A 56,989-nucleotide genomic window follows, 5' to 3' on the forward strand; every position below is an offset into this window, starting at 1 on the left:
GGCAGTCTGCTTTGTTCATAACTGTTTTTGAAATACGCGCCGCTTGACCACCATTCAACAGTGCAAGCAATGTCGGCTCTCTGCCGTCGTTGTCACGAGAAGTACAGATCAAGCCTTTGTAACCGATATAACGGATTAAATTCATCGCTTGTTCACAGCTTGGCAAAGTGTCGTATGTGATTTGCAAACGAGTCACGTTGATGCCTTCACGGATGGCCAATGAGTACGGAGCACGGCCATCGTTATCACGAGATACGCACGTATAGCGAGAGTCGCCACCACCACCTGGGCCTTCAAGATCGCCGTCCAAAACACGACGGATAGAATCCAAGCTCTTGTTGATTTGTTCTCTTTGAGATTGAGACAACTCGTGACCACGGTAACGAAGCTCCATCGCAATACGATCTGCTTTTTCCGCGATACGATCTCCGGGAGCAGCTACGGCCGCAACTGAAAGCAAACAACCCATGACTAATACCGAAAGTAATTTCATAAGCACATCCTTTAATGAATTGAAAATTATCATGCTGAGGGAGGCTTTATCACATTTTGTGCCAATCAGATCAGGGCCGAAGTGGCTCTATTTTGCTTTAAACTGTTGCTCTGACTGCAACAGGAAGTATTTATCCGCGTGTCTACGGATTGGTCGGTCAAAAAAGAAATAAAAAAAGCAGCCTCTTGGGGCTGCTTTTCAGATTCAAACTTGTCGAAAAAATCTTAGTGAGATTCTTCGTTTGAAGTTGAAGATTTACCGTCGATAGTGAATTTCTCAACGTTGTGAGCAAGATCAGGAAGTTGCTCAAGGTGCTTTTGCAATTCATCCTTTTTAAGCTCACCAGAGTTAACCTTAGCTTCAGTCATTCTAGTATCCCATTTAAGATTTTTGTTAGCTTCAGCCAAAGACATCGCGTGCTCCTTTAGAAATTTATAAATGCCCAAATTTTATATCGAAACCAAGGAAGTTTGTCCAGCCCCAGCTTCCTGAACCGAACGAAGACGTAAAATCTAGAAGGTCTTCTTCCGGGAACTCCAGGAATGGTCAAAAAGGCCCGACAACGCAGCAGTTGGGCCTTTTTCACCGGGTCTAATTCCAGTATTTGGGTGGTTTGTCGGACTTCTTCTCGTTATCAACGACCAAGCGGAGGTTTCGCCCCTTGTTTTTAGCCTTCTTTTTGAAGTCTTGACGAATGAACCAGGCTTTAATTTGAAGAGTAACGAAGCCAGCCACGATACCGCCCAAATGGGCCAAGTATGCCACTTCTCCGCCAGTGACGCCAGACGTCATCATGGAGGCAAACTGAACCAAGCCCATCAAGGCTACGAACCATTTGTTCTTCATGGGGAAGAGCATAAAGAAGTATACGATGCGTTCACCAAAGATGATCCCTTGAGCCAGCAAAAGACCAAAGATCGCACCCGAAGCGCCAACCACTGGAACGATCAAACCCGTTTCAGAACCTGTCGCCAAAGCCCAACCCCAAACACCCACGCAATAAAGAATCGCGGCACCGATGCCTGAAGCGAAATAATAAGTCAGGAAGAACTTCGTGCCCCAACGCTGTTCCAGCTCGGCTCCAAAAAACCAAAGCATCAGCATGTTGAACAGAATGTGCGTCACTTGCAAAGAGTGCACGAACATATAAGTGAAGAGCTGCCAAATCTCGAAATTGAAAAGCACTTTACCTGGGTAAAGCGCCAAATAAGGCGTGATAGGAATTTTAGCGAATCCCTCCACCATTACTTGCAGAAGAAACCAAATCGCCACATTGATGATCAGCAACCACTTCACCGCGGGAGTCATGGGAGCTGTTTGAAAACTTACGCCTCTATTCATATCTTTTTAAAATACTCCAAAAACTTCTCATAGGTCTGCTCGAGACTTTCAACCAAGACCTTGGTCTCAGCAATTAAAGGAAAGAAATTAAGATCCCCTGCCCAGCGCGGAATCATATGATAGTGAAGATGCTCGGGAATCCCCGCACCTGCTACCGCCCCGTGATTAAGTCCCAGGTTAATGCCACCGGGTTCATAAATCGAGTTGATCGCGGCCATCGTGTGACGAATCGTGTTTTGGACGTCCGTGTATTCAGCATCACTGAGCTTTAACAGGTCACCGCAGTGCCGAAGAGGCAAAACCAGAACATGACCACTGTTGTAAGGAAACTTATTAAGAACAACCATTGAGTGTTTTGATTTGTAGACACACAAGGTATCGAATGAAGCTTCGTGTTTCGCGGCATTACAGAAAACGCAACCCTCAGGTTTAATCAGCTTACGCACGTACTTCATACGATCTGGACGGAAAAGAACATCTCTTTCCATCGGCCAAACATTTTGGTTAATACAGATCGCAGCTTTTTCGGCCGAGGAGGAAATTTTCTTCTGAACCGATTTCTTAGGTGCCGCTTTTTTAGGTGAAGATTTCTTTAACGCTTTCTTTTTTGCCATCAACTACTCCCAGTAGCCTGGCATCATGTACAAAGGTTGGTTCAAGTATTTTGCACGAAGCAGATACTTTACCGCACCCTCAACGTTCACGCCTGGAGTGATGCCAGCAGCAACCGCAGCTTTACCTTTTAGAAGGTCTGCATAGTCACCCAAAGAATTCATATCGTCTTCAGATTCTTTGTCGCCGAAATCAAAGATGCTCATTTTCTTTTTAGGAACCTCAAAGACATCATAGTCTTTACCAAGTTTCGCCATGTCCGCTGCAAGCTTGATAGCATCATCCAAGAAACCTTCTTGATCGGCAAAACCCGTTTTCACGGCGAAGGCACCTGTGAACACACGGCCGTCAGCATACTCAGATACCACTTCGTCTTTCAGCTTACGCTCTTTCGCCACCGTTCCTTTGAACTGGGCATAGACTTCGTTAATCATGTTTTGGAAAAGCTCTTTTTCATCCGCGCGCATCCCGCGGTACTCGGCACCTGAATCTTTAAATTTTCCAGACGTGATAGAGTAACGGGAAACTTTCGCCCAATCATAAAGCTTTTCAAGATTCGCGAACTCCATGATCACACCGATAGAACCCACCAGTGCCCCTGGAGCCACCACGATTTTGTCACAGGCCACAGCTGAGTAGTAAGCACCGGAAGCCATCACTCCCGTTGTCACACAAACCACGGGCTTTTTAAGTTCTTCACGAACTTGTTTGATGTGGTGATAGATCTCTTGAGAAGGACCAACAGAGCCGCCTGGAGAGTTGATGTTGATCACGATCGCTTTTACGCGATTGTCGTCAGAATATTTTTTTAGATTTTTCAGGAAGCGTTTGCCGTTCAGGATCACGCCATTCATTTCAAGTTGCAGGATCGTGTTTTTAGCCGTCAGTTTTTTTTCCTGCTCACCGAACATGCCGGAGCCCGCTTTCAGGACCGCACCGATACCGATGAAAACCAAAATAATGATGATGAGTTTTTTGAAGAAACCGGACTTCTGCGCCACGCTGCTGACTCCTGCTGAAATAAAAAAAGGGGAACCTTGGTAGGCTCCCCTTTTTCGACATTTCAGTCAATTACGCCAAGCGTCTGGACAACACTCCAACTTGCGTCGGAGTAATGTGACTACTGCTTGCCGTCAGTCTTCATGTTTTTCAACTGGTCAGCGAACAAGTCACCGAAAGTTGATTTAGAAGTCGCTGTTGCTTTCTTAACATAGTCATCAACGTCAGCTTTTGACTCACGAAGTTTAACTAGTTTAGCAGACAAACCGATCTTACGAGCGTCTTTGTCGATAGAGATAACTTCAGCTTTTACAGATTGACCTGGCTTAATGAAGTCTTCAACAGAGTTGATTTTGTCTGTTGTAAGTTCAGAAATATGGATCAAACCTTCGATATCAGACTCAAGCTCAACGAAAGCACCAAAATCAGCTGTTTTAGTTACTTTAACGTCGTGTTGTGTACCGATAGCGTATTTGTTCTCGATGTTAGCCCAAGGATCAGATTCAAGTTGTTTGATACCCAAAGAGAATCTTTCGTTTTCGATGTCTACACCTAGAACAACGGCGCGTACTTTAGCACCTTTAGCGAACATTTCGCTTGGGTGATTTACACGTTTAGTCCAAGAGAAGTCAGAGATGTGAACTAGGCCGTCAATACCTTCTTCGATGCCGATGAAGATACCGAAGTCAGTAACAGATTTAACTTCGCCTTCGATGATTGTACCTGGAGCGTAAGACTCTTTAAGTTCAATCCAAGGATTTTGTTGAAGCTGTTTCATGCCCAAAGAAATGCGGCGGTTTTCAGTGTCAACTTCAAGAACTACTACTTCTACTTCGTCACCAACGTTAACGATTTGAGAAGGGTGTTTTACACGTTTAGTCCAAGACATTTCAGAAACGTGGATTAGGCCTTCAATGCCTTCGCCAAGTTCAATGAATGCACCGTATTCTGCCAAAGAAACAACTTTACCTTTAAGCTTAGTGCCTGCTGGGTAAGAAGCTTTAACAGTTTCCCAAGGATCGTTGTGCAACTGTTTCATGCCCAAAGATACGCGTTCTTTTTCTTTGTCGTACTTAAGAACTTTAACTTGGATTTCGTCGCCAACATTCAACATTTCAGAAGGGTGTTTTACACGGCCCCATGACATGTCTGTGATGTGCAACAAACCGTCCATGCCACCAAGGTCGATGAACGCACCGTAGTCAGTGATATTTTTAACGATACCAGTAACAACAGAACCTTCTGCCATAGTGTCAAGAGTTTGTGAACGCAAGCTGTCGCGTTCTTCTTCAAGAAGCGCACGGCGAGAAAGAACGATGTTGCCACGCTTTTTGTTGAATTTGATAACTTTGAATTTGAACTTTTTGCCCAAGTAAACGTCCATGTTGCGAACCGGACGTAGATCGATTTGAGATCCAGGCAAGAATGCTTTAACGCCGATATCAACGCTCAAGCCGCCTTTAACTTTAGCAACAACAGTACCTTCGATAACTTCTTCGTTTTCTGCTGCTTTAGAGATATCAGTCCATGCACGTAGCATGTCTGCTTTATCTTTAGAAAGAACGATCATACCGTTTTCGTTTTCGATACGGTCGATAAGAACTTCTACTTTGTCTCCAGCTTTTACTTCACGAACGCCGTCAACAATACGGAATTCATTGATAGCAATCAAACCTTCAGACTTGTAGTTGATGTCCACTAGAACGTAGTCAGATTGAACTTCTACTACTGTACCAGTAACAACGTCGCCAACTTTGAAATCTTGCTCTTTCATGGACGCTTCGAATAGAGAATCGAATTCGCCTTTGTCAGACTTTTTTGCACCATAGATGCCAGGATTAGCAGCGACTTTAGAATCTTCTGCATCCAAGAAAGCTAGCACTTTCTGTTTTTCAAGTTCGGCCTTGTTAAGTTGTTTTGTCATATCGTTTTTTAAATACCTCCACGTAGTAAAGCCTCGAGGACCTTACCCGTACCTTTCTTCGCTCTTTGGCGAAACAATGGTTTAGCGAGCTAAGGGGTCGGAAGTCAAAGGTTTTGCGCGGTTCGTTAGCCTTTTCAAAGTGGTGACAATTGTAAGCTAACAGAGGGCCGTTCGTACCCCGTGATTTCCCCTCCTAACTCGAACATATTTGATTTGAGAGCTTGGGAGGCCCGGTGAGAGCGATTTATATTCTTTTGTTAGTTTCACTGGCGGGAACGTATTGTTTCGCAGGACCCCAATACCGAACCCAAATATCATCGGCCCTGCGGTTTATTGAGCACTATCAAACCACGGGGGAGGAGGGTTACGACCCGGGTCAATGGGTGGCCCGAGTGACTTCTTACCTGCCCTCGAACGTGGGCGTTGGAAAATTTAATCACCCTTATGAGGAACCCACCGCCTTTGTCGCGGCCTCTGTCGCCAATGTTTTAGCGGAGATTTATTTTCTCGCTCCCGAATATCAATCCATCCCTCCCATGATTGAAAGAACTGTGGCGGGATTTTCAAATTATTATTGGGATCAGCTTTTTAATTTTTATCCGCCAACAACCTACCGCGGAGTGAAAGTTCGCCAACCGCGCTATATGTATCTCGCTCCCCGCTTTAAGGGATTCGCAAATATTCCGCCGGATGCGGATACGACTTCAATTTCGTACTCCACTTTGCAGTACCTTCATAAAATTCATCAGGGTCAGCACAGTTATCAACCCTTACCGGATTCAGTCATGGAGGCTTTTTCTTCGGCACGGGATCTGAATCGCAAACCGCATATTTACAATGCGGGCCAGGGACAGAAAAATACCGGGGCCTTTTTAACCTGGCTTTGGGATGACATGGATCCCAAAATGCCGCGCAATCTTTTTGCTCGACCGAATAATGGCACTCGCGTGCCGTTCAATCGCAACGATGTGGACTGCGTGGTGAATGCGAATGTTTTAAAAATGCTGACCCTGGCGAAACGTACCGACGGACCGGGATATAAAGCGGCTTGTAATCACTTAAACCGCATGGCGATCAAAAAAGATTTCTTTTACTGCGGGATGTATTATCCCAGTCGCTATGTTCTGCCCTATACCATGGCGGAAATCATTCACCAGGGCGGAAGTTGCCTGGAACCTTCGCGCGACAACCTGATTGCGTTTCTTTTAAAAAAACAAAAACGCAACGGGGGCTGGAAAAACAAATATATGAGTCGCCCTGATCGTATTCAATCCACCGCCTGGGCGTTAAGTGCTTTGGCGCAATTGGGTGATCCCGAAAATCCACGACACCGAGAAGCGATTCGCGATGGGGCTGACTTTTTGTCCGGCATGAGCACACGGGACAGCCACGGCTTTGTGTACTGGCCGGGTGAGGTTTATTTTGCAGCGACTTTTGTAGCTCGTTATCCGGTTGTTTGGAGATCCTCAGCCTATACCACCGCTGTGGCCGCCAAAGCGTTGTTACTTGCTGAGCGCTTCTAGACGAATGACTTCTTTTCCAAAATCGACATTGTAATAGCACATCATCGACGTCTGCATTTTCTCAGGCAGGCGCCTATTTCATGATCTTGTCCATCCCGGCTGTTAAATTGAGGTGTGACTCACAACAGTTCTCTTAGGGAAAGGATATTCCATGAGCTCTTCTTTCTTCACTGTTTCCGATGGCACAAAAATTTTCTATAAAGATTGGGGCAAGGGGCAACCGGTCCTTTTCTCTCACGGTTGGCCTTTAACCGCCGACGCCTGGGATGGGCAAATGCTTGCCTTTCTAAACGAAGGCTACCGGGTTATTGCCCATGATCGTCGCGGACATGGACGATCTTCGCAGACCTTTGATGGCAATAATATGGATCAATATGCCGATGACTTAGCAGAGCTTATCGATCATTTGGATTTGCAGAACCTGATTCTGGTGGGTCACTCCACCGGTGGAGGCGAGGTGGCGCGCTATATCGGCCGTCACGGCTCCACTCGTGTGGCAAAGGCTGTTCTTGTCGGCGCTGTTCCTCCCCTGATGTTAAAAACGGCGCAGAATCCCGAGGGACTTCCAATTGAAGTCTTTGATGATATTCGCAAAGGGGTGACTGACAACCGCTCGCAGTTTTTCATAGATCTTTCAAAAAAATTCTATGGCTTCAATCGCATGATGCACAAAACGGTGGATGGCACCTGTGATTCCTTTTGGCTGCAGGGGATGATGGGCGGAATCAAGGCGGAGTATGATTGCATCGAGCAATTTTCCGAAACAGATTTCACCGAAGATTTAAAAAGAATGGACATCCCTACTTTGCTGATTCACGGGAGCGATGATCAGATCGTTCCGATTATTGCCTCCAGCATTGAGGCCGTAAAGTTCATACCGAATGCGGAACTTAAAGTCTATGAAGGTGCTCCCCATGGTCTGCCACAAACCCATGCGGAAAAATTCAATGCCGATCTATTAGAGTTTTTTGATGCGGAAACTGAGATCACTGCGGGCCGAAACAAAGGCCGCTTAAGTGATCAAATCAGCTCGCAGCATCATTAGAGTTAAGGGGCCATTGTGACAGGATGGCCTTTTTATTTGAATACTGACTTACAAAGACCCGCTTTGGGATTATAGACAACCGGGAAGTCATGAATTTTTCGGATAAAGCGAACGGCGGAAATTTCTTGTGCAATGGGCGCACGCTCTGCACTGGCATCAGGACCACCCATCTTCATCAAGTCTTTCAAACGATAGCCGTTGAACAATTCATTATAAGCATCAACAACCCACTCGACCCCGTTCAGTTTTACAACCGTCACCGCGTGGTCTTCGACGTACTGATGAAAGGCGTGCACCCGGGCGGCACTCACATAGGCGAAATCATTTTGAATACCTGCAGCTTTTAGCGCGAAATGCAAAATCAAAGCGTGCTCCCGGCAAACTCCGGCGCGGCACACTGCGTACTCACTCAATGGAATGTCTTCGTTAGCCAAACGGTATTTTTTTAAAAGTCTGCGATAGTATGGATTTTTATAGTCGGTATAGGAGAAGACTTCGCCGCGAATGATTTCCACCACCATGCCCACGCGATCCCAATATTCCAAATTCATTTCACGAAGGCTAGCAGCCTTTTCCATGATTTGTTTTAAAGGTGCACTTTCTAAGTCGACTTTATAGTCAGGCTGGATTCCGCCCTGACGTTGCGACCCTTCGATATAGGCGCCATCTGCGATATCAACCAGGCCACCTTTGATGGCGATATAATTAGAAGAATCCTGGGGACCTGCCTGGCTGACTGAAGCCATTAACCCAAAGAGCACAGCATAGCCGATTATCGCTCTGCACGTGAATACGGCGTCGACAACCTTTGCCCATAGGAATCGTTTTAAAATCCAGCTTCTGATCATACGAGCAAATATAGCAATTCACAGACCATCATTCTGGAGTCACCAGATTGAATTAAATTCCTCCGGTGTTTGAGCTCTAGTCATATTTGAGTCCTCTGAATCGTCTCATCTTGAAGGTATTGTTTTACACAAGGCCCGCGTATTGCTTAGTGCTCATTCCATGAAAAAAACAATTATCTCTTCCGTAAGTCTTTTTGTTGGATTGGCAATTCTTAGTGGCTGCACTATTTCAAATGAAGCCCGTGATAAACTTGAGGGCCAGTGTTTGCCCGGCGTTGTGGGTGGTTCTGTCACCGCAAAATCTGATCCCCTTTCTAAGCAAGTCGTCATGTTGATCGGATCTCGCTATAACGAAAAAGGCGAGGAAGAAAGCTCTGTCTGTACGGGCACACCCATCACAGAAGACGTAATATTGACAGCGGCTCATTGTGTAAAAGGCAATGTGCGTATGGCTGCGATTTTCGCAAATGATATGAACTGCTCCTCAGGCTTTAGAGCTTCCAGAGACAGCATCGTTGCAAGTTCATTTGAGTATGATCACTCTTTCGTGGAGTCGTATTCAGGCTTTTACAACGATGTGGGTTTGGTACGCCTGAAATCAAAAATTCCTTCTGACTATGAAATCAGTGAGCTGTATGCTGGTGCCGAGCTGAGCTCTGATGATGTGACTTTGGTAGGATTCGGAAAAACTTCCGAAACAAAAAGCGATTCGATGATTCTTCGCTCAAAAACAAAAAGCTTCAAAAACGACATCACGGTGTCATCGGACCGTGTGACGATTGAACAGAGCGAAGGCGGCCTTTGCCAAGGCGATTCTGGTGGACCTATCTTTGTAGAAGTGAATGGTGAAAAGCAGGTCATTGGCGTGACTTCCTATGTGTCTAATCGCTATGAATCCAATATCTGCCACGGTAAGGCGGTAGGCATGCTGTCCAAGTCAGTCCTTCCTTGGATTGAGAAGACTCTGCCAACTCTTAAGTAAATCTGTCTGTCTCAATTTGAGAAAAACCGTGGGTGCTCACTAAGTTGACACCCCGGTGACAATCCTCCGATTCCTCCAAAATGGTTAACAAATGGGATGAGGTCATTGCGGGTTAACTTTGTGAAAACACTTGGAAGTTTCACAATGCCAACTGTGCCTGGTCCTTGCACTACCTCTTGGTTATGGAAATCACTAAGCTTTACAAAAGAATTTTAGCAGGGACTCTATGCATCTCCTTATTGTCGGGTTTTACCGGCAAGGAAGAGTATGTAGAATTAAAAGGTATGCTAAACGGTCGCAGCTCGGGATCATTCACTCGCGGTGATAACAATATTGTTACGACACTGACGCGTGGAACTCGTGGTGAAATTCTGGAAACCAAAAAACTTCGCTCTGGATCATTTGGTATTAAAATTAAAGTATTAAATGGTCGCAGCCAAGGTGAAGAAATGTGGGTCTATCATAAAGAAGGCGCTTCAGATTTGAGCTTGTTCGCAGAAATGCCAAGCAATTGGAATCAAGCTCGCACGGCTTCCAGCGTTTCCTCTGCCAAAGCGGCACGCGTTGAAACCGACAAGCCAGCCATCGCAGATCCTGAAAGCTCAAAAAAGAAATCAGCCCGCACGGTTGAAGCCTTGGAAGCTGTCAATAAAGCCAATAAAGCGGTGAAAAAATCTAACTGCACAAGTTGTTCTGTGGCCGCTGCGGCGCCCACAACTGAAGGTCAACGTTCCACGATTGCACCTGAAAGAACTCGCTATAGCTCTCGCGGTAAAGCATTGGCAAAAAGAACTATTCCAAATGCTTGTATGAAAATCATGAACACCCAAGGTCGCCCTGGTGCTTTGGGGCAAAAGATGATCAGCCTCATGTCACGTCCTGGTTACAAAGAAGACTTCACAAGCTCGAATGCTTTGGGAACATTGTGCCCTCGCTTTAACTCTCTAAGTGACCAAAACAAACTCCTTGCTTGGACATGGTTCTGGACGGCATTGGCTCGCGAAGAAAATGTGACGTGCAATGCTTCAACAGAGCATGGCGAAACTTATGTTGATCGTAGCGGTAGAACTCGCATCCTGAATCCTGATATCGGTATCGGTCTTTGGACGATGGAGAAAAGTGCTGCTGTTCGCCGCGAAAACGGACGTGGTCCTGAATGCCGCAGCGTTAGTACTGCCGAGGGACAAGCCCGTTGCGCGATTTCAATCATGCGTAAAGATCTTGTTGGTTCAAGCAACGCAACAAGTCCTGGTAGCTACTGGGGCCCACTTCGTGGTAAACGTGTACAGAGACAAATGATGCCTCATATGGAAAGGTTCAGACTATGTTTTCAAAAGTAATCACTCTTCTTAGTCTTGCTGTCATCTCTTTTTCATCTGTAGCACACGCCGAGAGTATTCCCACGTTGTCTTTGGGTAAATACGAACTGACTTCGGGTGATGAAGAATATTGTTCTGAGCTGGAAATTAAAAAAAGCGATATCACTGATAAATATTTGAAGATCGGTAAAGACAGATTTTCGCTATCGAATAAAGAGTTTAAAGAACCTTCTGATTTCGACACAAGCTGCGAAGATCATTTAATCTCGACTCGGGAAGATAATGACACGTCGACCAAGCTGACTCGCATCAACAAAGAAGTTTGCAAAGGCAACATTAAAAATTCTTCGTTGAAGTCAGTGATCGTGACGGCACAAACAATCACGATCAATCAGAAGAAAGATCAAAAAGATCTGGGGACCTGCGTATTCACTAAAAAATAATTATCTTGTGCATGAAGCAAGATAGATCGAACGAGGCTTGGAGCCGGCCGCATTGAGAGTCAATGTGTCCTGGGCCAGGCCTTTTCCCGTTTTATAGTCGATGTTCAATGACTGCTGAGACAGCGTCATCCCCATCTGGCGTTTCGTGCTTTGCAGACTTAATCCCGAGTCATCGTTTTTTCTAATCACTTGAGCTGCATCCACTTTGATATAGATCTGCGAAGACTTCGCATCTTGGCCTTCCAGGACGATATCGCCGAACTCAGTTAAATTCACCGTATACGTCTCTTGCGGCTTCATAGTAGGACTTTGAGACCCCTTACAGGTCACGACGACGTCTTTTCCAGCATGGGCAAGAGAGCTCATAAGAAGCAATACAGGGATCACGATAATTTTCATCATAAACGACCTCCAGGAAGGACAATTCCATCGGAGATACAAATGCCGGGCCTGATCCCAACTCCTTCCTATTGCTTTAGAGTCCTGTTTCAGGTTCTAAGCATGAAGTTTTAACAGGCCCTGGCTTAAAACTGCGCACTCAACGAATTAGCGATCCAACGCCGTTTTACATTCTAGGAGTCTTGGTTGTGGCCCACTGCCGGAAATCATCAACCAATTGCTCTTGTAATCTGCTTTCGCAGAGAGTGGCGATTCTTGAGACAACTCCATTCGAATGACGACATTGCGTTTGAGCACTTTACCATAAGCTCCAATAGCGATAGCCCATGGCCCTGTGCAGACAATAGGTGCCTGGAAGGTCCGTCGCCCCCATCCCCCCTTCTCACATTCGATTTGTGCCGTATTTCCATTGTCTGCTAATACACCTCGAAGCGTATCATCCACATCGCGATGTAAAACCAACGAATTGCCGTTACCGTCCGAACATTCGACCTGATCAACTGTCAGAGCCATGGCCTGTGAAGTTCCCAAAATTATTAAAAGCGTTGCCGTCATGAGTTTCATAAATCTCCTTTTTCCTGCGCTAAGGAATATTTGATTTCAAGGCATATGTGAAATATGATAATAACTATACTTTCAATAGGTGATTACTTATGAAATATAGAATCCGTGATATCGAAAACTTTGTAGAGACCACTGGGTGCAAAACTATCATCCAAGCGGCGACCAAATTGGAAATTAGTCAACCCGCACTTTCTGAAAGTTTAAAGCGACTTGAGAGCGACCTGGGCGCCACCCTCTTTTATCGTTCTCGCACGGGGATCGAACTGACACCCAGTGGACGTGTCTTTTTAAGTAAAGCTCAGTCACTGATTCGTTCTTTAAAAGATTTAGAATTCCCTACGAACAAAGAGACTGTTTTTGCTGGTAGAACTATCACCATCGGCTGCCACGTTACAGTTGCTCAATACACGATACCCAAGGCATTAAAACACGTTCGAACTATGGCACCTGATTACCGTGTGGAACTGAAACATGATCTGTCTCGAAACATTCAAGCAGAAATCCAACGAGGCACCATCGATGTCGGGGTTGTTATCAATCCAGCAGAAATTCCTGATCTGGTTATTCAAAAGCTCACCACAGATACAATGGCTATGTGGAAAGGCAAAGGCGACGTCGACAAGGAAACAGTTATTTGCAACAGCGACCTGTTTCAAACCCAATCGATTTTGAAAAAATGGAAAAACAAATCTGCAAAGATCATAAGCTCTGAAAGCCTGGAATTGATCTGCAGTTTAGCGAATGAAAATTTGGGCTATGCTATCGCCCCTGCTCGCGCAGTGGAAGCTTCAGGTTATAAACTTGAACAAGCCCCCGGCCTACCGACATTCACTGACGAAGTCTGCTTGGTCTATCGTCCAGAGTTCGGAAAAACCCAAGCAGAAAAAATCATCATCGAGGGAATTAAGAAATCCCTGGGGGTCGTGAAAAAATAAAAAAAGCTGCTTTTCAGCAGCTTTTAATTTTTAGATTTTTGTTTTTACGAAGGCTTCGACTTTGTCGACGACCTGATTCAGATCCAACTCTGTTGAATCGAGTTCAAACGCGTCCGTCGGGACGGCCATAGGTGCCACTTTGCGGGTAGAATCCTGATGGTCACGTTGCTTTTGAGCTTTCGCCATATCGCCTTCATCAAGACCTAGCTCATTCGCACGACGAGCAGCTCTGTGAGCGCTGGAAGCCGTTAGATAAACTTTTGCTTCGGCTGTTGGGAAAACCACAGTTCCGCAATCGCGACCTTCTGCCACCAAACCGTCTTCACCTTTGCTGCAGTTACGTTGAGCATCCAAAAGAGCTTTACGAACTTCAGGGTAATGACTGACTTTGGAAGCAAAATTACCCACGTCTTCGTGAGCAATAGCATCTGTGACATCTTCATTTTGGAAATAAACGCGCGTGCGATCTGGCTCTAGACGAACACTCCAGATTGGATTGTGAGTCAGCTCTGACAACGCTTTCACGTCATCAAGGTTCACTTTCAACTGAATAGCGGCATAAGCAAGTCCACGATAGAAAGCACCTGTAGAAACCCATTTCCAGCCAAGACGGCGGGCAAGTTCACGGCTGACTGAAGATTTACCAGATGCCGCAGGTCCATCGATCGTTACTACTAATCCCATTTCCACTCCAAAATCCTATCTACACCTTGAAACTAAAATTCTTTAGACTGTCGGAATTGGCGTTCCAGCCAAGACAGGAATTTCCTTCAGCACTTCTTTCAAAGCTGCGATAGCTGCTTCGTTTTCATGCTCCAAACCGACACTCAAGCGCATATGTGTTTTAAAACCATAGTTCAAAACAGGTCGCATGATGATCCCACGACGAAGCAAAGCTTCATTGACTTTCACCGCGTCACGAAGTGTGTCAAACATGACGAAGTTACCTTGGGAATGAATGTACGGCAGGCCCAATTCTTCTAATTTCTTGTAGAAGTAATCAAGCCCTTTCCAGCAAATTTGCTGTGAGCGTTGTAGGAATTCTTTATCCTGCAGAGCCGCATTTGCGGCGACTTGCGCTAAATCGTTGACATTAAAAGGCTTGCGCACGCGGTTATAGACCTCAACCACCGTCGGCGGCGCAATCATAGCACCCACACGGAAACCCGCCAGGCCATAGATTTTTGAGAAGGTGCGTAAAACGATCAGGTTGTTGTATTTGTTGATGTAATTTTGCGCCGATGCATAATCTTCAGCACGAACAAATTCGTTATAAGCCTCGTCGAACACGATCATCACATCATCACGGTTTCCAAGGCGAGCCAGGAAATTCTCAACTTGCTCTTTCGAAGCATAGGTCCCCGTTGGATTATTCGGATTTGAAACGAAAATAAGGCGAATGTCCTTTTCCTGGTGGTGAGCCATGAAATAGTCCGCAATGGCTTCCAAATCGAAGCAATATCCTTCCGTCAAAGGCACCTTGTGAAGGGCAGCACGATTGGCACCCGCACTCACTTCGTAAGCATTAAAAGCCGCTACTGAAGTCAAAACACCCTGTTTCGGCTCGCAAAAAATGCGAGTTAACAGATCGATCAGCTCATCACTGCCGTTTCCGATCGCCAATTGCTGCTTAGGAAAGCCCCACTCTTTAGAAATCGTCTGCAAAAGCTCATAATGTGAGGGATCTGGATAAAGATTTTGGTGCTCCAGCGCCTTTTTTACAGCCTCCATCGCTTTGGGGCTTGGTCCAAGGGGATTTTCGTTGCTGGCCAGCTTGTAAACTCGGGATAAACCATACTCTCGCTGAGTTTCTGCAATCGGTTTACCCGGTTTATAAGGCACAAGATTTAAAATTTCTGGAGAAATCTTCACGTAACAATCCTTTTCTTATGGGGACTTGTTTGCTATATCTGATCGCCTAGCTTTAACACATTCTAGTGCGATTTCAATAGAGAGCGTTTAAAAATGCAAAACAGTTTCATGTTCGGGGTAAGTGTTGGTGAATCCTTCGCAGAATACATTCTGTGGGATGGTTCTAAAACAATTGCTGCCAAACGCGCCTACCTGTCCCGCGAGAATTTAAAAAATTCTCTTCAACAATTCGTTTCCGCTCACAAGGATAAAGTGATTGCGAAAACTTTCGTGAGCTTAAGAATTTCTGAAAGACTCATGGACTATAAACTTTCTGGTGCCGTGGCTCACGTGACAACAGAGGGTTTTGAAAATTGGCTGGAACTGCGTGGCTGCTCGGGTTCTGCTCTGACATCTGAAGAATTGCATTTTTCCGTTCGCGAAAGAATCCAGGCTTCAGGCCAAGTGCTTCAACCTCTCGCAAATGAAGAGCTTGAAGGCATCGCTGCAAAGCTCGAATTGATGAAAATCAAAAAAGTTTGCCTGCACTTTTTGCATGCGACGATCAATCCTGCTCACGAAAAACAAGCGCAGGATTTTTTTCAATCTAAAAATATCGAAGTCTTTATTCCGGAAAAAACTGAAAATCAGGACGAAGTCACTCGCTGGAGAAAAAATGCTCTGAATGCGACGATTTCGAGCCTGTTCCAGGATTTGAAAAAAGATCTGGTCGAGGCATTAAAAGATACAGTGACGGAAGATAAAATCTATTTTATCGGCGCCGAAGGTGAAGTCTTCCAAAATGAAAATCACAAACGCGTGGGCAGTCTTTTTGCCTCCTATAGCGCTTTGGGTTTCCAATACCAAGATGCGAAAACTGACGTTTTGCATTTGGGCCTGGAAGATTTCGTTTTGATCTCTCCCCAGTCGTGGAGTGAAATCTGGGAAAGTCCATGGGGTAAGGTTGAAAACAGAAGTCTAAAAATTCGTCAGTTGGCGGTTCAACCGACTCAAGGTTTGGAACTTAATGATTTCAAACACTTTGATTTCAATCAGCGCACGGAAGGTTGGGAACCCGGGCCGATGAGTTTTGGTCGTGGGCAAAAACCAACTTTGATGGATCTTTGGACCGAGAATGCAAAACTGAATAAATTGGATGGCTTGCAGGATCGTATGATTCCAGCGGGCATTCAAAAGTTTAAGAACAGCCTTCTGACCTTGATTAAAGCCAGCTACGATCGCAATTTGGAAACTGCGACTGTGATCAAAGAACTTCAAAGTCTGGGCATGCAAAAAATCGTGATGGAATCACTGATGCACCGTCAGAATAAAAAAGTCAAAGTGACGGGTCCTTTGGCAGATCTTTTCGCCAATGGTTTCAAAAAAGATCCGAATGCATCTTTCGATAACGAAGATTTTGCAGAAGCCCGTGCTGTGATTGCAATCGGCAGCAAGGCGAAGGTTTAATTTATGTCTTATCAAATCGAACTTTTCCATTCTTTGCTTTCGGATTTTCTTCAAGGTGAATCTGCTCTTTTAACCAACGAAGGCGATGTTTTGTTGTTGCGCGGGAACAATCCCGTTTCTTACGACACCCTGGTTAAAGCAGCTCGCACAGTTACTAAATATTTGAAATTGAACGAAGGCGAAATCGCGCTTTTGAATGACCCTTACAGCGGTGGAACGACTTTGGATGAAATCACTTTCATCATGGCTGTTTCTGAAGATCTGGTATGGGTCACTCGCCGACCGATGGGCAAATACCTCAAGATCGTCAAAAGTGTTGAGGAAGAAGGTTTGCGGATTCCTCCAACTCCCCTGCGCCAAAAGGGCCAATTGAATGAAGTGATTTTGGGAGCGATGAGTGCTCATCCGGCCTGCCCACCTCAGTTCACTGAATGGATTAAATCCCAGTGCGCAGAAATGATCGTCAGCGCTCAACGCCTTCACGATACCATCGAGGGGACAGGACTTTCAGTTACTGGCGAATTGATCGAAGAGTACGTCAAACTTTCCAAAAAGTTGGCTGTACAAAGAATTTCTGAAAAAGCTTCCGGGGAAACTCGCGTGGATGTGGTTTTGGATAGCGGCGAATTGCTGCGTCTGAGTCTGGAAATTCAAGACGGAAAAGTGGTTATTGATTTTGGTGGTACCTCTGCTGCCAAAACTTTGCACCTGACTGAATCCGCGACATATGGTGTTTGCTTCCATGCGATCAGCAAATTCTATGGCTTTAATAATTATGCAAACTCGGGTTCCTTTTCAGTTTTGCAGGTAACGAAACCTGCAGGCTGCTGGTTGATGGCAAAATACCCAGCCTCCACATTGAAAGGCATGACTTGCGGAGTTGCTGCTGTGCAAACAGCTATCGACCTTGCTTTAACTTTCATCCATAGCAAGCACGAAAAAGCATTAAACGCTTATACTCCGGTGATGTTGCAATTGAATCACGGCAATTCCCAGGCTTTCCTCAGCATCGAAGGTGGCCAAGGTGCAACAGCCGAACACGACGGTCAAAGCGCCCACATCGAAGGCCTTTCGATTGAAACTTTGGAACGACGTTTTCCAGTGCGCGTGCAACGCATGGATCGCAGAAATTCCACGGGCGGCAAAGGTAAGTACTCGGGCGGTCGCGGCTTGATCTTTAAGATAGAAGCTTTGGAAGATATCGAAGTTTCTTGGTTAACAGATATGACCTTGCACCGTCCTCGCCTGCCAAAAACTTGCTCTCACGGTGATGTCTCAGAAGTTACTTTGGAAAAAGGCGAAACGGCTAAAAGCCTGCCGGTCTTAGGCCAGCAAAAGATCCTTAAGGGTGAGGTCCTAAGTCTGTGTTCAGGCACGGGCGGAGGCTATGGTCGCGCAGAAACTAAAGTCGACTGACTTGCACTCCGACTTCGTCGGAGTATAATGACCGAATGACCAACCAAGGAGATTCGCTATGAAGACAGAAGTCACATATTTAGCTGGTGGATGTTTTTGGGGTATGGAGGACCTGCTGCGCAAGCTTCCGGGCGTTCTTAAAACCGAAGTGGGGTACATGGGTGGCAACACTCAAAATGCGACCTACAACGAAGTAAAAACTGGAACTACGAACCACGCAGAAACTGTGAAAGTTGAATTCAATCCCGATCAACTTTCATTTGAAAACCTTTTGCTTTATTTTTTTAAGATTCACGATCCCACGACTTTAAACCGTCAAGGCAATGACATCGGCACTCAGTATCGCAGCGAAATTTTCTTTACCTCTGAGGAGCAAAAGGAAACAGCTGCGAAAGTGATCGCCCGCGTGGATAAGTCAGGCGCATGGGGAAAACCAGCAGCCACTGTGGTGGCCAAGGCTCCGGAGTTCTGGTCAGCCGAAGGCTATCACCAGGATTATCTGCTGAAGAATCCAGATGGCTATACTTGCCACTTTGTTCGTAAAGTTGATTTTTAAATCACAGAAAATAAAAAGGTCCCGGTTGGGACCTTTTTTTTATTGGCGAATTTCTTTAAGCATATCGATCAGTGTCTGTTGATTTTGGGCTTCGGTGAAGCTGAGCTTCGCTGCTCCTTTTTGCACTTTCATTTTATCAATCAAACGTTTCACTTTGGAATCCATTTGCGGCGTTTTTCCAAGCTTGATCAAAAGATTTTTGGCGTCGATACCTTTTTGCAGAACTTCGGTTTTAAGATACTCCACCTGAGTCGCATTCATACCCGACATATCCAGATCCCAGCCCAACAACAAAGTCTTTGCCTGCATCACCAGATTCTTATCACCCAATTTTGAAACCATATCGATGAACATCAACGGGAACATATTGTAGCGAGTCTGCAAAATTTGGATGGCTTTTTCTTCGTGCGCCAATACTTCGCGTATCGAACCTTTTTGAGGAATATCACGCGGAGCCAACAGAGCTTCTTCCATCAGGCTGTACATGCTGACTAATTGCGTGTCACCCAGGCGATCCACGTTCTCCACTTGCTTGCGATTCGTGCGATCCATGGCCACAGCCATCGCATTGAAGGATGCTGTCATATTGTCTTTCGATGTGATGTCTTTCGCATCAGGCTCTGCCAAAGGATCGACACTGTTATCGCGTCGTGCGAGCTCTTCAATCTCCATGAAAAATTCTTGAGTCGCTTGCTGTTCTAAAACTTCGCGTTTCGCAGAGGATTTATCCTGTCCCAAGCCATTCCATAACTGCACTTCATAGGACATGAAGTACTTCGTCGCTTCAGAGATTTTTTTGAACAAGGTTGGTGCTTGTAGAACAGAGTTATAAGCCTCGCGACGAAGCTGCAAAGCATTCCCCTGGCGAAGAGCATCGTATAGCTCGTCGGTTTGATCCTTAAGTTCACCGGTGCTCTTTTTCATGTCCTCTGTGGTGTCACTCATTTTCACCGTGGCATCGTGCATTTCATCGACCTTTTGGATCTCAGAACACGCAACCATGGAAAGTAGCAAAAGGCCCGACAAACAGATCTTATGTTTCATAAATACATCCCAGTGTGGTGTGTTCAACGAATCGACAACTGACACTTTCAGTCACTTTCGTGGAACACTATCTGCAGTTAATTTCTCACTCATTCTGCAGAGAGCAAAAACTCCAAATTATGTGCCACTCGCCAGTTACAACTCCGTAATTTGGTAGTTTGGGTTGGAAACTTCGGAAAAGACACGGTAACGAATTATCAGGCTGTAAGTTTAGAGGGACTCTTGAAATGAAACTGCTGATAGCTGCAATGATGCTCACAATCGGATTCCGCACATCGGTCGCGATGGCGGACACCATTTTGGTCAGATCAGACGCTTGGTGCCCGTATGTCTGTGACAGCTCAAAAGACCCCGGCTACATGGTAGAAGTCGTTTCAAAAATTTTCGAAAAAAATGGCCACAAAGTAAACTTCTCAATGGTGAATTGGGCTCGCGCCGTTAGCGAAACGCGCAGAAACAAGGCCACCGCAATTGTCGGTGCTAACTACAACGATGCCCCGGATTTCGTATTCCCTACTAAAACTTTGGGACATGGTCAGGATTTCTTCTTTGTTAAAAAAGACTCGACATGGACCTACAAAGGCAGTGCTTCTTTGGTGGGTAAAAAAATCGGTGTCATTAATGGTTATGCCTATGGTGGCGACATGGATCGCATCGTCTCTGAAAACAAAGATATCTTTATTTCTATTTCGGGGGAGCATCCTTTAGATCAAATTATCAAAATGATCGAAAGCAAACGCCTGGATGCTTTCATTGAAAATCAAACCGTGCTGCGAACAAATTTAGCGAACATGGGATTAAGCCAAGACGAATACAAACCGGTGAGTGCTCAAGTCGCAAACGACGCGAAACTTTTCATCGCGTTTTCACCAGCCAACAAAAAATCAGAAATTTACGCAAAAATCTTTACTAAAGGGATCACAGAGATGCGCCAGACCGGTGAACTGAATCGCATCCTGGCTAAATATGGTTTGACGGACTGGGAACAACAAGAAGCTTTAGAAACGGCGACTAAATAATTTTAGCGCCGCTTGCTTCCAAAGCACGTTTGATTCTTTCCACGTGCTCGATGCTGGTAGTTTCCAAGACGAAATCAATACGCGTTTCACGCAATGACAGACCTTGAGACACGCGGTCATGTCGCACTTCCAATACATTGGCTTTTTCGGTGGCAATCACTTGAGTGAGGTTGCTTAAGTTTCCTGGCAAGTCATCCACGATGACAGACAACTCACACAGTTTTCCGCGAAGGGCCTGACCACGGTCAATGATTTTACTGACGATATTCAAATCGATGTTACCGCCGCTGATGATCACGCAACATTTTTTACCAAGCGCCAAACCACGATGCATGGCTGCTGCCATGGCAGCGGCTCCGGAACCTTCGGCAACTGTTTTTGCACGCTCCATCAGGAACACGATAGCTTCAGCGATTTCGTCATCACTCACCGTCACGACTTGATCGACATATTTTGAAATGAAGCTGTCATAGATCACTTGCGATGGATTTTTAATCGCAATACCATCCGCGATCGTTGCCGCACGTTTCTTTTTTTGGTCTTGGGTTTGTTTGTTGTAGAGACAAGCCATTCCCGGAGAGCGATCGCTTTGCACACCGATCACGCGCACTTTGGGATTGATGGTTTTCACCGCCAAGGCCACGCCACTGATCAATCCACCACCACCAATGGGAACAATCACGGTATCCAGATCTGGAACTTTCTCAAGGATCTCTAAACCGATCGTACCCTGCCCCGCAATCACATAGGGATCCTGGTAAGGATGTACGAAAGTAAAGCCATTTTCTTTTTCAAGCTTTTGCGCGTACTCGTAAGCTTCGTCGTAAATTTCGCCTTTAAGAACCACGTTCGCACCATAGGAGCGAGTCGCAGTTGCTTTGCTGATCGAGCAATTTTCAGGCATCACAATCGTGGATTTCACTCCCGCCAAGCGTGCTGACAATGCCACACCTTGCGCGTGATTTCCGGCAGAACTTGCCACCACTCCACGGGCCTTTTCTTCCGCACTTAAGTTTGAAATTTTATTGTAAGCACCACGGAATTTAAAACTACCCGTGCGCTGAGTGTTTTCGAATTTAAAATAAACTTCGCTGTTCAACAGGTTGCTGGCACTGATCGAGTGGCTCATCTCCGTGGGGCTGATGATGTCTTTGATCAGCTGGCGAGCTTTCTGAATGTCTTCGAAAGTAACTTTCATTACGTTGGGCATTTCGTTGGGCATAGAAACCGGAACTCCTGTTGATTCGCCTACTTTCTTCTAAAATCCAATTCCGGGCAAGATGGTTTCACAGATGTGATGCCCCTGAAGATTGACCCGAAAAATGACCCCAAACGTATGTAATCACTCAGGTTTTCGTATTAAACCTGGAAATCTCAAGAAATATTATGTCGCATATTTATCAAATATTAAGCGGAAATACTCAAAAGGACTCATGATTTTGGGATATTCGCCGAAAAGTCTAGGGAGGGGTATCAATTTGATCAACCGACTTAGATTTCTAAATTTGACGACAGCCGTGATGCTTGTTTGGAGTTCTGCGTTCGCGCAAGTTCCGGAAGAGCTTCAGGAAGTCGTATTGACAGGAAATCTGTTTGGTCGTTCCTCTGCTGATTTTTCTAAAAGTGCCAACAACATCAAAACGACAGTGACCCAAGGAACTAAAGGTACTGTGGTTGAATCTCGGCGCATGAAATCCCCGGGCTCTTACGGCGTGAAAATCCGGCTGACTGAAGTTGGTAAAGGTAAAACCAACGCGAAACCCGGTGATGAAGTTTGGGTTTACTATAACAAAAAAAATCCGTGGATTACTTTCCGTGATACCAAAGATCTGGAAGTACAAAATCCCGAAAATGCTTTAACGGCGAAAGCCCGCCAATCTGGCGAGGGCATCCCGGCTCCCGCATCTCCAACTCCTGCTGATGATAAAAGTGTCGATCCGAATGAAGCAATGCCGAGTGGTGATCGCAGTCAGACTGAGGCCGGCACAGGGAACATGTGCTTGCTGAACAATTCCTGCGGTACAAGCGCCAATCATGATGCCATGAAAAGCGTGGCTGATAAAATTCTGGATGACGAAGTCGCCAAAGGTCGAAAAGCAAAAGACTCTGAGAAAGCCCCTGACTACGGGAAAGAAGCTGCGGATAAAAAGAAGGCTGCGACCTTAGCAAAGCTGAAAAAGCGCACCTACACCATGGAGAAATTTGACTGGTCGAATTTCCCAGAGGTGATGAAGTATTCTGAAAGTGCGAAAGCAAATGCGGCGATCAAAGCCGGCATTCGCAACCGCGAACCTGGATCCACGGGCCGTTGCTATGCATACGTTAAAGATGCCTTGTTGGCGAGTGGGCTGGTAAAGTCTCGTCCTCCCGGGGGACACGCTAAAAATGGTGTGAAAGATTTAAAAGCCCAAGGCTTCATAAATTTGATGGATCCACCATACAAGGGCATTATCAAGTCCCCTGACGATGCTCCCAAAGGCTCTGTGATTATTTATGAAACTTCTGACAAAAGACAGTCTGGAGATATTCAAATCAAAACGGACTGGTCGACGGATGGCAGTTACGTAAGTGATTTCCTGGGCAGAAGATCTGATGATTCAGATGGAAGTTTTTTATCATCTCCTAAAGCCAAAGACTTTAAGAGAAGGAAAAAGCCGTATAAAATCGTCGGTGTGATGATTAAACCGTAGGAATGGTGTTATGAAGAAAGCGTTAATTCTCACTCTTATATTTAGCTCCATCAGCCTAAGAGCTGCTGCTGTTTCTGCGGATGATTCTTTGATGGCTTTGCAAAAAGCTGAGCAAATCATTGCGACGTTGCCCACAGATGGCGAGTTCAAAAAGAATGACCCGCAATCTAAGAAGCTTCAGAAGGATCAGGACAAAGCCTTTGATATTCTGTCTGACGCGATTAAAGCTTTTAAAGAATCTCCAGAAGATCAACTTTTGTTGGAGCAAATTTTAAAAGTGACTTCTGCCATGAATAAAAAAGATCCCACGCGATATGCAACGGAAATGGTTTCGGAACTCTTTAACTATGAACTTCCGGAATTCAAAGGCAAGCCTGTTAAGATTAAAAAACGCCAGGAACAGTACCAAGCAGCTTTGAAAAAGCTTCCTCCGAAAGAGGCGGCCGAACTGCATAAAGCTATCCAAAACTTTGTTCGTTCCGCCAACGAAGGTAACGGATAAAACCTCAGGCCTGAGGTGAAATAAAAAGCGCGCTCTTTTCAGGCGCGCTTTTTTAGTTTCAAATTACACTCACTGCTTTTAAGTGACTATACAGTTGCGATCTTATGGAAGGAATCCACTTCCAAAGAAGCCCCGCCCACCAAGAAACCACTCACGTGAGCTTGCTTGATTAGTTGAGCCGCATTGTCTGGCTTTACACTGCCACCGTAAAGAATCGGTGCGGTGAATCCCATTTTAGTCAGGATGCTGTGAACGTCCGTGTGAGTTTCAGCCACTTGTTCAGGTGTCGCCACCTTACCCGTACCGATCGCCCATACCGGCTCGTAAGCCACCACGACAGGTTTTGATTTGTCAGCCTTAGCCAACCCCAATAGCAATTGAGTTTCAAGCACGCGGAACGTGTGAGTCGCCTCGCGCTCTTGCAAAGTCTCACCAATACAAAGCATCGGAATAAGATCCAAAGATTGAACGTAAGCCACCTTGTCAGCGATCAAGGCATCCGTTTCACCAAAGATAGAACGACGCTCGCTATGCCCGATAAGAATATAATTCCCACCGATTTCTTTCACCACTTGAGCCGAATTTTCCCCCGTAAAAGCTCCTTGTGCCTGAGTGTAAGCATTCTGCACACCAATCTTGATTGCAGAACCCTTCACAGTTTCACAGGCCGCTTCCAAAGAAATAGCCGAAGGGAAAAACACAACTTCCCCCGTCACAGAACCCATCACTTCTTTGAACTTATTCAAAAAAGAACGAGTCTCCGCAGGTGTCTTAAAAAGTTTCCAGTTACCCGCAAAAATCTTTTTCATAAAAATCCCCAATCAAAAAAAATCACAGCAGCCCAATTTCCACTGCCACTTCGGTCGCTGCCCGCATCCAATAAGCCAAAACTAACATTCACAGAGAACAAATCCATCTCCGCTTCGGTAACCGCATGCGTCACGAAAAAACCGCCAGGCACCTTTCACAGCTCCCCGAAAAAAAATGGCCCCAAAGGGGCTCATTTTTCAGCAGCAAAGCCACTCTCCGATCCCCGTCTCCCTCTCCGACCCTAGCCAGCTGTTCAAAAGGTGCGCTAAAGCTTGAGCGCAGCCGAGGCGCAAGGAGGAAGGCGTACGCCTGTACGCCGACGACGAAGCAACGAAGGATCCGCTCAAGATCTAGCGGACCTTTATTCGTAGTTGCTGGCTGGGCGCACCTTCGTGCGAAGGATTTCCAAGCCCGGCAATTTATCACCTTGAAGGTATTCAAGGGACGCACCACCACCTGTAGAGATGTGAGTCATTTTATCTGCATAACCAGACATTTCAGCTGCTGCTGCAGAGTCACCACCACCAACGATTTTTGTCGCATTCGATTCAGCGATCGCCTTAGCAACGCCGAAAGTCCCTTTAGAGAAAGCTGGATTTTCAAAAACGCCCATTGGACCGTTCCAGAAAATAGTTCCCGCTTCTTTAAGAGCCGCAGAGTAATTGCGGATCGTTTGAGGACCGATATCCAAAGCCATTTCGCCATCAGGGATTACAACGTCTTTTGTCGTGTGAGCATTCGCCACATCACCAAAGGCTTTCGTCGCAACGTGATCCACTGGAAGCAAAATAGTTTTGTCACGAGCTTGAATACGCTCGATCATTTCTTTGCAATAGCGAACCTTGTCAGTTTCAACCAACGAGCTACCGACAGACACACCTTGAGCTTTCAAGAATGTGTAAGCCATAGCTCCACCGATAATGAAACCGTCAACGATGTCCATCAACTTTTCGATAACCGGCATTTTGTCAGAAACTTTTGCACCACCCATGACTGCGATGTAAGGGCGTTTTGGATTCGTCAAAAGTGAATCCAGCATGTTGATTTCTTTTTCGATCAAGAAACCGATGCCTTTTTCTTTCATCACCGATGGCAACGCATGAATCGTTGCGTGTGCACGGTGGGAAGCACCGAACGCGTCGTTGATGTAGATCTCCGCGTAGTTTGCGATTTTTTGCGCGAACTCGATGGAGTCTTTTGTTTCGCCTTCTTCAAAACGGACGTTTTCAAGAAGGATCAACTGATTCTTTTTCAAAGAAGGCAGCAAGTGAACGGGAGCATCAGAGTCTGGTTCTTCAACCAGGATCACTTCTGCATTCAAGTGCTCTTGAAGACGTTTTGCAACGGGCTCCAAGGAGAACTCTTTGTCGTCTTTCGTTTTCGGACGACCCAAATGCGAAGCCATAACGATCTTCGCACCATGTTCCATGCAATACTTAATTGTTGGAAGAGAAGCCGTGATACGGTTTTCATCCGTGATCTTGCCACCTTCCATGGGAACGTTCAGATCCAAGCGCAGGAAAACAACTTTGCCTTCCAACGCGAAATCACGAACGGTTTTAATACCTTTAAGACCTGCGCTCATTGATTACAGACCTTTCGCAGCCATGTGTTTAAGAACGTCAACCATACGGTTAGAGAAACCAGTTTCGTTGTCGTACCAAGAAAGAACTTTAACCATGCGAGGACCCACAGTCATAGTGGATGCAAGGTCTACGATTGAAGAGTATTTGTTACCGTTGAAATCAACAGAAACTAGTTCGTTCTTTTCGCAAGCCAATACGCCTTTCAAAGCGCCATTAGAAGCAGCGATAAGGGCTTCGTTAACTGATTCTTTAGTTACGTCTGCTTTCGCCGTGAATGTGAAATCCACCAAAGAAACGTTTGGAGTTGGAACGCGTACGGAGATACCGTCGATTTTACCTTTCAACTCTGGCAATACCAAACCTACGTTTTTCGCAGCGCCAGTTGTTGTTGGGATCATGCTCACAGCAGCGGCACGTGCACGGCGCATATCAGAGTGAGGAGCGTCCAAGATTTTTTGGTCATTCGTGTAAGAGTGGATCGTCATCATAGTCCCGTGCTCGATACCGAATTTTTCATTCAATACTTTTGCAAGAGGCGCCAAGCAGTTTGTTGTGCAAGATGCATTTGAAACTACGTGGTGTTTTGATGGATCGTAAGCTTCGTGGTTGATACCGTAAACCATCGTGATGTCTGCGCCCTTTTCAGCAGGACCAGAAACCAAAACGCGTTTCGCGCCACCTTCGATGTGCTTCATGAAGTCTTCTTTGTTTTTGAATGCACCAGAGCACTCAACAACAACGTCCACGCCCCAAGCTTTCCAAGGAACTTCAGCGGGGTTACGGAATTTAGTCACGTGGATTTTTTTACCGTTTACGATCAAGTTTTCGTTATCGTGACCAACATCACCAGCAAATGTGCCGTGTGCAGAGTCATATTTCAAAAGATGCGCATTACCTTCAATGCTATCCAAAGAGTTAATACCTACGATGTCGAATTGCTCGTGAGCAGCTCTGAAGAAAACGCGGCCGATACGACCAAAACCATTAATACCAATGCGAAGTTTTGCCATGAATAGCTCCTTGTTTTAAAACCCACCCAATATGGGCCTTAGAACGCAAAAAAGCCAGTCTAGACACCCTGTCCCGACTGGCTTTTTAAAGCCTGTTTTGGCTCGTTTCCGCCTCCCGCAAAGGAAGGCCGGTTTTAAAAGCGCGATACGTTGATATTCGGGTATCCATCCAGCGAATACACAGTCAAAAGCACATCAGCATAGCCGCCCATGGATTCCAAACGAACGTCGATCGCTACGACACGGTCGCCACGGAAGAAGTTCTCGGAAACGGCACTGTATCCCGCGTACAAAGTGCCACGGTTAAGCAGACTGTAAAGGGACTGACGTTGACCACTTTGCATGTATACGACTGCGTCATGGATACGAGCACCCGCAGTCAAAGTGCGAACTTCCAATTGGTCGATCGCCTGAGGGTAAGAAAGGCTTAAACGGACCCACTCCCCACCCGTACGACGAGTGATGCTGGAAACTTGCACATCTGCACGGTCATAACGTGAAGGAGGTGCTGGGCGTGGCGGAGCCGGACGAGGCGGCATGGGACGAGGTCCCGGGCCCGGGCGAGGACCGTAATGTCCATCGTGATCACCGCGCCCCGGGCGACCACCCCATTGAACTTCAGAAGAGCGAGACTCATACCAAGAACCATTGTCACGACGGCAAGCGATCCCCTGGTTGCGCTCCGTACGACCGCGAGTTTCAATTACGCTCACGTATTCACGGCAATATTCACCCGTGCGGGAGTTGTAACCTTCTTGAACGGAGTTGAAAGATCCGCGAGCGCCTGATCGAGAACCATTGCGAGCTCCGTCCCAATCACAGTTATCGCCGATACGACCTTCCAAAGAACGACGTTGAGCTTCATTGTAAGCACGACGGTCGTTTTCTTCCATTTGTTGACCCAATTGATTACCAATCACTGAACCAGCAATAGCACCGATGATCGTTGCTGCAGTTTTGCCATTGCCTTTACCAACGTTGGAACCCGCGACACCGCCGATAACGCCACCAATGATAGTGCCGATATCGCCCTTATCTAAACCGCCCGCGTGAGCGATGCTGGAGGTTTGCGCGATTGTAGTGATCAAAACTGCGCCAAGGATCAAGTGTCTTCTTTTCATGTGGTTCCCTTTCGATAAGGATTTAAAACTTGGAAAGGTCCTATTCCAAAGTTTGTGCCAACGGATTTGGGGCCACACTGGCTCCGAACACTGCGAAAGGAAATATTGAAAAATTTTTGCAGGAATTAAAAGTTAACCGTTAGGCAACGTACATCAACAGGCAGAGGTATTGGCACATACTCCCCGTAATAACAAACATATGCCAGATTCCATGACCATGCTTGATCTTCTCATCGAACAAAAAGAACACGAATCCAACGGCATAGGCCAAAAAGCCAAACATAATCAACGCGAATCCCCATAGCGATACGGCATGGTAGAGTTGACTCAAAACCGGTATCACAGTGGCACTCATCGTGACGTACAATACATTGCGCAAAGTGGCGCTCTTTGGTCTCCTGAATACCTCAAGATAAATACCAATCAACGCCAAGGCCCACACCACCAGCAAGATTGAATATCCCGCCATCCCACTGATCGCAAGAATCATATAGGGAGTGTAGTTGCCGGCGATTTTGAAATAGATGCCGATATAATCCAGGCGCTGAAACACGCGCTTTTGCTCGCCCTGGGCTGAATGATACAGCACGGAAATGATGTAAATCAGAACCGTTGAGAAACCGTATATCGTAAATGTAATTATGCGTGGGATGTCGTGTCGAGATACGGCCAAATACATTAGCAACATCACACCCACGAAGGCGATAAGAGCACCGATCAAGTGACTAAAAGTATTAAATTTTTCACCGTGCTGCACTGATAAAAGACGTTCCACCTTTCCAACATAAAACTCTTACCCAAAACGTTGCAAGCACTTCGCGTCGACCAGACCATTATTTTCGAATTGTGTTGCCAAGTATCGCGACTTGGATAAATTCCGCCCTATGAAAAACCTCATTCCTATCTTCGCGCTTTCCATCGCATCGCTCGCTGCATGCCAAAATCAAGATTCTTTGGTTTTGCAGGCCGCCCCACAGGCCGCGGTGATCAACGGCACGAAGGTCACTTCCCGCAACACCGATGCGGCGAAAAGTTTGGTTTTCATCGAAATCCTGGGACCGACAGGTTTTGCGCGAACTTTTTGCTCGGCGGCGTTGATCGGCCCGCGGACAGTGCTGACGGCGTCTCACTGCTTTGACCGAAAGCACGTTTCAGACTTCACCAGCTTTCGCGTGGTTTTCGCAAACCAAATCGGCACAACCAACCCGGCTTTGATTCGCAAAGGTTTGTTTTACAAGCAACATCCTGAATACAACTCCAACGGTCGGTATAACTATGATATCGGTCTGGCTGTTTTCGAAGGCACGGCCCCAGCGGGCTTTGTTCCAGCGAAATTGGATTCTGATGTGAACGCGAACTATGCGGGCAACACTCTATACGTCTATGGGTATGGACGTTCCAAAGACTACACGGGCCGAGTTGGTCAAAACCTGCGCGATTCTGTGGGCATTTTACATCGTGGAATTGTTAAGGTCAGCAACGACTACAATAGACTTAACGATCTTTATATTTTGCAAACTGCTTCGCAATCGCACGTCTGCCAGGGTGATTCCGGTGGCCCTCAATTTTACTCACAAGGTGGCATCACTAAAATCGTAGGTGTCACGTCTGCCACCTATGGCAAAGTGATGCAAAACGGTCAGCATTCCTGCCTGGAATTTTCTCAAGCTGCAAAAGTCGCCGTAAACTATGCATGGCTAAAACGCGAAGAGAAAAAAGCCTTAGAACAATATCACTAAATTAGTTTTTTCATAGCCACGATAAGATTCTTCGTTCGCGATGCCTTCGGGAAATCGTGAACATCCTAATGCACTTATAAGTGAATTCTCCGAACAAAATCTGGAAACGACTTCGCCCCAACTGGAATTTGCGAAGTGTAATATTATTCCGCTGCGTTTCCGCAGAACACCATTAGTAAGATGGGCGCGGGCACCCTTTTTACCATTGAATTTTCGGGAACATTTTTAGAGCGTTGGCCTTAGTTTGTTCGGCCAATTGCTCGACCGGAATACCTTTCAAGTCCGCCACGAATTTAGCCGTGTGAACCACGTAAGCGGCCGTGTTTTTTCTGCCACGCATGGGAATGGGTGCCAAGAACGGCGCATCGGTTTCCACGTGAATACGATCCAAGGGCAAACCACGGACTGTGTTACGCAAATCATCGGCGTTTTTGAAAGTCACGACACCGCTGATAGAAATATTAAATCCCAATTTCAAAGCTTCATCAGCCAACCACGACGTGCCCGTAAAACAATGGATGATGCCTGTTACTTCACCTTTGAATTCTTTTAGAATATTGATGGTGTCTTCTTCGGCATCACGCGTGTGAATTTCAACTGGCAAGCCCGTGGCTTTGGCGATTTTCAATTGCTCGCGGAAAGCATGTTGCTGCTCATCGCGCGGAGATTGATCGTAATAATAATCCAAACCGATCTCACCAATTGCAACGACTACCGGATCCTTGGCATTGTCTAAAATGAATTTACCAACTTCATCCGTATAAGTTTTGCCATCGTGTGGATGAATCCCCAAGGTACAATAAACGTCAGGCGCATACTTGTGAGCGAGATCCAAAACCAATGGCAGATCGTTCAGCTCGGTTCCTATTGTGATGATTTTACGAACGCCGGCAGCTTTGGCATTTTGAATAGCCGCTTCGACGCCCTCTTCGAGCATATTCAGATGGCAGTGAACATCAATCCATTCAGTCATGGATTTATTCTACACCAAATCCTGGCTGGTGATGAAGTATTCTTCCATCACGAGCTGAGAATCTCTGTTAGCACCCAAACCCTGTTCCGCCTGAAGGCCTTTTTGGATCAATTTAAGGAGTCTTTCGCGAGTCTGTTCGGCCAAGGTCTTAATCAAAGGGGCCTGATCCAGATTAGTGATTTGAGCTTTAGCACCCTCTTGCAGAACGATGGCATCCCTAAAGAATGAAACCCAATACGACAACAGGCGAATACCTTGCTGACGATCTTTGAACTCGGCACGCCACATTTCGTTCAACAGGAAATTCGGGTCTTGCATAAAGACGTTCAGAATTTCGACGGATTTTTCGCGAAGCTCCAGTTCTGGTCCTTCTTGCAATTGCGCGAGCTTTTCAAAACTGCCGCCAGCCGAGCGCAAAGCCCACGTCGGTGCTTTCACCCGCTTCCCCAGCTCCTCCATCGTCAATGGCTTAAACTGTACGATGCGCGAACGAGAACGAATTGTCGGCATAATACCCGCCACACTGGGAGCAATCAGGAAAAAGAAAGTTCCATCGGGTGGTTCTTCCAATGTTTTTAACAAAGCATTGGCCGTCTGCGGATTAAGCAATTGTGCCTGATCAATAATGATCACACGGTTACCACCCAAACTTTTCAAAGACAGGAATTCTAAAATTTCTTTAGCTTGTTCGATTTTAATGTTGGCGCCCGAAGGAGAAATAATACGAAGTCCCTCGTGAGCATGATCTTTCTGCGCCACACGGAAACAAGAGGGACAACGGCCGCAGCCACGAGGGCTTTGCGGACACATCAAAGCTTGCGCCAAACCAATTGCTGTCAGTTTTTTGCCGATACCGGAGGGACCCACGAACAAAAAGGTCTGGCCCGGCTTCCCTGCTTCGAAGGAATCCACCATCTTTTTAATCACATCCTGGTGTCCTAAGACAAAATCCAGCAGTCTTGCCACTTACGCTTGTTCCTTACTTCAAAATTTTTTTCTCAGTCAGTGCTTTCACCAACTGTTCAAACAACACCGCGGGAGTTTCTTTCGCATTCAAAACCAACCACGCGTTGGGATCTGCTTTGGCTTGAGCCAGGAAACTTTGACGAACTTTTTCGTGGAATGTATCAGCTTCCGATTCAATGCGATCTTCGCCTTCTCCATTTTGCTCGCCGCGACCTTGGCGACGATTGCGAGACTCCTGAACCGGAAGATCCAAAAGAATTGTCAGGTGAGCTTTCAAGCCACCGGTGGCGAAGTTATTTAACATCACAACATCGGCTTCAGAAATTTCACGACCACCGCTTTGGAAAGCTACTGAGCTTGCCGAAAAACGATCGCACAAAACCCACAGGCCTTTTTCGATTTTAGGACGAATCACTTGATCCACGTGCTGCGAACGACTGGCTTCGTACAACAGCAATTCCGTGCGCGGTGTGGGCGCAGGACCTTCCTTACGCAAAACCATATTACGGATTTCATCTCCCAAAGGAGTGCCGCCCGGTTCACGAGTCATGTATGTGGGAATTCCACGCTTTTGCAGCTCTGCTTCCAGAGCCTTCATCAGTGAGCTTTTGCCGGAGCCGTCAAGACCCTCAAATACCAGAAAAGACATGCCTAGTTTTGTCAGATATTCGCGCAGCCCGGTCAACAAAAGGACTTACAACAAGGGGCGGCAATCAGCCTTTTAGCGAAGGCTGTCCCAAAAACTACGCATATTGGATTGCTGCTCTGCCGTGGATTTTTGCGAGAGCTTAAAAACCACCGCATAAAGCTTGGCCCTAACGAGTCCCACCAACACTCGGCGCTCCGGAATGATCGCTTGTTGATAAGGGTCCATCATCGCCGCCTCGCAAGTTTTGCCGGTATGGGATTCCCAAATTTTGATATCTTGAGCTTTTAATGTGATTTCATTCAAAGGACCGAACACTTCCGCTAAAGCTTTTTTGCAAAGCTCTTCATTCATTTTCAAATCTTTGATTTTATCCAGATCATAAAGCTCTGCCTGACGCATATTTCGGTCGGACTGCGCCGTACGAGTGAAGTAACCAACAAAAGATTCTGCATTCGCAAAGCCCAACATCTTTTGATCTTTTTTATGGGCAAAAATCACATCTTCTTTCGAGTTGATGGGTGCAAGCGTGGGTGCCGCGAAAGCAAAATTCGAAATCAAAAGGCCTGCAAAAAATAGAATTAATTTATTCATAACCATCCCCTTAGTTCACGCCGCCGCCAGCACCTGAACCACCAAGATCTTTGCTGACTTTGTTACTGATTGAACGAAATTGGGCTTCCGTGGATTTTTTAAAAGTGATGCTGTTGATTTTCACACTACCGGAATCAATCAAGGAAATTGTCGGAGGAGGCTCATTGCGTTTGCTGGCGCCAGCTTCCAATTTCATGGTGACTTTATCGCCGATGATACAGACTTCTTTGATATATACGACCTGCTGATAATCGTCGCCGCTTCCTATGGCATTGACGTTCGCTTCCAGTTGCAATTTATTGCCGGCAGGCGCGATTTTCAATCCGGCTGTCACTGCGAAGCTGTCGACTGTGAACATCACCGGCAGTTTTTGCATCATTGCGGGCATCTGGGTTTTTCGCTGCTCGAAATCAGCCATGTTATTCACGCAGACATTTGCCGCTTTACTTTGAAAAGCGACCAGCGTCGCTGTCACAAACAAAACTGAAGAGAATCGCATTCACTCACCCCTTTTTGTCTATTTTAGAACGATCCAGTCACCCTTCGCATCTTTTTTTAAATTTAGGGTCACGAACGGGTATTTCATCGGGTCTCCCGGAAGACCTGTTTCCTTGGCAATCAATTGCACGGCATTGGAAAAATTAAACTGGCCAGTAACTGATGACTTCACTGTGCTGGCGACTCTTAAGAGTTTTTTTCGAACATCTGGTGCATACGAAGTGATAAAAACCGTCGTCACACCCGAACTCTCACTGCTCATCCGGACCTCCTCGGCCGAGAATTCCGCAAACTTGACCATGTAACTGACGTAGGCGTTCTTGAAATTATCGGACTGGGTGAGGTAACCGCGGGCTTCTTCTTCGACCGTGGTCGCGAACTGGGCCTTCGCAGCCTCTTCGGCGGCGTTTTTAAAGGCTTTTTCGTTGGAAGTACAAGAAACCAGAAATGCCAAAGACAGGGCTGTCAGGGTCTGAAGAATTGTTTTCATATCATTCAGTATGAATGGGCTGTATTTAAAGACAACCACACATGACTGCTTGCGTTATTTAACCCCAAAACAGGCAGTTTTGGTGGACGAAGCCCAGCCTTTATCCCTATATTGTGGGACTTTGGGAGATACTTGAAATGACTACTTTTGTTGGAATTATCCATATCATCGTTGCCCTCGTTTTGATCGTTCTTGTTTTGATCCAAGATTCAAAAAGCAACGGCGCATTGGGCATGGGCGGCAGCTCTGGTTCAAACAGCCTTTTGGGCGCAACTGGCGCACAAACTTTGGCTGGTAAAATGACTGTTTGGGCAGCTGTGATTTTCGCAGTTACTTGCTTGGCTTTGTCAGTATTCACTTCTTCTGCAACTAAATCTGTTGTTGATACTTTGCCTGCAGCAGCAGTTCCGGCACAAACAGCAGCTCCAACTGCAGCGTCTACTCCGGTTCCAGGTTCTGAAGCTAACAAGCCTCAAGATCTTACAGCTCCGGCAGCTTCTGCACCGGCAGCAAGCCCAGCGGCTCCAGCAGCTGCAGCTCCTGCAAAATAAAGTTACTTAGTTCATAGTTCTTCGCTATAGTTTTCCTATGGCGAAGAAGAACAACTGGTTGATTCCCTCTCTTATTGGACTTGGAGTATTGAGCGTAGCTCTTTCACTGGTCATCTCCTCTCTCACTGAAAAACAAAAAGTTGCCACTCGCCCTCTTGCGCGCGTTGATTTAAGTCTCGGCAAAGCCTTTATCCTTCGTAAAAACATGACTCAAAAAGAAGCTCTGACTCGTTCTGCGTCTTTATATGCTTTGGATTCTGTGGAAACAGGTCCCGATGGCGACGCGACGATGACTTTTGATTCTGCTTACCGCATTCGCGTTCAGGAAAATTCTCTGGTGACGTTGGATGAGGAATACGACCGTCAAGTGATTCTGATTAAACGCGGAGATGTGCAGGTCGAAGCTTATGGTCGCGACGGCTCTGTTATGATCTCCCGTGATGGTGTTCGCTGGACCGCAACTGATTACGAAACTAATTATCGTAAGCAAGCAAACTCCCCAAACCTTCCCGACATGGCTCCATCCACTGAAGGTTACACCGGCAAGAAAGCTGGCGGCGAAGGCTTAACGTCCGAGTTCATTCAAGAAACTTTACGCACGCACAGAAATTCATTTTTTAAATGCTACACACAGTTGCTGCAAAGAACTCCAGGAGTCTCAGGCCAAGCCTCTGTTGGCTTCACGATCGAGCGCACCGGTAAAGTCAGCAATCCCACGGTCACCTCGTCTACAATCAGCGACGTCACTTTTAAAAAGTGTCTGACCGAGGCCATCCGCCGAGTCGAATTTAAATCCTTTGCGGGGGATCCGATTTCGACTGTTTTCCCTCTGAAATTTGAATAGTCTAATTTTGCAAAAGAGCTTTGGTGCGAGCAATGGCTTGCGCTGTCGACGCGATTTGGTCTGCGGGCGCTTCACGTTTCAGCCTTAACTCCATGGCTTCTTCAAACAAAGCCAAAGCTTCCGTGAATCTATTTTGATCGAACAGATTTTTACCCGCATGCTGAAGGGCAAAATGCAGGAGCTCGTTCGCTTTGTCGTTCACCCGGCAAACTTCGATAACTTCCTTAAAGAGCTTGTCGCTGAGCTTGAATTGCTTTTTATATTGCAGCACATGGGCTAAACGAATTTTCTGCTGAACTTCTTTGCGAATACCCAGTTGCTCTTCATCCACAATGCGCAGAGCTTCGCGCAAAACCTGCTCGGCCTCATTCAAGTCACCCAGACATCTTAAGTGCACACCGGCTTCGCCTAAAATGCTGACACGTTTGGCGTGACTGGAAGCCGTCGCCAATGATCCCAACAAATCAATGACATACTTACGCAATCCGATCGGATCGACTGGAACAGATCTAAGATTTTCATCCTCTTTCATTTCAAGTCGCTTATCCATGCAGGTAATTCCTAACGATAGTCGTGAAGGTAATCGATGCGGTCTGGAATCCAAGGTTCGTGAATGCCTTCCATCTCATATACGCGTCCGTCGACAACAGTTTTCTCCTTTAATGGAGCCACCGTTGGGTAGTACGAAGGATACAACAAACCTTTTTCAATAAAGAAGGCACGAGCCGTCTCATAGGCCGTTTGCCCGATGATCCCGCGACGAATAAATTCATCAAAGCTTTTCATCAGTTCTTCGGGAGTATAGCTGTAGTTATAGATCATGTCCTGAACGACGGCATAGACGCCTTCCAAGTTGATGCGGCTATCCTGGTATAAATCCAAGGCCACCTGGAAAGTGTTATAGGTCGCCATTGTTCTGCGCCCGAACTTCAAATAGTAATCAGGATCTGTATCGGTCGCGAGATTGATATAGATTTTTTCCACCGGATCGTTTTCTGGAATCTGCGCTTGCAGCTCCAGAATCGTGTCAACCTGCTCCCCCGTCACATTTAACTTTTCCAAAGTCAGGCGGATCTCGTGGGGACCCAAACGGCGCGAACAGATATCAGAATACAAATTATAGATGATCGCATCAGTCTCGCTGTCGTCGCCCCAACAGATTTGGCGAACATTTTCAGCCAGACGAGTTCTTAATTGCATCAAGGCTTGCAGCTTATAACCGACTTGTTTCGTCAGACGCCAAAAGCGACCAGGACGCAGATTTGCCAAGTTGTCCTTATAGAAACAACCAAACGGACGAATATTATCCAGCGCGAATTTTTCCGAGATTCTTTCCTCCATCTGCGGCGGTGAAGCCGTGATGAAGTAAATCGGAAAATACATATAACCCTTTTGAGCTTTACGATATTCAGACAGTGATTGAAGCAAGGTGTTTGTCCCGGGAACGTTCTTTTTATTCAAAGCACGTTCAAGGACTGTGGTTAACAGACCGGATAAGGAATCGATAGTCGTATCGAGATAGGTTTTATCGATATCCCACAAGAAAACTTCGTCGTGAGATTTCTCCATGCCTTCAGAGACATATCGAAAAAACACCACGTCGCCATTCATCTCGCTCAGTTCACGCCAATCTGCCATGCTGACATTTTGTCAGAGGATGGCAGATCTTGGCAAGTCTTAGCAGCCCGTTCCTGGTTTTGGATCTGCCATTTGGCGACAGCGAACCTGGCTTTTTGAGCACTTAATACGCATGTGGAAATGATTGTAGTGATTTACTTCAGGCACCAGACGACGCAAAGTCTCTTTTGCCAAATCCGTGCTCATCTCACCCTGACTTTGAGCATAGGAGCACAAAGATTTTTTCAATGTCGGATGGATAAAGATACGATCCACGAATTTGGAACTCACAGAGTACTTAAACAGTTTCCACTGCTGAGCCATCATCCAATCACCGATCGGTTGGTTACCCTTCAAGGCAGAAGAAAAGCCCGTCATCGTTTTATCAGCTTTAAAGTAATAAGCGATATCCGCATCCAATCCATTGGTGTGGGATTTGTGACTGCCAAGCGACCCACCTTTTTGTCTGGAAATATCACCCAGGCGCAAGAAATGAGCGGGAGCCACCGCCTTCGTATATTTACCAAGCTTCGCAATCAAGTAAGCCATTTCAATCGTACCAAAGTGCGTGGCACGTTCTGGCCTGAGAACCTTGAAGTTCGTTTCCGGATACGCTTTTTGATAACCCAAGATGTCCGTCGCTTTATCCAAACGACCTGAATTCACAGGGCCGATCGCTTGATCCAGCTTTGCCAACAAATCAAATTTCGGCGGAGCTGGAACGACGACAGGAGTTTCCTTTTTGTCGTCGTCCTTATCGTCATTTTTGCCTTTGTCATCAGCCTTTGGAGTTTCCTTCTTAGGCTCATCTTTTTTGGGTTCGTCTTTTTTAGGTTGATCCTTTTTAGGAGGAACTTCCGGTTTGCTTGGAGCGTCCTTTTTGGGAGGAGTTTCCTGCTTTGGAGTTTCTTTTTTAGGATCGTTTTTCTTAGGTTCGTCTTTTTTCGGAGTATCTTCTTTGGGCGCAGTTGGAGCGGGAGTTTTTGGTTTCGGTTTTACCACCAAAACTTTCTCGATGTCGTTTTCAACGTCACCCACGTAAGAACCCATGCCTTCTTCAACATCCAGCTCTTCGTGCTCTTCTTCTTCATGGTCTTCATCGGCGAAAGTATCATCTTGTTTTTGATCTTTAGAACCGCCACCTGGAGCTGACTCTACAGCTTCATCAGCCTCTTTTGGTTCTTCCGGCATGGACATAGTGTCTTCGACAGATTCAACCTGGTGGTGATAGATCCGGTCTTCGTAAGAGATATAGATATCCACGAAGTTACTAGAGCAATCGCCTTCAACGCCCAAGCATGTCGCTTTGGCAGCGATTTCCAAATCAGCCACTCCTACGGAACCCACTGGTTTCATAATCGCGAAGCCTTGGGAGTCCGTCGTACCTTGCAACTGAACGTTTAAAGGAACGGTTCTTTTAGAGTCTAAAGTTTTAAGTTGAAGTTGACCTGTCAAAGTCACTTTTTGAGTGCCCTTATCAAAGGCCACATCCATACCCTGAAGTTGCGTAGCACCCTCGATCACCTCATAGGCTCCGGCCTGGCGAACTTGCGGCTCTGCTGGAGTCGGCGCTGTATCACGCACAGCCACCGGCATGTTATTCCCGCGAGGCGAACACCCTGAAACGATCAAACCTATAATGAGTAGTGACGATAGTAGTCTTCCCATAGCTATGCCCTTGGTTGCACGAACTATGCTCCGGGAAATACGGCTATATTCGATTATAGGGGGTATGGGGGTGTTTAGGAGTTAGACAGGGGCCCAAATTCGCGGAACCACAAACAAAAAGACCGATCCTAAGGATCGGTCTTTGAGAGGCTATCTGAAGGATAGACAGAACATTAGAACGTCGTCACTGTTTGGCAACCCAAAGCTGTGATTCTTTTCTTAACTAGAGCCGCCCAGTTGTTTGTATGAACGCTTAGCAATTCAGATTTCATACGGCCCAACTCAGAAAGGTTGTTACCAACGCCACGGGCAGCTTGGCCACCACGGCACATTTGAACAATCGTTTGGTCTTCAGAACGGTTGTCGTAGATATAGTTATCGATCATCAAGCAGAAAGATTCGATAGCTGCCAAGTGGTCAATCGCAGAAACCCAACGGTTCCAAACGTCTTGAGTCTCGCGGCAAGCATCAGCATAAGCACGGGAATCTTTTACTAGGTTCGCTGGAACCAAAGTCTCAAGGTTGTTCGCAGCATTACGGTCACGAAGAAGAGCGGCTTGCATTTTAGCTGCAACTTTATCGTCAACACGGTTTGTGTAACCACCGTTGTACGGAGCTTGAACTGCTTTACCAGATTCAGTCAGGCGGAACGCACGGTCTTGAAGTGATTTAAGACCTTCGTTGAATTGCTTAACAGAAGCTCTGTGTAGGCCCGTTGTGTATTTGAACCAAGACATTACTGGAGAGCTGATACCCAAAGAACGAGTCTCGAACAAACCTGTTCTCAAACGAGCCATTTCAGAATCAATTTCAGATTGAGAGAAGCTGTTTGCGTATTTGCGCAAGTTGTCCAAAGAGTTTGTGATACGAGCTGCTTGAGCTTGTTTTTCAGCCAATGTCGCAAGACGAGCTTGGATTTGGTTGTACTCAGGAGAACGTCTCAATTGTTTGTCCAGATCAGCTTGAGCTTGCTTCATGATATCTTTAGAAGCCACTGCAGATTTGTCCATTGCCTCAAGCAAGTACTTCGTCGTCATCGCGCATTGAGCAGGGTTGTTACGAGCTACTACTGATTGAAGATTTTGAACGTAGATTTTGCCAGCGGATTTCAAAGTGTTCGTGATTGGCGTCGCGCTGTAACCAGTCGTTGCCAACGAGTAGTTCACGGAACCCAAAAGCTTAGCAACGTAAGAGTTAGAATCAGTTGCAACTGCCGCCAGGTTGATACCCAATTCACAGATCATTGCATCTGCCGTTGTGCTCTTAACGAAAGTTTTGTCCAATTCAGATTGAGCAGAAGCTGCAGCTAGAGTCGTGTTCAACTCCAAAGCAGCTTGGCTTAGTTCGTTTTTACGAACCATCAAAGCATTCGTGTCTCTAGAAACACCAGAGAATTTCACAGAGTAGTTACGAGCTACCAACATCTCTTTAGAGATCTTAGCAACTTGCTCGTCGCGACCTTTCGTCAAGAAACGGTATTTTTGCTCAAGACGGATGTATTGGCATGTGTTTTCAAGAACTGCACGGCGAACCAATGGATCTTGGATCTTAGTGGAGTTTTCGTTCACGATTTTTTCCATAGAACCGATAGCGCTTGTCAAAACTTGACCGCCCACGATGAATGGAATCGCTGCAGTACCACCCGTCATTGATGCTGCCATCAATGCATAGGGAGTCAAACCGTTGATCATGTCGTTGATTGCCAACGCCACTTGACCACCGTTCATTTGTTGACGGCAGTTTTTGTTCATAAGGTCTGTGTTAGAGAATGAAGCTGCCAAAGAGGAAGCTGCACGGATAGCGATATCCACGTTAGCTGTGATCTCTGGAACTTTTTCTTTAGGGATTTCTTCTTCAGCATGCAAGAAAGGTTGAAGCTTTTCGATAGCGTCAGTGATTTTCTTGTTGTTGTCGATAACCGCTTGTTGGTTGATTTGGTTGCCAGCGCAAGAAGGAGAACTTACCGCTTGGTTCAACGCATTTACAGCAGACAGGATGTCAGAGTAAGTTTTGTCTTCAGAGTTCGTAAATAGGTTACATTTGAAATCGTCAGCCACACCAACAGAGTCTTTAACGATCACTGGAAGACCGTTGCCACCAGTACCGTTAGCTGTGCCTGGCAAACCTGGAACTGTGCCCGGTTGACCTGGTTGCCCTGGAGTACCTGGAACTGTCGGAAGACCTGTGCCTGGAGTTCCTGGAACTGGATTAATTTGGATTGGACCTGGAACGATGCCACCTGGTTGACCAGGGTTCGTGCCGATGCGTGGTTGAGTTGGGAATAGATCATCTACAGAAGAAGTTGTCGTTGTATTGATATCGATCGGAAAGAAACCTGAGTCGATACGTGCTGGTGCTGCGAAAGCCACCTTACACTGAACAGCAGTGATAACTGCCAAGCCTATTCTACCCCACTTCATAGGAACTCCTTTTTGTATTTGTCGTAACCCTAAAATGAACCTAGTACTGCCCCGTCGTGTACCATTTGGCGGCCATTTAAGGCACCGAATTGGTTCCAGGGGTTACGAATTTGTAGGCTTTTTAGTAAGGATGGTAAAAAGAATCAAACCTTAATTTACTATTGCAAATAATTGAGGAACTTTTGACGGAGTTCACGATTGTTAACCTGAAAAAGATCGCCATGATGTCCATTGCGGACAATCCATAATTCCTTTGGATCACGCGCCGCTTCGTACATTTCGCGAGAGCTTTCAACCTCGATCACCGGATCATTTTCGCCATGAATTAAAAGCAGCGGAATGGGTGAAAACCGACCAATCGGCTCCGGCGATTGAGCATCACTTAAAAGCACATAACTCAGTGGCTGAAACAGCCAGGTCCAATAGGATCGACTTAAAACCCTTTTTCCCATCTTCTGATAGGAAGAAAAGCTACCCTCCACCACGATGTTACGAATCGCCTGATGGTCTTTAATTTTCATGGCCGTCTGCATGGCAATGATGCCACCCAAGCTTTGCCCATAAAAAATCAACGGCCGATTTTCTCGGTTGGCTTTCAACCAAGCCGCCGCAGCGACTCCCGCCTCCACCGTATTTTCCGGAGTCGGAGTGCCCGAACTTTCACCATAACCCGGGTAATCAAAAATGAAGTAATTATACCCCTCGTTAGGCAGCCAATAGAACATCATGAAGTGTGAACTCAGATTTTCAGCATTTCCATGAAAGAACAAGATCGTGCCTTTGCTTTCTTTTTGTCGACTTGCAAAGTACCAACCATGAATGTCATCGCCTGAAGCCGTTTTGAAATGCACATCTTCATACTGCAAATTCAAACGGGCCGGATCATAGTACCTGCCTTGAGTAGGATAATATAAAAGAGACTGGCATCCGCACATAGCCAAAGCCAACGCAGTGAGGCTTAGAATTTTAAAGCACAGTCCTCTGATTTTCGTCATACTTAAATCATGAAACGCTTTGAACATGCCTGGCAAGATTATAAGTGGATCGATATCGAAGACCCTAAGAAGGAAGACTTCGTAAACCTCGCAGAGGAATTAGAAATTCCCATGCAAGCGATTTCCACCTGCATGGATCCCGAACACTTGCCACGAGTGGAATATCTTGACCATTGCACGATGATTATTTTACGCCACTTCGATAGTCGCGCACGCCCCGGCGCGGGAACTATTCAAGAGCTTTCGACGAAATTGGTTTTCTTTGTGGGGAAAAAGTATGTACTGACTTTGCACCGTACTCCCCTGCCATGCATTGAAGATAAAAAAGATAAAGTTCCCTTCGAGCAAATCACCATGTCTCAATTAATCGGACGCATTTTTGTTAAAGCCTTTCAAAGTTTTGAAGCGCCCCTGGATGAGTTGGTCGCCAAAATGGATGCAATTGAAGGCCGTATCTATGCCCTTCGCCGCAAAAGCATTTTGCGTGAGGGTTATCACGTGAAAAGACGCGCATCCGGATTTAAAAAGATTTTTAAATTCACCGAAACTGTGATCAACAGTCTGCAACAACACTCGCGCATTCATTCGCTGAACTATGATTTGGTTCGTGATCCCTTAGGACGTTTGATTTTTGATAGCGATAACATCGTCGAAGAAATCACCGGTCTTTTGAATTTGCATCTGGCCTTGATGTCACAAAAAACCAATGAAGCTTCCTTTAAAACGAATGAGATCATGCGCATTCTGACCGTCGTTTCTATTTTCTTCCTGCCTTTAAATTTCCTGGCGGGAGTTTACGGAATGAATTTCAAACATATGCCGGAACTGGATCACTATTATGGCTATTATACGGTCTTAGGTGCGATGGCTATTATCGCGATCGGAATCCTAGGCTGGGTATGGCACAAAGGCTGGCTTAGCAAGGACGACTTTAAACCTTAAAGATCGAACTAGTTTTTGCCAGAGTGTTTACGTTCTGGCGTGGGCTTGAATAAAGCTGTAATAAAAAACGGCATTAGGATCGTTGGCGACCGTGGCCATTTCTTCTTTCATGCCTTCGACAACTTCTTTAGAAACACAGTGAGCCTTCACCAACTGATCACTCGCACTCAGTAACAACTCCGTCCAGTACTCGACGCAGTCTTTGCGCGCTTGCGGTTGACGATTGTCTAAGAACCAAGTTTTCACTTCCGTTTGCACGTCATGAAACCCCAGCTGCATCAGGAAGTTTCCAAGTTTCGCCCCAACGAAAGGATCACCATGCTGTTTCAGCTGATATTCATTGAAGGCCATCCAATACTTCCAAACATTCGGGGAGTACGGATCCAGGAAAAACGAAGCATTCATAACTTCGGTAATATAAACCGGAGAGCCCGGACGAAGTACGCGCCGTACTTCTGACAAAGTACGAATTGGATCTGGTACGTGTTCCAAAATCCAACACAGAAATGCACCATCAAAAGAGTTCGCACCAAAAGACATCTTGGTGGCATCCATCTCTTTCATTTCAAAGCGCCCCGCCAAACCTGGCAAAGCTGCAAGACGATGACGTGCAGAGCTTAATTGATTGGTGCTAAGATCAATCCCCGTCAGATGCAGATCAGGAAAACGACGAAGAATGATTTCACTTTGCGCGCCAACACCACAACCGACTTCCAACAGCTGACTGACGCTGGATAAATTTACATTTTGATAGACAGTGTGCTCACCAAAGCGAGCTTGTTTGCGCAAACGCTCTTGTTCGTCTTTGCTGAATCCATGAAGATAAGGAAAATCGCCAGCCATGTGCAGCCTCCTGATTCCAGAAGACTATAGCACAGATTAAAATGAGTTCCACTTGATGGATGACACGGGGAATTCCACCCAGTCTTCATTCAAGGGGAAACCCTCGGGACGTGGTTCCGTCAGCCCCTTAAAGCTTAAAAACGCCGTCAGGGCACAAATGAAGGACTCAAAAGCATGATTGTTTTCGATCATTAATTTGACGTCCTGATCATATACGAACGCAATATTGTGGGTGCTCAAGGCATGCAGAATCGCGCGGCGACTTTCATCTCCACCAATCGCATGCTTGTGAAACAGGAGATGGCTTTTCATCACATGAAGTGAACGACCGATGCGCCATAACGACAGCTTCGGAAACACCTCGATGACTTTCATATTCAATTTTTGTTTTAAAAACATCGCGCGCGCCAAAAGCGGCGCCATGTTCGCCCCCATCGCATGTTGCAAATGGAATGGCTCTTCGATTTCGGTCGACAAATACATTTCCACACAACGTTGCGTGTACGGAGTAAAAAGTTTGCGTGGCTTTTTCTTTTTGTGAAGCTTGCGCGTATAATCCCACATCCACTTGATATGCGGCTGATGATTGCAGGTTTCAATCTCACCGCAGCAGGGATTTCTTAACGTATTGGGCAGTTGAAACGGAACATCGAAAGCCAGCAAATCAATGCTGTTATATTGTTCGATGATTTCATGAATTTTAAAGTCTGCAGAGTGCACTTCGTCGCTTTTAATTTTTTCAACCAGACGAGACAGAAAAACTTTATTGTGCTTGGGGTAATATTCAATAACCGACACGCAGGCTTTGTCCATTTTGCCACCGCCCAAAGAAACGCCGACAAAACGATGCACATCACCCGCATGATTTAAAGAAGCCAAAGGCGTCGTCTTAACAACAGACGAGCGAGGTTTAGCGGTTTTTTTCGCAACCTTCTTGCTCGTCTTTTTTTTGACGGCCTTACTCTTTACAGAGGGTTTACGGGCTTTGCGCCCATGACTTGGAACCCGGCTTTTTGGCATGCGTCTGCGACTCCTTTTTTATTCTCAGGAGGGCACCACACCAGCACGCAACCACCGCCCCCAGCTCCACAAATCTTAACAGCCTCGGCCCCATTCTGCAAAGAGAGTTCAGACAGACGGCGGATCTCAGGACTGGAAAACTCTGGAGCGAGTCTTACACGGGCTTCGAATTCACGTTTAAATAAATTTCCGAGTTCATTCCAATTTCCGCTACGGACCGCATATTCGGTTTCAATCGCGATCACTTTCAGATCGCGCAATGCTTGAATTGTGCCAGGATCTTTTGCGACGGAATCCTTCATCACTTCAAAATTATTCAATCCAGAATGATGAGCTTTCCCCGTATAAATCAGCATGAACTTTTCAGCCAATGGAGTTTTGGAAACATCCATCACTTCCTGCTGAATTCCATCGTATCCATAACGAAGGATATTCAATCCCCCCGAAGCCGCAGGATAGTAATCCTGCGTTCCAGTTGGCGTATTTAAAATTTCAGCCTCGATATTGTGAGCCGAATGCACCATATGGTGAACATCACGAAACGGCTTATTGCAGAATTGTGCAAAAGCTTTCATCAATCCAATCGTCAAACTGGAGCTACCACCCAGGCCACCGCCGACAGGGCTTTCCGAAGAAGTTTTTAAACTGAAACCCTTCGTCGGCATCCAATAGCGAAGCTGAGTTTGCAACAATATCATCTGCGGATCTGTATCGGCCAAAGCTTCCACCAAATTGGAGTACGCTTTGCGAACTTTCAAATCAGCGGATTCCAGGACTATCGTAGAGTCATCATGCGGCGTCAGTTCCACGTTGGTGTAAACGTCGATAGCAACATTCACTGTAGAGGCACCGTTGATAAATAAATAAAGGGGCCACAAATCAAGAGTGCCCCCTGCCAAATCCACGCGTGTCGGTGATTTAACGATAATTTTCTGCATTACAAGCTGTCTTTCTCATGGGCGAGTTGAGCGCCGGTTTGATCTTTACTATCTTGCTTCGGAGTGGCCCCCACTTTCAAGTCCTCAGTTTTAAGATCAATTAAATTATCCAGGGCCCCTGGTCCCATCAGCATCTGGAATCTCGGCTCTGAAACTGAGGCATAAATTCTTTTATCTGTTGCTTGCCCCACTTCCGCTTTCCATGCCTGCTCTCCCAGTTTTAAATTCAGGGTGAACAGTGGAGTTAGCGTCGGCATTTTGCCATCGACATAATTCGCAGCCCTTGCATCCGCGATATCACGGAAAAGCTGACGAACTTTTTGCTGATCAAGCTCCACCTTTTTTGAACCCGCATCCACCCACTTGCCTTCTTTCAAGGCGATTTCGACAATGCCGGATTTATTTTTTAAACGGAAATATTCAATGGAAGCCATTTTATGGCGCAGAAAACGGCGGTCACGAAATTCACCTACGGGCTTTTCCAGGCGGGTCGTCCAACTGTTGTTAACCACCAGGACTCGATTTTCACCATCACGACGGGCAAAGGGATTGTTTTCAAAATTAGTTTTAGCGGAAATATGCAGAGTTGTCGATTGGCCCGCGGAGTTTGTGTACTTCACAGATCCAGCTGGTTGATCAAGACCGAAGGACTTCCAATCGATACCGTCACCTTCCTTGACTACATCATAAACTTTTTCAGAGGACGTCATCTTGATCAAATCATCTGCAGAAGCATCGTCAGCACTGTCTTTTAAGGGCTGCTCAAGATTCCAGCCTTCCACCGAGCGTTTTAAAACAACGGATTCGCCGCCGCTTTTTAAGATTTCGATCGCGTCGATCTGATCGGTGTTCATTGTGAAAAGTTTGGCGCTGGCATTCTTTGATTCCTCAGCTTTTTTTTGCGCCAGAAAATCGTACAAAGCATAACCACCGAACACCAAAAGACACATGACCAATATGCCGCGACCTTTGATCTTTTTCACGCACTTCTCCTTCTGGAATAAAGAGTGATGCCCGCGCCCAAAAGCAGCAAAGGCAATGGAATTAAAAAGGCGAAAATGAACACTGCAAATTTAGTTTCCGTCAAAATCAACTGCGTTGCCTGCGGTTCTTTAGGAGAAATACTGATAAGGTTTTCCTCTTTTGCCAAAGACGCCAGGGAATTTAAAACCAGATCACGGTTCAAATTTTGATACAGCATTTGATTGGTCATGAAGTCCACGTCACCAGCGATGATCGCTGCAAACTTTTTAGCCTGGGGATCTGAATCCCATTGGCCGACAACTTGATCCACCAATGCAAAGCTTCCCACAGGGCCGTCTTCCTTCAGATTCATCGATTTGAAAGCCATGGATTTCGGACTTGTTCTGACCAATTCATCAATAGTCATACCTGGTGGCTCAACAACTTTTTTAAGCGCTTGAGGATGACGGAACAAGGTCACTTCGCTTTGGCCAAAGGCTTTGGTGATTTCATTCAGTGGAGAAAACACAGAGCCCATCACAGGTCCCTGATTTATTCCTTGGCCCATCACCGTATCAACGATGTTGAACACATAGTTGTTACCAAGTTCAATACCCATTTTTCTGATCAGTTTATCCAGGTTCGCTGGGTTTTGTGATTCCAGGGCGATGAACAGGCTGCCACCGTTCTTTAAATAACCTTCCAACGCTTCCACTTCGTGAGCCAGGAAGTTTTGAATCGGTCCCGCAATCACGATGACATCTGCATCGGCAGGAACTTTGGGTTCAGAGATCAGCGGCAACGGCTTTACGGTGTAGCGGTTACGCTCTAGCATCACCTTAAGGGCATTTAGCCCCAAACCTTCTTTGACTTCATCAAGGTTCGCTTCACCGTGACCTACGGTAAAGTAAATGGTTTTGTTTTTCTCGCGAGTTACTTTGACCAAAGAACTTGTGAATTCCTGCTCGTCAATTTTTTGCAGCAAGTTGCGACGGCCTTTGTATTCCACGAATGCGGTGCCGCTGCCTTTATCAACGCCGAAATCCTTGGCCAAATCCGGTTGTTCGTTCACTTCAACGAAATTCAGCTGAATGCGCGGATTGATGTCCTGATACTTTTTGATCAGGTCGCGGAAGGAACGACGGTTCTCTTCGTTACCTTCAACACCTTTTTTATAGAAGAAATAAACTTTTAATTCTTCATCCAGATTTTTAACCAGCTTGATCGATTGCTCGGCCAAGGTATTTGACTGCGCTGTCGAGAAATCAAAAGTCAGATAATGTCTGACACCGATATAATTGACCACGGCCAGGACTGCCAGCATCAGGAGAATTAAAACTCCCATACTCATGCCCTCTTTCGTCGTTTTCATGGTCAGAAATTCTTTAAAGAAAGCGCGGTCTTTGACGATCCCCGCAATAAGGAAAAGAACAGCCATCCCTAAGGACAACCAGCAGAACGGAACCCACTCACCCAAAAGATAGCGAGTAATGGTCATGCAAACCAAAGAGATCCCCGCCATTAGAAATGAAATTTTACTAATTTTGCTCATCACTATCTCCAACGGGAAGATTCAACCACACGTTCAGCCAAAAAGCAGAACAACACAATCAGACTGCCAAAGAAAACCAATCCATTGGTGCGGATGGTTCCTTCAACCAGGCTCGACAAATGTGTGCTTAAGGAAACGTGTTCAAATATTTTTCGCGCAATTTCGCTATCCACAACTTCAGCACCAATACCGATAAACCAGATCGATACATTCAAGATCACTGACATCACGTACGCAACCAGGCTGTTTTCAGTTAAAGCGGAGCAAAACAAATTCATCGCAGCGTAAACGCCACCGACGATAAAGATTCCCAGAAAAGCTACCAGCAAGGGGCCCCAGTTCAGTTTTGCCAAAGCCGCTGTTGCCAACGGATAAGTCAACGCCAAGAACACGATCCCCGCCACAGCTCCCAAGGCGGCAAGGTATTTACCCAAGACAATCTGCAAAGAGGTCACGGGTGACGTCAAAAGCAAATCAAATGTGCGAAGCTTTTTTTCTTCAGCAAACAATTTCATCGTCAAAGCGGGTACCACGAATATCAATATCAAATTCAAGTAAGAAAGCTGACGCAAGAACACCCCGTAATGAATGTTCAATTGATTTGCCGGGATCCCCTGTTGCGCCACATAGTTCATCAAGAGCTGCGCAAAACCGTAAAGCTGCAATGGATAAATCCAGCTAAAGACCAAGCTTACTAAAAAGCAGATGATCCAATAGGTCGGGTTAAAATAAAAACCTTTCAATTCCTTTTTAAGGATGATCATTGAACCGTTCATGACTCACCTCTTTCTTGACCGTAAGTGAGTTTTAAGAAGACGTCTTCCAAATCCATTTTGCTTGGAGTGAACTCCAAAAGCCCCAAGCCTTGATTCACCAGGCGCGTGGAAACTGCAGCCACGATGTCATCGCCACCGCGCACATCAATACGCCACTCTTTGTGAGAAATACCTTCATGAACCGAAACGACTTCGCGGATATCGGATAGGACGGCTTTCATATCAGGAACATCCCGGGCGACACGAACAAGCAGGTGGTTTTGCCCCTTCTCCATCGAAGCCAAATGCTGAATGCTGTCTTCAACAACGATTTTACCTTTGTTGATGATGATGATCTTTTCACAGGTCGCCTGAACTTCGGGCAGGATGTGCGTGGAAAGAATAATTGTGTGCTGACCACGAAGAGCTTTGATCAAATCACGGATCTCGGCCACTTGCTTGGGATCAAGTCCAACGGTTGGCTCGTCCAGAATCAGAACTTCAGGATCAGACACGATGGCCTGGGCAATTCCCACACGCTGTTTGAAACCTTTAGACAAATGTTGAATCAAACGCTTTTGAACTTCGCCCAAATTAGTTTTTTCAATCGCCAGGTCCACGGACTTTTCGATTTTGTCTTTCGGAACTTGTTTCAAGGCCGCCACATAGCGCAGATAATCTCGCACATACATGTCACTATACACAGGTGGAGTTTCCGGCAGATAACCAATGCGCTTTTTAACTTCGATGGGATTTTCAAAAACGTCGAATCCAGCAACCGAGGCCGAGCCATGGCTTGGCGCCATAAAGCCCGTGATGATTTTCATGGTTGTGGATTTTCCAGCACCGTTCGGTCCCAAAAAGCCAACAACGTCACCCTTGTTAACTGAAAAATTCAGATGATCGATCGCTCTGCGTGGTCCGTAATCTTTGGTAAGATCTTTTACTTGAATCATAGTGAAATTTTAGACTCCACCACGATTCAGTCAAGACTCCTCAAGATTGACGCAAAGAAAAATGAAAGGTCTTTTCCGAGTGATAAGTCACGCGACCCAATTTATCTCCCTTGATGGGACGAACAAATCGACACTCCACCATCACCACAGCGACTTTTTGCCCCACCATCAGTGATTTGGAAGACAAGGACTCCCTTGCGACCCAGGAAGCAACTTCTTGGATTTCAGCTTGGGAAACTTCCTGATCTCTTTGGCGATGAATAATCGCGTGTGCCCCGGGATAATCTTTTAAATGCAGCCAGTAATCCCATGCCTTGGCTTGACGTAACAATGCCAGGTTGTCGGCAGCTGACTTTCCACAATAAGCCAGTGCGCCCGAATCTAAAGTGAACTTTCGGCCCCTGGCATCCGCCTTATGCATTAAATCCACCAGGCCGGGCTTGGCGGATTGCTTTTCGCGATACTGGGATTTTTCTAATTTTTCAATTTCGATGATAAGCTCTTCCAAACGTTCCCGGGCGCCGTCTTTTTTAGCGACCAGTTGTTTGGATTTTGCAAAAGCATTTTCGATATTCCAATTGATGGACTCGCGACGATTCACGAACGATCCCAGATGCGCCGGAACTTCCAAGGTACGATGAGCAACCAGAAAATTTCCGGCCTCCTGCCACTCCAAATGCTTTTCGGCATTGATTTGCTTTTGGATTTCGTCCAGAGCTTTGCGCTTTTTATCCAGGTCTTTTTGCTTTTGTTTTTCCCATTGCACGACAGGATCTAAAGAAGGTTTTTTATCCTGCTTTTGTTCTGAAAGCCATTCTTCGTGCAACTCCACTAAAGAACGTGGCTCCGGAGGATTTTCCACCGGAGGTGCTTCCTTCAAATCCAAAGGCTTTTCCCACGCGATGGTTTTACCTTGAGCACGCACAATTAGATTGCATTGCTTGGGAATCAGACGAATTTCAAGCTCACACTTGAGCGTGGTGTTAGCCAAGGTCAACACTGCAACCCGTCCATATTCGGTCAGAACTTTGAAATCATGGACGTAAAGATTTTTAGCGTTGGAATTTAAGAAAAGCCCCAGTGGCTTTGGCTTTGGCCCTTTTTTGAATGGACAATGATTTTCAAAAACCAACATCATCGGTGTATTAGGAACAAGGTCCAGGATCAACCAAAACTGTGTGCGATTGTGAAACGATAAAGCTAGCCCTCGGTCATTCGCCAGGACCTCTTGCAATTGCGCACCGTTGAGGACCTGCTCAAAGTGATTCACGAAATTGTTGAGTTCTTGTTGGGTCATGGCTTTCATCCTGGGTATTGTGTCATCCTTTGGGCCAAATTTCCAACTAGTACTTAGGTTCCATTATGGGGTTCCGATAATTTGTTTATGAAAAATGATGCTTTGCTAAAGATCGTCGAAACTCAACTTCAAGAAACTAAGTACATGCGCGAGAAAACGTCTGATTTTATCAATCGCGTGGTACAACTTTACACTTTGCAGTTAATGGGTCAGGGCAATATCCCTTTGGACTACATGGAAGAAGTTTTGGCCGACGTAGAAGCAGAAGCCATTGAAATGTATCGCAAGAAAACCTATGGCTTCCTGACTTTGGAAGAATACCGCCGTCATAAATTCCGTCAGGCAGACGACAACTAGTTTTTCGATATAAATCTAAATTTATAAAGCCGGGCCCACACCCCGGCTTTTTTTTATTTTTCCCAGTTCAGCCCAACTCCCCACCATCCTGGGGTATCGGTCGTGACGACGCGCCACCACCCACACACCACCCGTTTTCGGGGTATCGGTCAACCCACACCCATCGGCCTTGAAACGCCCCCACACCCCGCCAATCAAAATCAATCGAATGGGGTATCGGTCAAGTCATCAAGTCCACTCCACCTACCCCAGCCAGCTGCAATGCTTTTGGGAGTATCCTGGGGGTATCGGTCATCCCTTACCCAACTAAATAACCACACATCCACATCCACGTCCAATTACCGGACACTAACTTCTGTGAGAGCACACTCATCTGCGTCCGAATACTGCTTAGTTATTGCAGCTGAATTTCACGCATGACCGATACCTCCACCTCCGCCTCCGCCGCCCCGACATCCCGCCGAATCACGTACATGCGAATAAGGAGATGCTTTTGAAACAACAAACTTTTTCTACAATGCATACACATTGGAAATATAGATACTGTCATGGAGGATCGTTGCGTAAATCTCTGAAGGGCCGAGGCGCACGGCCACTTTCCAGCACGGAACCGATTCATCTCGTTTTTAAAGTGAATAAATCGGCGGTTCGCGGCGGGCTGCGCAGTCCTCGGACGTTTTTTCTTATCAATAATCTGCTGAGAAAATATTCGCGCAAATTCTTCGTCCGTGTTGAGCAGCATTCTATTCAGAATGATCACATCCATATTCTTTTGCGGGGAGGTAAACGTTCGCAGATGCAGAGCTTTTTTAGAGTGTTAGCCGGGCAATTCGCGCAGAGGTTGACCGATACCTTCTGCACCAAACATGAGGGCGACAAAATTTGGAAGCATCGGCCGTTTTCTCGCGTCGTCAAAGGCCACAGGCCATACAGGATTGTTCGAGACTATATTCAGCTCAATGAATGTGAAGCCAAGGGGCGACCTTATTCAAAATCAAGATTGCGTGGATTGACTCAGGAACAGCTCATAGAGCTTTGGAACTAGAAGTAGCTCTTTGATTCGCTTTTGAATTGTCAGGCTCCGAAGATATTCACCTTGGACTCCCCTGAACCTGACTGCTAAGGACGAGGAACGTGAAGTTCCCGTCTGTGACTATTCAACTTTCTCAATCACCGCGAAATAAAGCGGACCGAAGCCACAACGGTCGGGCATGTATGCCACACCAAACTCTGTCGCTTCTCCGCCGACACCGAGCTCAGCTGGCAACAATTTTACTTCGCCTTTTTTCTTTTTTAAAAGTTTGCGAATCACTTCATCATTTTCAGTAGGGCTGATAGAGCAAGTTGAATACACGATGCGGCCGCCAGGTTTTACAGCCAACAACGCCGCACTCAACAAAGAGTACTGACGAGTTGCCAAGTGCTCTGTGCGACGTGGACTCCATTCGTCCTGTGCTTTGGGATTTTCTAATATATGTCGTTCGCCAGAACACGGAGCATCCAGCAAGACTCGATCAAAACTGTTCGGCTCTTTCAAACCGAATTGCACGCCGTCTTTACCCGTAACCCACACACGATCACGCACTTGTCGCGGCACATATTGTTGGATGACTTTTTTCAAACGCTCGCGACGTTCTGGTGAAAGATCATTGCAAAAAATTTCGCCCTCTTCCGCGATGGCTTCAATCATGATCAAACTTTTTCCACCGGGTGCCGCGCACATATCCAGCAGGCGATCACCGGGCCGAGCATCCAGGGCCCGAGCCACCATGACACTGGCTGGGTCCATCACATAAGTATCCAGCAATTCATCGGAACGACGTTCAGGATGACTGCCTTCGCCCGCGGGAATCCAAAAGCATCCTGGAAGCTGTTCCTTTATTTCAAAACTTTTCCAACGAGTTGCGGTGTCATCTTGTCTCCCAAGATTATTGACGCGCGCGACTTGTTGTTCAGAGTTTTGTAATGCCGCAAAAAGTGTGGACCAACGGTCACCATAAACTTTTTGGAAATGCAGATAAAAAGGATGTGTGGTTTGCATAGAGATCGTTTTATAGGGCATTTTCCTCTGTGCGTCATCGGAAAAGTGTCTAAATGACTCCGATTTAGTTAGGCACGCTATTCGCAATAGTGATTGCTGGAACGAAGAAATCGTCATAACGACACCACTAACAAAGGAAAAGTTCATGAATAAATTTATGCTATCCCTGATCGCACTTTGCGCGTTTGCACACACTGCTCACGCAAATGATTTTGATGGTTATCAATCCGAAGAATCTGCTTACAGCCAAGAATCTGAAATGAGCCAAGACGAAGCGGCGATGATGTCTGATGACGTAGCAGCTTACGGTCGTGGTGGCGGCCGTGGTGATGGTCGCGGCCCAGGTCGCGGCGGCCCAGGTTGGGGTCGTCCTGATTACGGCCCGGGTCATGGTGGTCCTCGTCCTCGCCCATATCCTCCAGGACATGGTGGCCCAGGTCACGGTGGCCCAGGTTATCCTCCTCCAGGTCACGGCGGCCCCGGTCATGGCGGCCCAGGTTACCCTCATCCAGGCCCTGGTTACCCACCACCTCCACCACACCAACCAAGTGTTGAGTATGTTACTTGTGAATCTTATGGCAGCCGTTACAACACGTGCTACGTGAATCCATACGGTATCCGCAGAGTTTACTTGGCGAGACAAATCTCCAACACTCGTTGCGAAGCCAACAGAACTTTCGGTCTTTCTGGAAACTATATCTGGGTTGATCGTGGTTGCCGCGGAGTCTTCGCAGTCGAGCGCTACTAGTTCAAATCTTTAATTTCAAAAGACGGCGTTCCCCACAATGTTCGTCTTGTGAAAATCCAAACAAGAAAGCCCCGTGCCAAAACACGGGGCTTTCTACTTTTATTGCGATACTTGCATTAAAGTTCTGTCATCATATTTGCCAAATTACTTGCTCTTCATTACTTTAGATTCCATAGCGGCTCGGAGTTAACTTTGTGCGGATATGAACTGGGAATGAAAATGTCCCACACTTATAATCAAGATCTTGTAGCCCTATCTGTCTTAATTGCCACAGTTGGCGCCTATGTTGCCCTCAACATCGTTCTAAGAATCAAAGAATCACTTGGGAAAAATAATCGTCTTTGGTTGCTTGCCGGCGCGGTGGCGATGGGCCTTGGAATCTGGAGTATGCATTTCGTCGGGATGCTTGCGATGGAAATGCCGGGAATTGTTATTGGATATGATCTGGTTCTCTCCATCATTTCTTTGCTGGTTGCAATCGGAGCTTCGTTAGTCGCGTTCTATATAGTCAGTCGCGTTCTATATAGTCAGTCGCGTTCAGGTGTCTTTGATCGGAGTGATCTTTGGCGGCATATCCATGGCCGTTGCGATTTCTGGAATGCACTATCTGGGCATGGCCTCGATGAAAATGGCGGCAAGGATTGTATGGCATTGGGATCTTGTTGCACTTTCTGTGTTCATCGCTGCTTTTGCATCCTTTGCTGCCCTGGGCGTTTCATTACTTTTCCGAACCACAAAAAGAATCACGCTTTTACATATCTGTTCCAGTCTATTGATGGGTATCGCCGTTTCCGGAATGCATTATGTCGGGATGTTCGCCGCAGACTTTATTCACGAAGAGCAACGACTTCCCACTCACCAAGGCGTGGTCTTAGGAACGCAGGCAGTCGCCGATGTCGTCGTTGGCACGACATTCATGATTTTGATAGTGGCATTGATAGCCTCGGGCTTTGCACGAGTTCTTATCCGCCGCTCGAAAGAAGCCAAAGCCGCCATCAACAGCCGCGATATTTTGCTGAAAGAAGCGCAGCAGATCGCGCATCTGGGAAGCTGGGAAAGAACCATCAACGGCACACACGTCGGTTTATCCGAAGAGATGTACAATATTTATGGCCTGGATAAAAACACCCAGGTGACAGTTGATCAGCTTCTGAGCTTTACGGATTCTCCGCATCGCGAAAAATTCATAAATTTTCTGGAAGAAGCGATCACGAAAAAATCGCCCTTCAATTTCGATCACGTCATTCGCCTTCACGATGGCAGCACAAAGTACGTTCAAACCCGTGGCCAGGTCGCCTTGGATGAACAAGGCGAAGTCGTAAAGATATTTGGCACCACCCAGGATATTACGGACCTTAAAACCATTGAAAATGAACTACTAAAAACTCAGGCCGAGTTAGAATCCCGAGTTCAACAAAGAACTGCAGATCTTGAGCAAGCGCTGATCCGCGAGAAAAAAGCCAAGGAAGTAGCCGAAGAGGCGACAAAAGCCAAAACAACGTTTCTGGCAAACATGAGCCATGAAATTCGCACGCCGATGAATGCGATTTTGGGATTTGCAGAATTATTGAGTTCCGAAAATTTAACCCGGGATCAGGAAGAATATCTGAACCGCATCCAGGCGAATGGTGAACTCCTGCTAAGAATCATTGATGACATCTTAGATTTAACCAAATTCGAAGCGGGCAAAATACCCATTGAAAAAAGTTTGTTGTCTTATACGGAGCTGGTAGATGAAGTCGTCAGTTCTTTATCTTTATTGGGATTAAAAAAAGGCATCAAAATCCAGGTTGAAAAAACCAGTCAAATGCCGGCACTCATACACTCAGACCCCGTTCGCTTGCGTCAGATCCTGGTGAATCTGATTGGCAACGCCATTAAATTCTCGAACAAGGGCCCGATCACCATACGCATCAGCTCTCAAAAACTTGAAGGCAAAACTCTGATTTCAACCGAAGTGCAGGATTTTGGTGTCGGCATTTCCGAAGAAGGCCAGCGTCAGATATTTCAAGCGTTCGGACAAGCCGACTCTTCGATTATCCGAAAATTCGGTGGTACAGGTTTGGGCTTGGTATTG

At 46.2% G+C, this 56,989-nt stretch carries 58 protein-coding genes and 1 pseudogene (2 of these 59 only partly in view); 21 read left to right on the plus strand and 38 right to left on the minus strand.

The features are described from left to right. The 6 genes from HW988_RS13920 to HW988_RS13945 all read right to left on the minus strand — a co-directional run. A protein-coding gene (locus HW988_RS13920; protein WP_181604827.1) for a hypothetical protein crosses the window boundary here: on the minus strand, positions 1–493 show its 5' portion. The gene continues 182 nt to the left of window position 1, outside the view; the window shows 493 of its 675 coding nt (coding positions 1–493); it begins with the start codon at positions 491–493; its stop codon lies off the left edge, out of view. Between the two features lie 224 nt (positions 494–717). After that, positions 718–906 (minus strand): hypothetical protein, encoded by a 189-nt coding sequence (locus HW988_RS13925; RefSeq protein ID WP_142701115.1) that lies wholly within the window; start codon positions 904–906, stop codon positions 718–720. 178 nt (positions 907–1,084) lie between these two features. Continuing rightward, entirely contained in the window at positions 1,085–1,834 is a 750-nt protein-coding gene (locus HW988_RS13930; protein ID WP_181604828.1) for a rhomboid family intramembrane serine protease, read from the minus strand. After that, complete coding sequence (locus tag HW988_RS13935; RefSeq protein WP_255490025.1) at positions 1,831–2,448, minus strand: HIT domain-containing protein; 618 nt, start codon at positions 2,446–2,448, stop codon at positions 1,831–1,833. The genes HW988_RS13930 and HW988_RS13935 overlap by 4 nt, the downstream gene beginning before the upstream one ends. Positions 2,449–2,451: 3 nt before the next feature. Then, entirely contained in the window at positions 2,452–3,447 is a 996-nt protein-coding gene (gene sppA / locus HW988_RS13940) for a signal peptide peptidase SppA (RefSeq protein WP_255490026.1), read from the minus strand. A 119-nt stretch (positions 3,448–3,566) separates the two neighbouring features. Continuing rightward, positions 3,567–5,369, minus strand: a complete 1,803-nt coding sequence (locus HW988_RS13945) for a 30S ribosomal protein S1 (RefSeq protein WP_181604829.1) — start codon at positions 5,367–5,369, stop codon at positions 3,567–3,569. Positions 5,370–5,602: 233 nt separating this feature from the next. On the opposite strand from HW988_RS13945, the gene HW988_RS13950 reads away from it, so the two are divergent. Next, positions 5,603–6,892 (plus strand): hypothetical protein, encoded by a 1,290-nt coding sequence (locus tag HW988_RS13950; RefSeq protein ID WP_181604830.1) that lies wholly within the window; start codon positions 5,603–5,605, stop codon positions 6,890–6,892. Positions 6,893–7,043: 151 nt separating this feature from the next. Further along, the gene (locus HW988_RS13955; protein WP_181604831.1) at positions 7,044–7,937 is read left to right on the plus strand and encodes an alpha/beta fold hydrolase; all 894 of its coding nucleotides are present in this window, start codon (positions 7,044–7,046) and stop codon (positions 7,935–7,937) included. A 32-nt stretch (positions 7,938–7,969) separates the two neighbouring features. On the opposite strand, the gene HW988_RS13960 is transcribed toward HW988_RS13955, so the two are convergent. Further along, positions 7,970–8,683, minus strand: a complete 714-nt coding sequence (locus tag HW988_RS13960) for a hypothetical protein (protein ID WP_220128747.1) — start codon at positions 8,681–8,683, stop codon at positions 7,970–7,972. Positions 8,684–8,945: 262 nt separating this feature from the next. Between HW988_RS13960 and HW988_RS13965 the strand changes: the two genes are divergently transcribed. The 3 genes from HW988_RS13965 to HW988_RS13975 all read left to right on the plus strand — a co-directional run bounded on the left by HW988_RS13965 (position 8,946) and on the right by HW988_RS13975 (position 11,529). Then, on the plus strand, positions 8,946–9,767 hold the full coding sequence (locus HW988_RS13965) for a trypsin-like serine protease (RefSeq protein ID WP_181604833.1): 822 nt from the start codon (positions 8,946–8,948) through the stop codon (positions 9,765–9,767). A 284-nt stretch (positions 9,768–10,051) separates the two neighbouring features. Then, positions 10,052–11,107 carry a hypothetical protein gene (locus HW988_RS13970; protein WP_220128748.1) on the plus strand — a complete coding sequence of 352 codons (1,056 nt, stop codon included), beginning with the start codon at positions 10,052–10,054 and terminating at the stop codon, positions 11,105–11,107. Continuing rightward, positions 11,092–11,529, plus strand: coding sequence for a hypothetical protein (locus HW988_RS13975; RefSeq protein WP_181604835.1), 438 nt, complete (start codon positions 11,092–11,094; stop codon positions 11,527–11,529). Before HW988_RS13970 ends, HW988_RS13975 begins: the two co-directional genes overlap by 16 nt. Here the strand turns inward: HW988_RS13975 and HW988_RS13980 are convergent, their stop codons facing one another. Both HW988_RS13980 and HW988_RS13985 read right to left on the minus strand, forming a co-directional pair. Continuing rightward, on the minus strand, positions 11,530–11,931 hold the full coding sequence (locus HW988_RS13980; protein ID WP_181604836.1) for a hypothetical protein: 402 nt from the start codon (positions 11,929–11,931) through the stop codon (positions 11,530–11,532). 144 nt (positions 11,932–12,075) lie between these two features. Beyond that, a complete protein-coding gene (locus HW988_RS13985; protein ID WP_181604837.1) occupies positions 12,076–12,492 on the minus strand; it encodes a hypothetical protein in 417 nt (138 codons plus the stop codon). A gap of 89 nt (positions 12,493–12,581) precedes the next feature. Here HW988_RS13985 and HW988_RS13990 point away from each other — a divergent pair, with 89 nt between their 5' ends. Beyond that, a complete protein-coding gene (locus tag HW988_RS13990) occupies positions 12,582–13,427 on the plus strand; it encodes a LysR family transcriptional regulator (RefSeq protein WP_181604838.1) in 846 nt (281 codons plus the stop codon). 30 nt (positions 13,428–13,457) lie between these two features. On the opposite strand, the gene cmk is transcribed toward HW988_RS13990, so the two are convergent. Both cmk and hisC read right to left on the minus strand, forming a co-directional pair. Then, positions 13,458–14,111, minus strand: coding sequence for a (d)CMP kinase (gene cmk, locus HW988_RS13995; RefSeq protein ID WP_181604839.1), 654 nt, complete (start codon positions 14,109–14,111; stop codon positions 13,458–13,460). Between the two features lie 42 nt (positions 14,112–14,153). Continuing rightward, a complete protein-coding gene (gene hisC / locus HW988_RS14000; protein ID WP_142701126.1) occupies positions 14,154–15,299 on the minus strand; it encodes a histidinol-phosphate transaminase in 1,146 nt (381 codons plus the stop codon). 93 nt (positions 15,300–15,392) lie between these two features. Here hisC and HW988_RS14005 point away from each other — a divergent pair, with 93 nt between their 5' ends. Genes HW988_RS14005 through msrA form a run of 3 tightly spaced genes read left to right on the plus strand, consistent with a single transcriptional unit; the run spans position 15,393 to position 18,717 of the window. Then, positions 15,393–16,745 (plus strand): hydantoinase/oxoprolinase N-terminal domain-containing protein, encoded by a 1,353-nt coding sequence (locus tag HW988_RS14005; RefSeq protein ID WP_181604840.1) that lies wholly within the window; start codon positions 15,393–15,395, stop codon positions 16,743–16,745. A gap of 3 nt (positions 16,746–16,748) precedes the next feature. After that, entirely contained in the window at positions 16,749–18,161 is a 1,413-nt protein-coding gene (locus HW988_RS14010) for a hydantoinase B/oxoprolinase family protein (protein ID WP_181604841.1), read from the plus strand. A 58-nt stretch (positions 18,162–18,219) separates the two neighbouring features. Continuing rightward, entirely contained in the window at positions 18,220–18,717 is a 498-nt protein-coding gene (gene msrA, locus HW988_RS14015) for a peptide-methionine (S)-S-oxide reductase MsrA (protein WP_181604842.1), read from the plus strand. A 39-nt stretch (positions 18,718–18,756) separates the two neighbouring features. Here msrA and HW988_RS14020 read toward each other — a convergent pair whose 3' ends face one another. Next, a complete protein-coding gene (locus HW988_RS14020) occupies positions 18,757–19,761 on the minus strand; it encodes a hypothetical protein (RefSeq protein WP_181604843.1) in 1,005 nt (334 codons plus the stop codon). A 227-nt stretch (positions 19,762–19,988) separates the two neighbouring features. On the opposite strand from HW988_RS14020, the gene HW988_RS14025 reads away from it, so the two are divergent. Then, positions 19,989–20,780, plus strand: coding sequence for an ABC transporter substrate-binding protein (locus HW988_RS14025; RefSeq protein ID WP_181604844.1), 792 nt, complete (start codon positions 19,989–19,991; stop codon positions 20,778–20,780). On the opposite strand, the gene ilvA is transcribed toward HW988_RS14025, so the two are convergent. Beyond that, positions 20,773–21,978, minus strand: coding sequence for a threonine ammonia-lyase (gene ilvA, locus HW988_RS14030; protein ID WP_181607807.1), 1,206 nt, complete (start codon positions 21,976–21,978; stop codon positions 20,773–20,775). The two genes, HW988_RS14025 and ilvA, sit on opposite strands and share 8 nt — an antisense overlap. Before the next feature lie 280 nt (positions 21,979–22,258). Here ilvA and HW988_RS14035 point away from each other — a divergent pair, with 280 nt between their 5' ends. Both HW988_RS14035 and HW988_RS14040 read left to right on the plus strand, forming a co-directional pair. Next, a complete protein-coding gene (locus HW988_RS14035; protein WP_181604845.1) occupies positions 22,259–23,470 on the plus strand; it encodes a hypothetical protein in 1,212 nt (403 codons plus the stop codon). Positions 23,471–23,480: 10 nt separating this feature from the next. Then, positions 23,481–23,972: a hypothetical protein gene (locus tag HW988_RS14040; protein WP_181604846.1), complete on the plus strand. Its 492-nt coding sequence runs from the start codon at positions 23,481–23,483 to the stop codon at positions 23,970–23,972. A gap of 86 nt (positions 23,973–24,058) precedes the next feature. Here HW988_RS14040 and tpiA read toward each other — a convergent pair whose 3' ends face one another. The 5 genes from tpiA to HW988_RS14065 form a co-directional block, all read right to left on the minus strand. Beyond that, entirely contained in the window at positions 24,059–24,781 is a 723-nt protein-coding gene (gene tpiA / locus HW988_RS14045; protein ID WP_181604847.1) for a triose-phosphate isomerase, read from the minus strand. Between the two features lie 362 nt (positions 24,782–25,143). Next, on the minus strand, positions 25,144–26,367 hold the full coding sequence (gene pgk, locus HW988_RS14050; protein WP_181604848.1) for a phosphoglycerate kinase: 1,224 nt from the start codon (positions 26,365–26,367) through the stop codon (positions 25,144–25,146). A 3-nt stretch (positions 26,368–26,370) separates the two neighbouring features. Continuing rightward, complete coding sequence (gene gap, locus HW988_RS14055) at positions 26,371–27,378, minus strand: type I glyceraldehyde-3-phosphate dehydrogenase (protein ID WP_142701135.1); 1,008 nt, start codon at positions 27,376–27,378, stop codon at positions 26,371–26,373. 134 nt (positions 27,379–27,512) lie between these two features. Further along, positions 27,513–28,499: a beta-sandwich domain-containing protein gene (locus tag HW988_RS14060; protein ID WP_181604849.1), complete on the minus strand. Its 987-nt coding sequence runs from the start codon at positions 28,497–28,499 to the stop codon at positions 27,513–27,515. Positions 28,500–28,638: 139 nt separating this feature from the next. Beyond that, the gene (locus tag HW988_RS14065) at positions 28,639–29,274 is read right to left on the minus strand and encodes a hemolysin III family protein (protein ID WP_181604850.1); all 636 of its coding nucleotides are present in this window, start codon (positions 29,272–29,274) and stop codon (positions 28,639–28,641) included. Between the two features lie 109 nt (positions 29,275–29,383). Here HW988_RS14065 and HW988_RS14070 point away from each other — a divergent pair, with 109 nt between their 5' ends. Further along, entirely contained in the window at positions 29,384–30,238 is an 855-nt protein-coding gene (locus tag HW988_RS14070; protein ID WP_181604851.1) for a trypsin-like serine protease, read from the plus strand. A 199-nt stretch (positions 30,239–30,437) separates the two neighbouring features. On the opposite strand, the gene HW988_RS14075 is transcribed toward HW988_RS14070, so the two are convergent. From HW988_RS14075 to HW988_RS14100, 6 genes are all read right to left on the minus strand, one after another. Further along, a complete protein-coding gene (locus HW988_RS14075; RefSeq protein ID WP_181604852.1) occupies positions 30,438–31,211 on the minus strand; it encodes a TatD family hydrolase in 774 nt (257 codons plus the stop codon). Positions 31,212–31,220: 9 nt separating this feature from the next. Further along, positions 31,221–32,177, minus strand: coding sequence for an ATP-binding protein (locus HW988_RS14080; protein ID WP_181604853.1), 957 nt, complete (start codon positions 32,175–32,177; stop codon positions 31,221–31,223). Between the two features lie 13 nt (positions 32,178–32,190). Next, positions 32,191–32,826 carry a dTMP kinase gene (tmk, locus tag HW988_RS14085; RefSeq protein ID WP_181604854.1) on the minus strand — a complete coding sequence of 212 codons (636 nt, stop codon included), beginning with the start codon at positions 32,824–32,826 and terminating at the stop codon, positions 32,191–32,193. 72 nt (positions 32,827–32,898) lie between these two features. Continuing rightward, the gene (locus HW988_RS14090; protein WP_181604855.1) at positions 32,899–33,417 is read right to left on the minus strand and encodes a hypothetical protein; all 519 of its coding nucleotides are present in this window, start codon (positions 33,415–33,417) and stop codon (positions 32,899–32,901) included. A gap of 10 nt (positions 33,418–33,427) precedes the next feature. Beyond that, complete coding sequence (locus tag HW988_RS14095; protein ID WP_181604856.1) at positions 33,428–33,916, minus strand: hypothetical protein; 489 nt, start codon at positions 33,914–33,916, stop codon at positions 33,428–33,430. A gap of 18 nt (positions 33,917–33,934) precedes the next feature. Next, positions 33,935–34,405, minus strand: coding sequence for a hypothetical protein (locus HW988_RS14100; RefSeq protein ID WP_181604857.1), 471 nt, complete (start codon positions 34,403–34,405; stop codon positions 33,935–33,937). A 137-nt stretch (positions 34,406–34,542) separates the two neighbouring features. On the opposite strand from HW988_RS14100, the gene secG reads away from it, so the two are divergent. Further along, positions 34,543–34,956 carry a preprotein translocase subunit SecG gene (secG, locus tag HW988_RS14105; protein ID WP_181604858.1) on the plus strand — a complete coding sequence of 138 codons (414 nt, stop codon included), beginning with the start codon at positions 34,543–34,545 and terminating at the stop codon, positions 34,954–34,956. A gap of 37 nt (positions 34,957–34,993) precedes the next feature. Continuing rightward, entirely contained in the window at positions 34,994–35,800 is an 807-nt protein-coding gene (locus HW988_RS14110) for an AgmX/PglI C-terminal domain-containing protein (protein WP_181604859.1), read from the plus strand. A gap of 1 nt (position 35,801) precedes the next feature. On the opposite strand, the gene HW988_RS14115 is transcribed toward HW988_RS14110, so the two are convergent. The 5 genes from HW988_RS14115 to HW988_RS14135 form a co-directional block, all read right to left on the minus strand. Then, positions 35,802–36,350, minus strand: coding sequence for a tetratricopeptide repeat protein (locus HW988_RS14115; protein WP_181604860.1), 549 nt, complete (start codon positions 36,348–36,350; stop codon positions 35,802–35,804). 11 nt (positions 36,351–36,361) lie between these two features. Then, a complete protein-coding gene (locus tag HW988_RS14120; RefSeq protein WP_181604861.1) occupies positions 36,362–37,438 on the minus strand; it encodes a phosphatase domain-containing protein in 1,077 nt (358 codons plus the stop codon). Positions 37,439–37,477: 39 nt separating this feature from the next. Then, positions 37,478–39,085, minus strand: coding sequence for a penicillin-insensitive murein endopeptidase (locus HW988_RS14125; protein ID WP_181604862.1), 1,608 nt, complete (start codon positions 39,083–39,085; stop codon positions 37,478–37,480). A gap of 173 nt (positions 39,086–39,258) precedes the next feature. Then, entirely contained in the window at positions 39,259–41,505 is a 2,247-nt protein-coding gene (locus HW988_RS14130) for a collagen-like protein (protein ID WP_181604863.1), read from the minus strand. A gap of 158 nt (positions 41,506–41,663) precedes the next feature. After that, complete coding sequence (locus HW988_RS14135) at positions 41,664–42,452, minus strand: alpha/beta hydrolase (RefSeq protein ID WP_255490028.1); 789 nt, start codon at positions 42,450–42,452, stop codon at positions 41,664–41,666. Between the two features lie 57 nt (positions 42,453–42,509). Between HW988_RS14135 and HW988_RS14140 the strand changes: the two genes are divergently transcribed. Further along, positions 42,510–43,442 carry a CorA family divalent cation transporter gene (locus tag HW988_RS14140; protein ID WP_181604865.1) on the plus strand — a complete coding sequence of 311 codons (933 nt, stop codon included), beginning with the start codon at positions 42,510–42,512 and terminating at the stop codon, positions 43,440–43,442. A 27-nt stretch (positions 43,443–43,469) separates the two neighbouring features. Here the strand turns inward: HW988_RS14140 and HW988_RS14145 are convergent, their stop codons facing one another. The 8 genes from HW988_RS14145 to HW988_RS14180 are packed head-to-tail and all read right to left on the minus strand — an operon-like array spanning position 43,470 to position 51,775. Continuing rightward, a complete protein-coding gene (locus tag HW988_RS14145; RefSeq protein WP_181604866.1) occupies positions 43,470–44,285 on the minus strand; it encodes a class I SAM-dependent methyltransferase in 816 nt (271 codons plus the stop codon). A gap of 36 nt (positions 44,286–44,321) precedes the next feature. Next, entirely contained in the window at positions 44,322–45,305 is a 984-nt protein-coding gene (locus HW988_RS14150) for a DUF429 domain-containing protein (protein ID WP_181604867.1), read from the minus strand. Further along, entirely contained in the window at positions 45,251–46,243 is a 993-nt protein-coding gene (locus HW988_RS14155; protein WP_181604868.1) for a galactokinase, read from the minus strand. The genes HW988_RS14150 and HW988_RS14155 overlap by 55 nt, the downstream gene beginning before the upstream one ends. Next, complete coding sequence (locus HW988_RS14160; RefSeq protein ID WP_181604869.1) at positions 46,243–47,226, minus strand: DUF4340 domain-containing protein; 984 nt, start codon at positions 47,224–47,226, stop codon at positions 46,243–46,245. Before HW988_RS14160 ends, HW988_RS14155 begins: the two co-directional genes overlap by 1 nt. Next, the gene (locus HW988_RS14165) at positions 47,223–48,758 is read right to left on the minus strand and encodes a GldG family protein (RefSeq protein ID WP_181604870.1); all 1,536 of its coding nucleotides are present in this window, start codon (positions 48,756–48,758) and stop codon (positions 47,223–47,225) included. The genes HW988_RS14160 and HW988_RS14165 overlap by 4 nt, the downstream gene beginning before the upstream one ends. 2 nt (positions 48,759–48,760) lie before the next feature. Then, entirely contained in the window at positions 48,761–49,534 is a 774-nt protein-coding gene (locus HW988_RS14170) for an ABC transporter permease (RefSeq protein WP_181604871.1), read from the minus strand. Then, entirely contained in the window at positions 49,531–50,469 is a 939-nt protein-coding gene (locus HW988_RS14175; protein WP_181604872.1) for an ABC transporter ATP-binding protein, read from the minus strand. The genes HW988_RS14170 and HW988_RS14175 overlap by 4 nt, the downstream gene beginning before the upstream one ends. A 40-nt stretch (positions 50,470–50,509) precedes the next feature. Continuing rightward, positions 50,510–51,775 carry a DUF814 domain-containing protein gene (locus HW988_RS14180; RefSeq protein WP_181604873.1) on the minus strand — a complete coding sequence of 422 codons (1,266 nt, stop codon included), beginning with the start codon at positions 51,773–51,775 and terminating at the stop codon, positions 50,510–50,512. A gap of 78 nt (positions 51,776–51,853) precedes the next feature. Here HW988_RS14180 and HW988_RS14185 point away from each other — a divergent pair, with 78 nt between their 5' ends. Together HW988_RS14185 and HW988_RS14190 are read left to right on the plus strand one after the other, a co-directional pair. Beyond that, entirely contained in the window at positions 51,854–52,123 is a 270-nt protein-coding gene (locus tag HW988_RS14185) for a DNA-dependent DNA polymerase (RefSeq protein ID WP_142701162.1), read from the plus strand. A gap of 493 nt (positions 52,124–52,616) precedes the next feature. Beyond that, positions 52,617–53,168: a transposase gene (locus HW988_RS14190; RefSeq protein WP_181604874.1), complete on the plus strand. Its 552-nt coding sequence runs from the start codon at positions 52,617–52,619 to the stop codon at positions 53,166–53,168. A gap of 108 nt (positions 53,169–53,276) precedes the next feature. Here HW988_RS14190 and HW988_RS14195 read toward each other — a convergent pair whose 3' ends face one another. Continuing rightward, complete coding sequence (locus HW988_RS14195) at positions 53,277–54,164, minus strand: RsmB/NOP family class I SAM-dependent RNA methyltransferase (RefSeq protein ID WP_181604875.1); 888 nt, start codon at positions 54,162–54,164, stop codon at positions 53,277–53,279. 145 nt (positions 54,165–54,309) lie between these two features. On the opposite strand from HW988_RS14195, the gene HW988_RS14200 reads away from it, so the two are divergent. The 3 genes and pseudogenes from HW988_RS14200 to HW988_RS14205 form a co-directional block, all read left to right on the plus strand. Next, complete coding sequence (locus HW988_RS14200) at positions 54,310–54,912, plus strand: DUF3011 domain-containing protein (protein WP_181604876.1); 603 nt, start codon at positions 54,310–54,312, stop codon at positions 54,910–54,912. 366 nt (positions 54,913–55,278) lie between these two features. Then, positions 55,279–55,431 (plus strand): annotated as a pseudogene (locus HW988_RS19260) (MHYT domain-containing protein); the annotation flags it as partial. Positions 55,432–55,453: 22 nt separating this feature from the next. Continuing rightward, positions 55,454–56,989, plus strand: the 5' portion of a protein-coding gene (locus tag HW988_RS14205; protein WP_255490030.1) for a response regulator. The gene runs 537 nt beyond the window's last position; the window shows 1,536 of its 2,073 coding nt (coding positions 1–1,536); it begins with the start codon at positions 55,454–55,456; its stop codon lies off the right edge, out of view.

Source organism: Bdellovibrio sp. KM01, assembly GCF_013752535.1.
Classification (GTDB): Bacteria; Bdellovibrionota; Bdellovibrionia; order Bdellovibrionales; family Bdellovibrionaceae; genus Bdellovibrio.

Excerpts from the sequence above, each read along its gene's own strand:
- HW988_RS13925 (WP_142701115.1), bottom strand. The coding sequence starts at position 906 with ATGTCTTTGGCTGAAGCTAACAAAAATCTTAAATGGGATACTAGAATG.
- HW988_RS13930 (WP_181604828.1), bottom strand. The coding sequence starts at position 1,834 with ATGAATAGAGGCGTAAGTTTTCAAACAGCTCCCATGACTCCCGCGGTG.
- HW988_RS13935 (WP_255490025.1), bottom strand. The coding sequence starts at position 2,448 with ATGGCAAAAAAGAAAGCGTTAAAGAAATCTTCACCTAAAAAAGCGGCA.
- HW988_RS13945 (WP_181604829.1), bottom strand. The coding sequence starts at position 5,369 with ATGACAAAACAACTTAACAAGGCCGAACTTGAAAAACAGAAAGTGCTA.
- HW988_RS13955 (WP_181604831.1), top strand. The coding sequence starts at position 7,044 with ATGAGCTCTTCTTTCTTCACTGTTTCCGATGGCACAAAAATTTTCTAT.
- HW988_RS13960 (WP_220128747.1), bottom strand. The coding sequence starts at position 8,683 with ATGGCTTCAGTCAGCCAGGCAGGTCCCCAGGATTCTTCTAATTATATC.
- HW988_RS13965 (WP_181604833.1), top strand. The coding sequence starts at position 8,946 with ATGAAAAAAACAATTATCTCTTCCGTAAGTCTTTTTGTTGGATTGGCA.
- HW988_RS13970 (WP_220128748.1), top strand. The coding sequence starts at position 10,052 with ATGCTAAACGGTCGCAGCTCGGGATCATTCACTCGCGGTGATAACAAT.
- HW988_RS13975 (WP_181604835.1), top strand. The coding sequence starts at position 11,092 with ATGTTTTCAAAAGTAATCACTCTTCTTAGTCTTGCTGTCATCTCTTTT.
- HW988_RS13980 (WP_181604836.1), bottom strand. The coding sequence starts at position 11,931 with ATGATGAAAATTATCGTGATCCCTGTATTGCTTCTTATGAGCTCTCTT.
- HW988_RS13985 (WP_181604837.1), bottom strand. The coding sequence starts at position 12,492 with ATGAAACTCATGACGGCAACGCTTTTAATAATTTTGGGAACTTCACAG.
- HW988_RS13990 (WP_181604838.1), top strand. The coding sequence starts at position 12,582 with ATGAAATATAGAATCCGTGATATCGAAAACTTTGTAGAGACCACTGGG.
- cmk (WP_181604839.1), bottom strand. The coding sequence starts at position 14,111 with ATGGGATTAGTAGTAACGATCGATGGACCTGCGGCATCTGGTAAATCT.
- HW988_RS14005 (WP_181604840.1), top strand. The coding sequence starts at position 15,393 with ATGCAAAACAGTTTCATGTTCGGGGTAAGTGTTGGTGAATCCTTCGCA.
- HW988_RS14010 (WP_181604841.1), top strand. The coding sequence starts at position 16,749 with ATGTCTTATCAAATCGAACTTTTCCATTCTTTGCTTTCGGATTTTCTT.
- msrA (WP_181604842.1), top strand. The coding sequence starts at position 18,220 with ATGAAGACAGAAGTCACATATTTAGCTGGTGGATGTTTTTGGGGTATG.
- HW988_RS14020 (WP_181604843.1), bottom strand. The coding sequence starts at position 19,761 with ATGAAACATAAGATCTGTTTGTCGGGCCTTTTGCTACTTTCCATGGTT.
- HW988_RS14025 (WP_181604844.1), top strand. The coding sequence starts at position 19,989 with ATGAAACTGCTGATAGCTGCAATGATGCTCACAATCGGATTCCGCACA.
- ilvA (WP_181607807.1), bottom strand. The coding sequence starts at position 21,978 with ATGAAAGTTACTTTCGAAGACATTCAGAAAGCTCGCCAGCTGATCAAA.
- HW988_RS14040 (WP_181604846.1), top strand. The coding sequence starts at position 23,481 with ATGAAGAAAGCGTTAATTCTCACTCTTATATTTAGCTCCATCAGCCTA.
- tpiA (WP_181604847.1), bottom strand. The coding sequence starts at position 24,781 with ATGAAAAAGATTTTTGCGGGTAACTGGAAACTTTTTAAGACACCTGCG.
- pgk (WP_181604848.1), bottom strand. The coding sequence starts at position 26,367 with ATGAGCGCAGGTCTTAAAGGTATTAAAACCGTTCGTGATTTCGCGTTG.
- gap (WP_142701135.1), bottom strand. The coding sequence starts at position 27,378 with ATGGCAAAACTTCGCATTGGTATTAATGGTTTTGGTCGTATCGGCCGC.
- HW988_RS14060 (WP_181604849.1), bottom strand. The coding sequence starts at position 28,499 with ATGAAAAGAAGACACTTGATCCTTGGCGCAGTTTTGATCACTACAATC.
- HW988_RS14070 (WP_181604851.1), top strand. The coding sequence starts at position 29,384 with ATGAAAAACCTCATTCCTATCTTCGCGCTTTCCATCGCATCGCTCGCT.
- HW988_RS14075 (WP_181604852.1), bottom strand. The coding sequence starts at position 31,211 with ATGACTGAATGGATTGATGTTCACTGCCATCTGAATATGCTCGAAGAG.
- tmk (WP_181604854.1), bottom strand. The coding sequence starts at position 32,826 with ATGTCTTTTCTGGTATTTGAGGGTCTTGACGGCTCCGGCAAAAGCTCA.
- HW988_RS14090 (WP_181604855.1), bottom strand. The coding sequence starts at position 33,417 with ATGAATAAATTAATTCTATTTTTTGCAGGCCTTTTGATTTCGAATTTT.
- HW988_RS14095 (WP_181604856.1), bottom strand. The coding sequence starts at position 33,916 with ATGCGATTCTCTTCAGTTTTGTTTGTGACAGCGACGCTGGTCGCTTTT.
- HW988_RS14100 (WP_181604857.1), bottom strand. The coding sequence starts at position 34,405 with ATGAAAACAATTCTTCAGACCCTGACAGCCCTGTCTTTGGCATTTCTG.
- secG (WP_181604858.1), top strand. The coding sequence starts at position 34,543 with ATGACTACTTTTGTTGGAATTATCCATATCATCGTTGCCCTCGTTTTG.
- HW988_RS14110 (WP_181604859.1), top strand. The coding sequence starts at position 34,994 with ATGGCGAAGAAGAACAACTGGTTGATTCCCTCTCTTATTGGACTTGGA.
- HW988_RS14115 (WP_181604860.1), bottom strand. The coding sequence starts at position 36,350 with ATGGATAAGCGACTTGAAATGAAAGAGGATGAAAATCTTAGATCTGTT.
- HW988_RS14120 (WP_181604861.1), bottom strand. The coding sequence starts at position 37,438 with ATGGCAGATTGGCGTGAACTGAGCGAGATGAATGGCGACGTGGTGTTT.
- HW988_RS14125 (WP_181604862.1), bottom strand. The coding sequence starts at position 39,085 with ATGGGAAGACTACTATCGTCACTACTCATTATAGGTTTGATCGTTTCA.
- HW988_RS14130 (WP_181604863.1), bottom strand. The coding sequence starts at position 41,505 with ATGAAGTGGGGTAGAATAGGCTTGGCAGTTATCACTGCTGTTCAGTGT.
- HW988_RS14140 (WP_181604865.1), top strand. The coding sequence starts at position 42,510 with ATGAAACGCTTTGAACATGCCTGGCAAGATTATAAGTGGATCGATATC.
- HW988_RS14145 (WP_181604866.1), bottom strand. The coding sequence starts at position 44,285 with ATGGCTGGCGATTTTCCTTATCTTCATGGATTCAGCAAAGACGAACAA.
- HW988_RS14150 (WP_181604867.1), bottom strand. The coding sequence starts at position 45,305 with ATGCCAAAAAGCCGGGTTCCAAGTCATGGGCGCAAAGCCCGTAAACCC.
- HW988_RS14155 (WP_181604868.1), bottom strand. The coding sequence starts at position 46,243 with ATGCAGAAAATTATCGTTAAATCACCGACACGCGTGGATTTGGCAGGG.
- HW988_RS14165 (WP_181604870.1), bottom strand. The coding sequence starts at position 48,758 with ATGAGCAAAATTAGTAAAATTTCATTTCTAATGGCGGGGATCTCTTTG.
- HW988_RS14170 (WP_181604871.1), bottom strand. The coding sequence starts at position 49,534 with ATGAACGGTTCAATGATCATCCTTAAAAAGGAATTGAAAGGTTTTTAT.
- HW988_RS14175 (WP_181604872.1), bottom strand. The coding sequence starts at position 50,469 with ATGATTCAAGTAAAAGATCTTACCAAAGATTACGGACCACGCAGAGCG.
- HW988_RS14180 (WP_181604873.1), bottom strand. The coding sequence starts at position 51,775 with ATGAAAGCCATGACCCAACAAGAACTCAACAATTTCGTGAATCACTTT.
- HW988_RS14185 (WP_142701162.1), top strand. The coding sequence starts at position 51,854 with ATGAAAAATGATGCTTTGCTAAAGATCGTCGAAACTCAACTTCAAGAA.
- HW988_RS14195 (WP_181604875.1), bottom strand. The coding sequence starts at position 54,164 with ATGCAAACCACACATCCTTTTTATCTGCATTTCCAAAAAGTTTATGGT.
- HW988_RS14200 (WP_181604876.1), top strand. The coding sequence starts at position 54,310 with ATGAATAAATTTATGCTATCCCTGATCGCACTTTGCGCGTTTGCACAC.